This is a genomic window from Stenotrophomonas maltophilia group sp. RNC7 (assembly GCF_030910085.1).
Classification (GTDB): Bacteria; Pseudomonadota; Gammaproteobacteria; order Xanthomonadales; family Xanthomonadaceae; genus Stenotrophomonas; species Stenotrophomonas sepilia.
The window spans coordinates 1-57,671 of record NZ_JAVFVN010000596.1; the positions used below are offsets into that span (position 1 = coordinate 1).

General features: G+C 62.0%; 43 protein-coding genes and 2 pseudogenes (1 of these 45 running past the window's edge). 29 read left to right on the forward strand and 16 right to left on the reverse strand.

Features of this window, described 5'->3' with window-relative positions; translation table 11 throughout:
* Nucleotides 1–473 precede the first annotated feature (473 nt).
* Complete coding sequence (locus RCF13_RS11325) at nt 474–1,394, reverse strand: LysR substrate-binding domain-containing protein (RefSeq protein WP_061480137.1); 921 nt, start codon at nt 1,392–1,394, stop codon at nt 474–476.
* 140 nt (nt 1,395–1,534) lie between these two features.
* On the opposite strand from RCF13_RS11325, the gene RCF13_RS11330 reads away from it, so the two are divergent.
* Together RCF13_RS11330 and RCF13_RS11335 are read left to right on the forward strand one after the other, a co-directional pair.
* A complete protein-coding gene (locus RCF13_RS11330; RefSeq protein WP_061480138.1) occupies nt 1,535–2,236 on the forward strand; it encodes a pirin family protein in 702 nt (233 codons plus the stop codon).
* Nucleotides 2,237–2,405: 169 nt separating this feature from the next.
* A complete protein-coding gene (locus RCF13_RS11335; protein WP_134967730.1) occupies nt 2,406–3,545 on the forward strand; it encodes an MFS transporter in 1,140 nt (379 codons plus the stop codon).
* Between the two features lie 81 nt (nt 3,546–3,626).
* On the opposite strand, the gene RCF13_RS11340 is transcribed toward RCF13_RS11335, so the two are convergent.
* Complete coding sequence (locus RCF13_RS11340; RefSeq protein WP_231352661.1) at nt 3,627–4,745, reverse strand: alpha/beta fold hydrolase; 1,119 nt, start codon at nt 4,743–4,745, stop codon at nt 3,627–3,629.
* A 185-nt stretch (nt 4,746–4,930) separates the two neighbouring features.
* On the opposite strand from RCF13_RS11340, the gene RCF13_RS11345 reads away from it, so the two are divergent.
* The 4 genes from RCF13_RS11345 to RCF13_RS11360 all read left to right on the forward strand — a co-directional run bounded on the left by RCF13_RS11345 (nt 4,931) and on the right by RCF13_RS11360 (nt 11,811).
* Nucleotides 4,931–6,277: a cytochrome c gene (locus tag RCF13_RS11345; RefSeq protein ID WP_134967745.1), complete on the forward strand. Its 1,347-nt coding sequence runs from the start codon at nt 4,931–4,933 to the stop codon at nt 6,275–6,277.
* Nucleotides 6,274–7,200, forward strand: a complete 927-nt coding sequence (locus RCF13_RS11350) for a c-type cytochrome (RefSeq protein ID WP_134967731.1) — start codon at nt 6,274–6,276, stop codon at nt 7,198–7,200. Before RCF13_RS11345 ends, RCF13_RS11350 begins: the two co-directional genes overlap by 4 nt.
* A gap of 115 nt (nt 7,201–7,315) precedes the next feature.
* Nucleotides 7,316–9,694, forward strand: a complete 2,379-nt coding sequence (locus RCF13_RS11355; RefSeq protein WP_134967732.1) for a TonB-dependent receptor — start codon at nt 7,316–7,318, stop codon at nt 9,692–9,694.
* A gap of 8 nt (nt 9,695–9,702) precedes the next feature.
* Nucleotides 9,703–11,811 carry a phospholipase C, phosphocholine-specific gene (locus RCF13_RS11360; protein ID WP_134967733.1) on the forward strand — a complete coding sequence of 703 codons (2,109 nt, stop codon included), beginning with the start codon at nt 9,703–9,705 and terminating at the stop codon, nt 11,809–11,811.
* Nucleotides 11,812–11,920: 109 nt separating this feature from the next.
* On the opposite strand, the gene RCF13_RS11365 is transcribed toward RCF13_RS11360, so the two are convergent.
* From RCF13_RS11365 to RCF13_RS11380, 4 genes are all read right to left on the reverse strand, one after another.
* Nucleotides 11,921–13,516, reverse strand: coding sequence for an alkaline phosphatase D family protein (locus RCF13_RS11365; protein ID WP_134967734.1), 1,596 nt, complete (start codon nt 13,514–13,516; stop codon nt 11,921–11,923).
* A gap of 10 nt (nt 13,517–13,526) precedes the next feature.
* Nucleotides 13,527–16,460 (reverse strand): TonB-dependent receptor, encoded by a 2,934-nt coding sequence (locus tag RCF13_RS11370; protein ID WP_134967735.1) that lies wholly within the window; start codon nt 16,458–16,460, stop codon nt 13,527–13,529.
* A gap of 140 nt (nt 16,461–16,600) precedes the next feature.
* Nucleotides 16,601–17,623, reverse strand: a complete 1,023-nt coding sequence (locus RCF13_RS11375) for a FecR domain-containing protein (RefSeq protein WP_134967736.1) — start codon at nt 17,621–17,623, stop codon at nt 16,601–16,603.
* Nucleotides 17,620–18,135 carry a sigma-70 family RNA polymerase sigma factor gene (locus RCF13_RS11380; RefSeq protein ID WP_134967737.1) on the reverse strand — a complete coding sequence of 172 codons (516 nt, stop codon included), beginning with the start codon at nt 18,133–18,135 and terminating at the stop codon, nt 17,620–17,622. Before RCF13_RS11380 ends, RCF13_RS11375 begins: the two co-directional genes overlap by 4 nt.
* A 38-nt stretch (nt 18,136–18,173) precedes the next feature.
* Here RCF13_RS11380 and RCF13_RS11385 point away from each other — a divergent pair, with 38 nt between their 5' ends.
* Nucleotides 18,174–18,572, forward strand: a complete 399-nt coding sequence (locus RCF13_RS11385) for a hypothetical protein (protein ID WP_134967738.1) — start codon at nt 18,174–18,176, stop codon at nt 18,570–18,572.
* 245 nt (nt 18,573–18,817) lie between these two features.
* A pseudogene (locus RCF13_RS11390) lies at nt 18,818–19,070 on the forward strand (hypothetical protein); the annotation flags it as partial.
* Nucleotides 19,071–19,183: 113 nt separating this feature from the next.
* Here the strand turns inward: RCF13_RS11390 and RCF13_RS11395 are convergent.
* Nucleotides 19,184–19,666, reverse strand: a complete 483-nt coding sequence (locus tag RCF13_RS11395; RefSeq protein ID WP_061480151.1) for a hypothetical protein — start codon at nt 19,664–19,666, stop codon at nt 19,184–19,186.
* A 223-nt stretch (nt 19,667–19,889) separates the two neighbouring features.
* Here RCF13_RS11395 and RCF13_RS11400 point away from each other — a divergent pair, with 223 nt between their 5' ends.
* Nucleotides 19,890–22,220, forward strand: a complete 2,331-nt coding sequence (locus tag RCF13_RS11400) for a TonB-dependent receptor (protein WP_134967739.1) — start codon at nt 19,890–19,892, stop codon at nt 22,218–22,220.
* Nucleotides 22,221–22,618: 398 nt separating this feature from the next.
* Here the strand turns inward: RCF13_RS11400 and RCF13_RS11405 are convergent, their stop codons facing one another.
* Nucleotides 22,619–23,419: a hypothetical protein gene (locus RCF13_RS11405; protein ID WP_024957134.1), complete on the reverse strand. Its 801-nt coding sequence runs from the start codon at nt 23,417–23,419 to the stop codon at nt 22,619–22,621.
* Nucleotides 23,420–24,237: 818 nt separating this feature from the next.
* On the opposite strand from RCF13_RS11405, the gene RCF13_RS11410 reads away from it, so the two are divergent.
* Nucleotides 24,238–25,272: a DUF4365 domain-containing protein gene (locus RCF13_RS11410; protein WP_143568645.1), complete on the forward strand. Its 1,035-nt coding sequence runs from the start codon at nt 24,238–24,240 to the stop codon at nt 25,270–25,272.
* A 154-nt stretch (nt 25,273–25,426) separates the two neighbouring features.
* Here the strand turns inward: RCF13_RS11410 and mobQ are convergent, their stop codons facing one another.
* Entirely contained in the window at nt 25,427–26,950 is a 1,524-nt protein-coding gene (mobQ, locus tag RCF13_RS11415; protein WP_024957137.1) for a MobQ family relaxase, read from the reverse strand.
* A gap of 259 nt (nt 26,951–27,209) precedes the next feature.
* Here mobQ and RCF13_RS11420 point away from each other — a divergent pair, with 259 nt between their 5' ends.
* From RCF13_RS11420 to RCF13_RS11440, 5 genes are all read left to right on the forward strand, one after another.
* Nucleotides 27,210–27,476 (forward strand): hypothetical protein, encoded by a 267-nt coding sequence (locus tag RCF13_RS11420; RefSeq protein ID WP_024957138.1) that lies wholly within the window; start codon nt 27,210–27,212, stop codon nt 27,474–27,476.
* A gap of 189 nt (nt 27,477–27,665) precedes the next feature.
* Nucleotides 27,666–30,638: a TerB N-terminal domain-containing protein gene (locus RCF13_RS11425; RefSeq protein WP_024957139.1), complete on the forward strand. Its 2,973-nt coding sequence runs from the start codon at nt 27,666–27,668 to the stop codon at nt 30,636–30,638.
* Nucleotides 30,635–31,933, forward strand: coding sequence for an ATP-binding protein (locus tag RCF13_RS11430; RefSeq protein ID WP_024957140.1), 1,299 nt, complete (start codon nt 30,635–30,637; stop codon nt 31,931–31,933). Before RCF13_RS11425 ends, RCF13_RS11430 begins: the two co-directional genes overlap by 4 nt.
* A gap of 2 nt (nt 31,934–31,935) precedes the next feature.
* Nucleotides 31,936–34,116, forward strand: a complete 2,181-nt coding sequence (locus tag RCF13_RS11435; RefSeq protein ID WP_024957141.1) for a DEAD/DEAH box helicase — start codon at nt 31,936–31,938, stop codon at nt 34,114–34,116.
* A 182-nt stretch (nt 34,117–34,298) separates the two neighbouring features.
* Nucleotides 34,299–34,859 carry a hypothetical protein gene (locus RCF13_RS11440; RefSeq protein WP_024957142.1) on the forward strand — a complete coding sequence of 187 codons (561 nt, stop codon included), beginning with the start codon at nt 34,299–34,301 and terminating at the stop codon, nt 34,857–34,859.
* Nucleotides 34,860–35,800: 941 nt separating this feature from the next.
* Here RCF13_RS11440 and RCF13_RS11445 read toward each other — a convergent pair.
* Nucleotides 35,801–36,289 carry a DUF6624 domain-containing protein gene (locus tag RCF13_RS11445; RefSeq protein WP_024957143.1) on the reverse strand — a complete coding sequence of 163 codons (489 nt, stop codon included), beginning with the start codon at nt 36,287–36,289 and terminating at the stop codon, nt 35,801–35,803.
* Between the two features lie 330 nt (nt 36,290–36,619).
* On the opposite strand from RCF13_RS11445, the gene RCF13_RS11450 reads away from it, so the two are divergent.
* Together RCF13_RS11450 and RCF13_RS11455 are read left to right on the forward strand one after the other, a co-directional pair.
* On the forward strand, nt 36,620–38,017 hold the full coding sequence (locus RCF13_RS11450; RefSeq protein ID WP_038645844.1) for a site-specific integrase: 1,398 nt from the start codon (nt 36,620–36,622) through the stop codon (nt 38,015–38,017).
* Between the two features lie 120 nt (nt 38,018–38,137).
* A complete protein-coding gene (locus tag RCF13_RS11455) occupies nt 38,138–38,482 on the forward strand; it encodes an H-NS histone family protein (RefSeq protein ID WP_024956681.1) in 345 nt (114 codons plus the stop codon).
* 108 nt (nt 38,483–38,590) lie between these two features.
* On the opposite strand, the gene RCF13_RS11460 is transcribed toward RCF13_RS11455, so the two are convergent.
* Nucleotides 38,591–40,351 (reverse strand): P-loop NTPase fold protein, encoded by a 1,761-nt coding sequence (locus tag RCF13_RS11460; RefSeq protein WP_024956680.1) that lies wholly within the window; start codon nt 40,349–40,351, stop codon nt 38,591–38,593.
* A 120-nt stretch (nt 40,352–40,471) separates the two neighbouring features.
* Entirely contained in the window at nt 40,472–41,092 is a 621-nt protein-coding gene (locus RCF13_RS11465) for a hypothetical protein (RefSeq protein ID WP_231910911.1), read from the reverse strand.
* A 334-nt stretch (nt 41,093–41,426) separates the two neighbouring features.
* On the opposite strand from RCF13_RS11465, the gene RCF13_RS11470 reads away from it, so the two are divergent.
* A complete protein-coding gene (locus tag RCF13_RS11470; RefSeq protein ID WP_024956679.1) occupies nt 41,427–41,741 on the forward strand; it encodes a DUF1153 domain-containing protein in 315 nt (104 codons plus the stop codon).
* The gene (locus RCF13_RS11475; RefSeq protein WP_032963337.1) at nt 41,741–42,565 is read left to right on the forward strand and encodes an IS3 family transposase; all 825 of its coding nucleotides are present in this window, start codon (nt 41,741–41,743) and stop codon (nt 42,563–42,565) included. Before RCF13_RS11470 ends, RCF13_RS11475 begins: the two co-directional genes overlap by 1 nt.
* A gap of 59 nt (nt 42,566–42,624) precedes the next feature.
* Here the strand turns inward: RCF13_RS11475 and RCF13_RS11480 are convergent, their stop codons facing one another.
* The 3 genes from RCF13_RS11480 to RCF13_RS11490 all read right to left on the reverse strand — a co-directional run bounded on the left by RCF13_RS11480 (nt 42,625) and on the right by RCF13_RS11490 (nt 45,376).
* Nucleotides 42,625–43,332: an HNH endonuclease signature motif containing protein gene (locus tag RCF13_RS11480; protein WP_024956677.1), complete on the reverse strand. Its 708-nt coding sequence runs from the start codon at nt 43,330–43,332 to the stop codon at nt 42,625–42,627.
* Nucleotides 43,333–43,840: 508 nt separating this feature from the next.
* Nucleotides 43,841–44,854: a hypothetical protein gene (locus RCF13_RS11485; protein ID WP_134967741.1), complete on the reverse strand. Its 1,014-nt coding sequence runs from the start codon at nt 44,852–44,854 to the stop codon at nt 43,841–43,843.
* 285 nt (nt 44,855–45,139) lie between these two features.
* The gene (locus tag RCF13_RS11490) at nt 45,140–45,376 is read right to left on the reverse strand and encodes a hypothetical protein (protein ID WP_143568571.1); all 237 of its coding nucleotides are present in this window, start codon (nt 45,374–45,376) and stop codon (nt 45,140–45,142) included.
* A 168-nt stretch (nt 45,377–45,544) separates the two neighbouring features.
* Here RCF13_RS11490 and RCF13_RS11495 point away from each other — a divergent pair, with 168 nt between their 5' ends.
* The 8 genes and pseudogenes from RCF13_RS11495 (at nt 45,545) to RCF13_RS11530 (ending at nt 56,291) form a co-directional block, all read left to right on the forward strand.
* The gene (locus RCF13_RS11495) at nt 45,545–46,657 is read left to right on the forward strand and encodes a hypothetical protein (protein ID WP_134967742.1); all 1,113 of its coding nucleotides are present in this window, start codon (nt 45,545–45,547) and stop codon (nt 46,655–46,657) included.
* A 154-nt stretch (nt 46,658–46,811) separates the two neighbouring features.
* Nucleotides 46,812–47,177, forward strand: a complete 366-nt coding sequence (locus RCF13_RS11500) for an HNH endonuclease (protein WP_032963333.1) — start codon at nt 46,812–46,814, stop codon at nt 47,175–47,177.
* A 56-nt stretch (nt 47,178–47,233) separates the two neighbouring features.
* Nucleotides 47,234–49,984, forward strand: a pseudogene (locus RCF13_RS11505) (UvrD-helicase domain-containing protein); the annotation flags it as partial.
* Nucleotides 49,985–50,693: 709 nt separating this feature from the next.
* Nucleotides 50,694–50,993 carry a hypothetical protein gene (locus tag RCF13_RS11510; RefSeq protein ID WP_024956670.1) on the forward strand — a complete coding sequence of 100 codons (300 nt, stop codon included), beginning with the start codon at nt 50,694–50,696 and terminating at the stop codon, nt 50,991–50,993.
* Nucleotides 50,994–51,185: 192 nt separating this feature from the next.
* Entirely contained in the window at nt 51,186–51,491 is a 306-nt protein-coding gene (locus tag RCF13_RS11515) for a hypothetical protein (protein ID WP_134967743.1), read from the forward strand.
* 735 nt (nt 51,492–52,226) lie between these two features.
* A complete protein-coding gene (locus RCF13_RS11520) occupies nt 52,227–53,183 on the forward strand; it encodes a hypothetical protein (RefSeq protein ID WP_024956669.1) in 957 nt (318 codons plus the stop codon).
* Between the two features lie 61 nt (nt 53,184–53,244).
* Nucleotides 53,245–55,029 carry an AAA family ATPase gene (locus RCF13_RS11525; RefSeq protein ID WP_024956668.1) on the forward strand — a complete coding sequence of 595 codons (1,785 nt, stop codon included), beginning with the start codon at nt 53,245–53,247 and terminating at the stop codon, nt 55,027–55,029.
* Nucleotides 55,026–56,291: an ATP-dependent helicase gene (locus RCF13_RS11530; protein ID WP_024956667.1), complete on the forward strand. Its 1,266-nt coding sequence runs from the start codon at nt 55,026–55,028 to the stop codon at nt 56,289–56,291. The genes RCF13_RS11525 and RCF13_RS11530 overlap by 4 nt, the downstream gene beginning before the upstream one ends.
* A 27-nt stretch (nt 56,292–56,318) precedes the next feature.
* Here the strand turns inward: RCF13_RS11530 and RCF13_RS11535 are convergent, their stop codons facing one another.
* Nucleotides 56,319–56,651, reverse strand: coding sequence for a helix-turn-helix transcriptional regulator (locus RCF13_RS11535; RefSeq protein ID WP_024956666.1), 333 nt, complete (start codon nt 56,649–56,651; stop codon nt 56,319–56,321).
* Nucleotides 56,652–56,763: 112 nt separating this feature from the next.
* Between RCF13_RS11535 and RCF13_RS11540 the strand changes: the two genes are divergently transcribed.
* Both RCF13_RS11540 and RCF13_RS11545 read left to right on the forward strand, forming a co-directional pair.
* Entirely contained in the window at nt 56,764–57,513 is a 750-nt protein-coding gene (locus RCF13_RS11540) for a hypothetical protein (protein ID WP_024956665.1), read from the forward strand.
* Between the two features lie 29 nt (nt 57,514–57,542).
* On the forward strand, nt 57,543–57,671 hold the 5' portion of the coding sequence (locus RCF13_RS11545; protein ID WP_024956664.1) for a hypothetical protein. Its footprint extends 192 nt past the window's final position; 129 of the gene's 321 nt are visible here — the first part of the coding sequence; it begins with the start codon at nt 57,543–57,545; its stop codon lies off the right edge, out of view.

Genomic DNA, 57,671 nt, shown 5'->3' on the forward strand with positions numbered 1-57,671 from the left:
CCGCCGCCCGTCCGGCCCGGGCGGCCGGGCCGCCGCCTCCCTGCGGCGGCCACCCCGCCCGCCGACCCCGCCCCCCCTTCGACAGGTTCACGCGGCTGTTGGTAGGTGTCGACCTTGGTCGACACATCTGTCAGATATCGAGTGAATTCATCCACGCATGGCATGGATCTATCGTGTCGACCAAGGTCGACACTTACCAGAGCAGTACGCCGTTCCGACAGATCGCGGAAAACTGTCGAAGGCGGGGTGGGGGGGGGGGGGGGGGGGGGGGGGGGGGGGGGGGGGGGGCGGCGCGGGCGGGGGCGGTGGGTGTGGGGGCCCCCCGCCACCCCCCCCCCCCCCCCCCCCCCCCAACCCCGCCATCCCTCAGGAAACCAGCTTTTGCTTTTGCTTTTGCTTTTGCTTCGGCTTCGGCTTCGGCTTTGGCTATGGCTGTTGCTTCGGCGGGTGCAGGGCGCAGCCCTGCCGTACCCCTACCCCCGTGCCATTGCCTGCCACCACTGCGACAGCAGCTCCGGCCTGCGCAGGCGCTCGCGCCACCAGCGCAATGCCGCGCCATCCTCACCGGTGCGCCAGGCCAGCCAGAACGTTTCCTCCGGCTTGTGTTCCTCCACCTCACGGATCACCAGCTGGCCACGCGCCACAGCAGCGCGCGCGCATGGCTCGGGCAGGAAGCCGAAGCCCACCCCTTCGCACTGCAGCTTCAATTTGCTGGCCATGTCTGGCACGGTCAGCATCTCCTGCCCCATCAACAGGCCCACCGTGCGCGGCAGCAGCCTGCGCGCCGAATCGGAAACGGCGATCGCGCAATGCTCGACCAGCTGCTCACGGCCCAGCACGCCCTGCACGTTGGCCAACGGATGATCGGGTGCCACCGCGAACACGAACGCCACCGTTCCCAGCGGCTCGACCACATAGCCGCCACCACTGGGCCCTTCGCCCGGCGCGCCGACCAACAGGTCGGCACGGCGGTCGAGCAGGGCCTCCCAGGTGCCGGACAGGGCCTCGCCGATCAACCGCAACCGGGTTGGTGCCTCGGCCTCACGGAATGCGGCGATGTCCGGCCCAAGCAGCCAGGTCGGGAACACCGAGTCCACCGCCAGGGTCAGTTCGGTCTCCCAACCCGACGCCACCCGGCGCACCCGCAGCTCCAGCTCGCGGGCAGCGCGCAGCAGGTGTCGGCCTTCGTCCAGCAGCGCGCGCCCAGCCTCGGTCAGCTCTGCACGTGGGCCGACCCGGTCGAACAGCTGCACGCCCAGATCCTCCTCCAGCTTGGCCACGGTATAGGAAATCGTCGAGGGCACCTTGTGCAGGGCCTTGCCGGCGGCGGCAAAGGAGCCACGGCGGTCGATGGCATCCAGGATCTGCAGGGCATCGAGGCTGAGCTTGAGCATTCGAATTTTTCGATGATGGTCGTCAAAACTATCCGTTTTTCAAACCTCGGACGCAAGCGGATACTTCTCTCCAACGGGGAAACACAGCGGTCACTGGCCCACCCCGCCCCATCGAAACCATCGAACAAGGAGATTCCCTCATGCTGCAGATCCGCAAGAGCGCTACCCGTGGCCTGGCCGAGCATGGCTGGCTGTCCTCGCGCCATACCTTCTCCTTCGCCAACTACTACGACCCCCGTTACGTCAGCTTCGGCCCGTTGCGGGTGATCAACGAAGACAAGGTGATCGGCGGCCAGGGCTTCGGCACCCACGGCCACAGCAACATGGAAATCATCTCCTACGTGCTGGGCGGTGCACTGGAACACAAGGACTCGATGGGCACCGGTTCGGTGCTGCGCTACGGCGACGTGCAGCGCATGAGCGCCGGGAGCGGCGTCACCCACAGCGAGTTCAACCACTCGGCCGACGAGACCGTGCACTTCCTGCAGATCTGGATCTTCCCGGACACCGAGAACATCGTGCCGTCGTACGAAGAGACCCACTTCTCGCCGGACAGCAAGCGCGGCCAGCTGCGCCTGATCGCTTCGCCGGACGGCGCCGACGGTTCGCTGCGCATCCACCAGGATGCCCGCATCTTCGCCACCATTCTTGATGGCGGCCAGAAGCTGCATCACGCCCTCGGCAACGGTCGTGGCGCCTATGTGCAGGTGGCGCGTGGCCAGCTGCAGGTCAACGGCATCACCCTGGAAGCCGGTGATGCGCTGCAGGTCAGTGACGAAGCCCAGCTGACCCTGGAAAACGGCAACGACGCCGAAGTGCTGGTGTTCGACCTGCCGCTGTAAACACGCCCTGTCCTGAAGACGTGGCCCGGCGATGCGGAAAGGCATCGCCGGGCCCGCTGCGCCTGATGGACGGCCCGCAATCGTATTCGGCCTTCGGTGACCCGAATGCCCCTTGCCCGATGCGACTGGAAACGCTTTCATGGCAGTGTTTATCCGGACCCGCTCTCGCATGACGCCTTCATCTCCGCGTGCCCAGCAGCACGCCACCCGTGCCGCCTTCTTCATTCCTGGATTCGCCACCGCCGCGTGGGCGCCGATGGTGCCTTACGCAAAGGCCAAGGCCGGGCTGTCGGACGCCAGCCTCGGCGCCGTGCTGCTGTGCCTCGGGCTCGGCTCGCTGCTGGCGATGCCGCTGGCAGGTGCACTGACGGGGCGGTTGGGTTGCCGCCGGGTGATGGTGATCACCTGCGCGATGATGCTGTGCGCCCTGCCCTTGCTGGTGCTGGCACCCTCGCCGGTGTCGCTGGGCGCGGCGCTGTTCGTGTTCGGTGCCGGCGTCGGTGCACTGGATTGTGCGATGAACATGCAGGCGGTGGCGGTCGAGCGCGATGCCGGGCGCGCGATGATGTCCGGCTTCCACGCCTTCTACAGCATCGGTGGATTCGTCGGCGCTGGCTGCATGACCGGGCTGCTGATCCTCGGCACGCCGCTGTGGCTGGCCGCGCTGGTTTCGGTGGTGGCACTGCTGCTGGTTGCGATGCTGTCGGCGCCGCATTGGCGTCCGCAACGGATCCTGCACGAAGGCCCCTTGCTGGCACTGCCGCATGGCGTGGTGCTGTTCATCGGCGTACTGGCCTTCGTGGTGTTCCTCGCCGAAGGCTCGATGCTGGACTGGAGCGCCGTGTTCCTGGCCGAAGTGCGGCAGGTGCCGCGTGACCAGGCCGGGGCCGGCTTCGCGTTGTTCACCCTGGCGATGACGGCAATGCGCCTGTTCGGTGACGGCATCGTCGAGCACCTCGGCCGCACCCGCACCCTGGTCTTTGGCGGTATCACGGCCGCGGCAGGCTTCACCCTGGCCACACTGGTGCCCTCGTTTCCGGTGGCGCTGGCCGGATACGTACTGGTCGGGCTGGGCTGCGCCAACATCGTGCCGGCGCTGTTCTCGATGGCAGGCCAGCAGCGGGTGATGCCGGAAAGCATCGCAATCACTGCCGTGACCACACTGGGTTACGCCGGCATCCTCGCTGGCCCGGCTGCGATCGGCGCCGTGGCGCACGCCACCAGCCTCGGCTTTGCCTTCCTGTGCGTCGCCGTACTGCTGCTGGGCGTAGCCGCCTCCGCCCGCTCACTGGCCCGACGCGTGGCCTGACAGAAAATGGGGACGGAGGGGATTAAGTCGCATCTGCCCCGAGTGTGCTGCAAACGACTTAATCCCCTCCGTCCCCATTTTTCAGCCGTGTGCCAGCCATTCGGCCTGGGCCGGCAGCTGTGGGGCTGGGCACGTGCTCTGCGGGTGGTGCTCGTCACGCGCCATCCAGTCGTCGACCACGCCGGCCAGCAGGTCCAGCCGCAGCGGCAGGGTGATGTGGTCCTCGCCGCGCATCTCGATGTAGTGCGCGCGCGGATTGGCCTGGGCCAGTTCGCGGCCCTGGCTGACCGGAATGTGCTGGTCGCCCTGCCCGTGCAGCAACAGCACGCAGGCGCGGGTATCGGCCAGCGCACGCGCGACGTCGACGCGGTCCAGATCGACATCGATACGGCGGCTGGCGGCGGCGATCACCTGGTTGATGTCCTGGCCGCCGTAGCGCCAGCGCGCGTAGGAGGCGACCGCCTGCGCCTTCAGGCCTTCCGGCTGCAGCCCCATCAGGTGCGGAATCATCGTGCGGATCGCTACACCGGCATTGGCGAACGATTCCATCGCCACCACGCCTTCCACCTGGTCGCCGAGCTTGTCGGCGGTGAATACCGCTGTGGCGGCGCCATAGGACACGCCGAACAGGTACAGCGGGCCGGTTACTTCGCCGCGCGCGCGCAGCTCGCCGATGACATCGACCACGTCATCCGATTCATAGGTGCCATAGCCGGACGGTCCTGCACCGGACTGGCCATGGTTGCGCAGGTCGAGCGTGACCACGCGGTAGCCGGACTCGGCCAGCTGCAGCGACCATGGCAGCATCGAATCACCGTTCATCATCCAGCCGTGCAGCAGCACTACGGTGCCGCGCGGCGTCTGCGCACGGAACGGCTGCGGCACCGCCAGGCTCAGGCCGGTATCCAGCGGCAGGCCGTTCTCGTGGCGCTGCGGCAGGTAGTGGTAACGCGCGCCGTAATCGCCGGGATCGAACACACGCCAGAAGATCGGCACGCCATCGCGGCCCGGCGCGAAGCCATGGCGGTTGGGCAGTTCGGCGATGGCCGCGGCGATGCGCGGGCGATCGAGCAGGGTCGATACACCACCTGGCGCGATCAGCCGATCGGCGAGCGAGGTGGACGAGGCATTGATGGAGGAGGAGCATGCAGCCAGCCACAGGCCGGCGCACGCCAGCAACAGCAGCAGCAGGCGCTTCATATCACGTCATAGGGATGAATCAGACAGGCTGGGACGTTAACGCCCCGATAGACCGGTCATCTATCGCGCGCGGATGACGACTTGATGACAGCGCAGGAACGATTCAGCTTGGTGTACAAGCTGTATCCGTTCAGTCATTGATCCGGATCAATGAATACGCCGGCATGCTTGCCCACAGTGCCCCCATGCGCACCTCGTTCAAGCTCGCCATTGCCCTGGCCGCCACGCTGGCCGCCGCCTATGGCATCGCCCGCAGCACGCCCTACTGGTTCGCACCTCGGCAGGCCGCGCAGGTCGACATCCACGACCCGGCGCTGATCGCACAGGGGCAGTACCTGTCGCGCGCCGCCGACTGTGCGGCCTGCCACACCGCGCCGGGCGGCAAGCCGTTCGCCGGTGGCCTCGGCATGCAGACGCCGATGGGGACGATCTACTCGACCAACATCACGCCCGATCCGCAGACCGGCATTGGTGCCTACGATTACGCCGACTTCGAACGCGCGGTGCGCCGTGGCATCCGCCACGATGGCCAGCCGTTGTATCCGGCAATGCCGTACGCCTCGTACGTGGTTGCCCGCGACGCCGAGATCAAAGCGCTGTACGCCTATTTCATGGGCTCGGTGCAGCCGGTGAAGCAGGACAACGCCGACAGCACGATTCCATGGCCCGCCAACATGCGCTGGCCTCTGGCATGGTGGCAACTGCTGTTCGCACGCCCACGCAGCTTCAGCCCGGATCCGTCGCTGGACGCCGGCAAGCAGCGTGGTGCCGAACTGGTGGAAGGCCTGGCGCATTGCGGTGCCTGCCACACGCCACGCGGGCTGGCGTTCCAGGAAAAGGCGATGGCCGATGATGGCAGCCGCCAGTTCCTGTCCGGTTCGGTGCTGGAAGGCTGGTACGCGAAGAACCTGCGCAACGAATCGACCGGCCTGGCCAGCTGGAGCGAAGGCGAGATCGTCGACTTCCTGCGCACCGGCCGCACCGATCGTTCGGCGGCTTTCGGCGGCATGGCCGATGTGGTCGAGCACAGCACGCAGTACCTGTCCGACGCGGACCTGCTGGCGATGGCGCGCTACCTGAAGCAGCTGCCCGCCCGCGAAGGACGCAGCGCACAGTGGTCGCCCGGCACCGACACCACCACCGCCGCACTGCGCAGCGGCGACTACCGCGTGGCCGGTTCGCTGGCCTATGCCGAGCACTGCCAGGCCTGCCACCGCGCCGACGGCCGCGGCATGCCTCGCGTCTATCCGGCCCTGGCCGGCAACTCGATCGTGTTCGCTGACGATCCCAGCTCGCTGGTGCAGGTGACCCTGATCGGCGGCCGCACGCCACAGACCCCGCACGACCGCATGGCCTTCACCATGCCAGGCTTCGAGCAGCTGCCGAATGCGCAGCTGGCACAGATCCTGACCTTCATCCGCAGCAGCTGGGGCAATCAGGCCAGCGCAGTGAGCGAGGTCGACGTGGCGCGTATGCGCCGGGTGGTGCGCGACAAGCCGGTGCACTACGTTCCGCAGGAGACCGCACAATGAAGCGTTCGCGCACGCGTTCCCGCCTGCTGATCGGCAGTGCGATCACCATCGTGCTGCTGGCCGGCGCCGGTACCCTCGCTTACCGTCATCTGTACCCGGATCTGGATGCCGCCGTGACCGGCACGATCGATATCCTCGATGCACAGGGCAAGGTGGTCGGCCACTACCACGCGCCCAGCGCCGAAGAAATCGCCGGGCTCGGCAATGCCGAGTCGGTGATGCTCGGCCGCCGCCTCCTCAACGAGACCGCACGGCTGCTGCCGGACAATGTCGGCAACGATCTGAACTGCAACTCGTGCCATATGGCCGAGGGCAAGCGTCCATTCGGAAACCACTACTTCAACACCGGTGGCGGCGCTTATCCGCGTTACATGCCGCGGCCTGGCAAGGTGATCGGGTTGACCGAACGCATCAATGGCTGCCTGCAGCGTTCGATGAACGGCAAGCCGCTGCCGAAGGACGCGCCACAGATGCGCGCGATGCTCGACTACATGGCGTGGCTAAACAGTGCAGTGCCGGACGGTGCAAAAGTCGCCGCGCCAAGCGAAGGGCCCATCGACAGCACGCTGGCCCCGGATCCGATCCGCGGCCAGGCGCTGTACGCCACGCAGTGCGCTGCCTGCCACGGCGACAACGGCGAAGGCCGGCGCGACGCCAGTGGTGACATCGCCTTCCCACCGCTGTGGGGCGACCACAGCTTCAACATCGGCGCCGGCATGGCGCGCCTGTACAAGGCGGCCGGTTTCGTCAAGCACAACATGCCACCGGCAGTGACCCGCGAACCTCCGCTGGGGCAGCAGGTGATGCCCGACCAGGATGCGGTGGACATCGCCAGCTACTTCATCAACCAGCCGCGGCCGGACTTCGCCAACAAGGGCAAGGACTGGCCGCGCGACCCGAAACCCAAGGACGCGCGGTACTGATGCCGGCAGCAGGTGCCGGCCGTCGCACAACACGATTCCTGCATCGCCACGTCATGCCGATGTCATTGGCACTGCCGACACTCCGGGGCTTCCCTCTTCTGAAGGTCCGGTCTCGATGCGAACGTCTGCGCGCTTTCCCCGTGTCTCGCTGCTTGCCCTGCTGATCGCCCCCGCACTGGACGCCCTGGCCGAAGCACCGCAGGGCGAGACTGCCGAAGCGCGCAGCAGCGATGCGCGAACCCTTGACCAGGTACAGGTGATCGGCCAGGCCACCAGCTACGCCAAGACGGCGGTGCGCGCGGAAACGCTGAACCGGCAGACCGTGATGAGCAGCGTCAACGACGCGCTCAATGAAGTGCCCGGCGTGGTGGTCAGCGAAGCCGATGCCACCGGCTCATCGGTGTGGGGCACGCAGATCAGCATGCGTGGCTTCGTCACCAACCGCGACACACAGCAGATCGGCACTACCATCGACGGCCTGCCCAACGGCGGTTCGGGTTACGGCGGCGGCTCGCTGGCCAACCGCTACATCGACACCCTCGATCTGGAGACAGTGGAAGTCAGCCAGGGCACCGCTGATATCTCCTCGCGCTCGAACGAAGCGCTGGGCGGCACGCTCAACTTCCTCACCAGCGACCCGCTGCAGGACAGCCGCCTGCGTTTCGTGGTCGGCGCCGGTGACAACGAGGCGCGCAAGTACTACGTGCGCTACGACACCGGCCTGCTCGGCGGCCACACCCGCGCCTGGGTCAGCGCCTCCTCGTCGAAGGTGCATGACTGGATCGACGGCACCGGGCACGCCAGCAACGACCACATCGCCGGCAAGTTCATCACCGAACTGGACCGCTGGACGCTGACCGGCTACCTGTCCTACAACGATGCGGACGAGCCGGAATACACCAGCGTCTCACCGAAGGGCTTCGCCACCAATCCTGATCGTGACAACCTGGTCGGCACCCTCACCGGCATTCCCTACCTGGACCAGAACTACCGTTCCGGCTCGCGTGCGCTGCGCGAGAACACCTTCGGCTACCTGCGCGCGGCCTTCGACGGTGGCAACGGCTTCAAGGCCTCGGTGGCGGCTTACGGACACCGCATGGAAGGTCGTGGCGACTGGCTGCCACCTTACCTGGCACAGGTCAGCGACGATGGTGCCGGCCGCCCCGAATCGGAGTACATCGGTGGAAAGACCGTGTACGGCGGCAGCAACCGTGGCCAGATCTTCTTCGTCAATCCCGACGGCAGCGCCGCGCAGCGCCTGGCCAACTGCACACCGCGGCTGGGTTTCACTGCCGAATATGATCCGAACTGCTACGCCGGCAACGTGCTGGGCGCGCAGTCGTATCGCCACACGCACTACGACAACGACCGCATGGGCGTGACCGCCGACGTCGAGTGGCGGCAGACCTTCGGCACGGTCGACAACACGATCCGTGGCGGCCTGTGGGTGGAGAAGCTGGACCGATCGGCACGCCGCGACTGGCATCGCCTGCTCAACGTCGGCCAGGATATCGCCTTCGACCATCAACCGTACTGGGTACAGTTCGAGGACAAGTACAAGGTTGACGAGCAGATGTACTACGTCGAGGACGTGGCGAGGTTCGGGCCGTTCAGCGCACGCCTGGGCGTGAAGCAGTTCTTCGTCGACCAGTCGCGCCGCCGCGTGATCGGTGCCAGCGAGCACGTCAGATCCGATTCCAGGTCCGACCCGCTGCTGTCCACCGGCTTGACCTGGGCGCCGGGCGTGGAAGGCATGGAGCTGTTCGCCGGCTTCTCGCAGAACTTCGCCGCGATTCCTTCCGGCGTGCTCGGCGAGACCGACCCGCAGCGCTTCCGCAACGTCGAGCCGGAGACCGCTGACAACATTGAAGTGGGCATGCGCATCAGCCGCTGGCCGCTGACCGCCTCGGTCACGCTGTACAACATCAAGTTCGACAACCGCATCGTCTACCTGCCGGCCGGCTTCGTCAGCGGCATTGACTACCTGGGCGAGACCGACGGTGTCTACGAGAACTTCGGCGGCGTGGAAAGCAACGGCCTGGAAGCGGCGTTCGGCTATGGCTGGGACAACGGCTGGCGCCTCAACGCCGCCTATACCTACAACCGCTCCAAGTACCTGGGCAGTGGCGATGCCGCGCGTGATACCCAGCTGGGCATCGTCGACGGCGCCAAGGTGATCGGCCAGCCCGAACAGACCCTCGTCCTGTCGGCAGACTGGCAGGGTGAGAACTGGAACTTCGGCCTGTCCGGCCGTTACCTGGGCACGCGCTATCTCGACGCCGCCAACGTCAACAAGCTGCCGTCGGCCACCGTGTTCAACGCCAACATCGGCTTCGACCTGCAGGGCCTGTCGCCGCGCCTGAAGGGCATGGGCGCCAACCTGGTGGTGAGCAACCTCACCGATAAGCGGTATCTTGCAGGGGTGGACGGCCGCGACAACGCCTTCATCGGCGCTCCGCGCACCGTCGGGATCTCTTTCCGCGTGGACCTGTGAGTGAGCCCGTGACCGATATCGGCCGACGCCGGTTGTTGCAGGCCGGCGTTGCCGCCGGCCTTTCTCCGCTGCTGCCCAGCATCGCCCGGGCCGCAGCGATCGCCCCCGCCACGCAGACGCGCAGCCTGGAAGACCTGCAGCACATCGTGGTGTTCATGCAGGAGAACCGTTCGTTCGACCACTACTTCGGCACGCTGCCGGGCGTACGTGGCTTCGGTGATCGGTTCGTCGCCCCGGCCGCCGCGCTGCAAGCAGGTGGCCGCGTCCGCAGCCTGTGGCTGCAGCCCGATGCCAGCGGCAAGCGCGCGATCGCGCCGTTCCCGCTGGATACCGCCGCGCACTTCGGCTACATGCGCGTGGAAGGCACGCCGCATACCTGGCCCGATGCGCAGCGCGCCTGGGACCAAGGTCGCATGGGGCAATGGCCGAAGGCCAAGCAGAACCACTCGATGGGCTACTTCCAGCGCAGCGACCTACCGTTCCAGTTCGCGCTGGCCGATGCCTTCACGATCTGCGATGCCTACCACTGCGCAATGCAGGCCGGCACCAACCCGAACCGGGTGTTCCTGTGGACCGGCCACAACGATCCGCAGGCCCACGCTGGTGGCCCGGTGATCGCCAACTCGCACGACAATTTCCCTGAACAGGGTGGGCACCCGGCGTCGTACCGCTGGACCAGCTATGTCGAGCGCCTGCAGAGGGGCGGCGTGTCCTGGCAGATCTACCAGGACATGGCCGACAACTTCACCGACAACCCGCTGGCGGGTTTCGAGGCCTTCCGTCAGGCCCACCGCGCGGCGCCAGGGCATGACCCGCAGCTGCGCGCGCGCGGGGTCAGCACGCGGGGCCTGACGCAGCTGCGCCAGGACGTCATTGACGGGCGCCTGCCGCAGGTCAGCTTCATCATCGCCGACGCGGCCGGCAGCGAACATCCCGGCCCGTCCAGCCCGGCACAGGGCGCGGCCTATACCGCACGCGTGCTGGATGCGCTGACCGCCGATCCGGACGTGTGGAGCCGCACCGCCCTGCTGCTGATGTTCGACGAGAACGATGGCTTCTTCGACCACATGCCGCCCCCTGCCCCGCCTTCGCCGGTGGACGGTGGCTGGGCGGGTGTGTCCTCGGTCAGCACCGAAGGCGAGTACCACCGACACCCGGCACCGGGTGACGAAAAGTACGATCTCGCCGAACTGCGCGGGCGCCCGTACGGTCTGGGACCGCGCGTGCCCCTGTACGTGATCTCGCCGTGGAGTCGCGGCGGCTGGGTCGATTCGCAGGTGTACGACCACACCTCGGTCATACGGCTGATCGAGCGCCGCTTTGGCGTGGCCGCACCGGACATCTCGCCGTGGCGCCGCGCGGTCTGCGGCGACCTCAGCACTGCGTTCGACTTTGCCCAGCGCGATACCCGCCCGTTCGTCTGCGGCCTGCCCGACGTGAGTGCGGTTGCCGCACGCGCCGCTGCCTTGCCGGGACGCACCGTGCCCACGCTGCCAGAGGGGCTGAAACCAGCGAAACAGGAAAGCGGTGTACGCCCGGCGCGCGCCCTACCCTATCGTCCGCAGGCATCGATTGCCGCAGTCGATGCCTCGGGTGTGGATCTGACGCTGTCCTGCGAAGGCGCGGCGGCCGTGCTGCATGTCTACGATCGGCTGCGGCTGGATGCGGTACCACGCCGCTACACGCTGCTGCCAGGTACGCCACTGCGCGAGCGCTGGCCGCTGGACGCCCAGGGCCGCTATGACCTTTGGCTGCTTGGTCCGAACGGCTTCCACCGCCACTTCCAGGGTGCGGTCAAGGCGCCTGCCGTGCAGGCTTCGATCGAGCGCGCGGACGGCCAGCTACGGCTGCACCTGCGCAATCTGCACAACAGCGCGCAGAATGTGCGGGTGCAGGCCGGCGCCTATGCCGGGCACATGCCGGAGCAGGCGCTGGTGCTGCCGGCGCATGCTGAGGCCACGGTGGCGTGGGACGCGGCGCCCACCGCAGGGTGGTACGACCTGCGCATCGGTGCGGGCGACAGTGCACTGCGACTGGCCGGCCGCGCCGAGGATGGGCGCCCCGGCACCAGTGACCCGGCAATGGGCAGCGAGCCATTGCGGTTCGAGCACGATTGAGGAGCCCTCTGTAGAGCCGAGCCCACGCTCGGCTACTTCTCGCCCTGGTCGCATTGCACCGAAAAAGCAGCCGAGCGTGGGCTCGGCTCTACAGCGCAGACCGGTAGATTCAGGCCTCCTGCAGCCCCGGCCGGCCGTGCTCCACCGCGTAGCGCTTCCAGCTCTGCAGCGCGCCATTCGGCTGCATTACGGTATCCAGCGTCTTCATGTCGCCGATCCACGCATCGCGGGTGACATCGCACAGCACGTAGCCACGCTTGTCGGTGGTCGCTTTCAGATAGGGGCTGTGCGCAATCTGGTTGCTGGCATACGCGTCCACACCCTGGCCATCGGCGCCGGAAGTGATCGACGTGGCGAGGAACTCGCTGGAGATCACGCCCGAGTCACGGTGGTCCTGCACCAGATCACTCGCATAGTGGCGATGCGCGTCGCCGCAGGCAGTCACTACGTTGCCGAAGCCCACCTTCTGGATGTGGTCAAGCAGGCGCCGGCGGCTGTCCAGATAGCCTGACCACTGGTCGTCGGACGATTGCACCACGCCGTCCTTCTCGCGCATGTAGTTGCCCAGCGCCACCTGGTGGGCGATCGTGTGCCAGCGTGGTGCAGCATCGGCCAGGCCGTCGAACAGCCAGCGCTCCTGCTTCGCCCCCACAATGCTGCGCTCTGGCGATTCCACCTCCTCACGCAACGCCATGTTCACCTGCTTGCTGCGGTACTGACGGGTATCGAGCAGGTGCAGGTCCATCAGCGTGCCGTAGCGTGCGCGCCGGTACATCTGCATGTGGCCATCGCGCGGGAATGCCGAGCGGCGCAGTGGCATGTTCTCGTAGTAGGCCTGGAACGCCTGTGCGCGACGCAGCAGGAACACTTCGCTGGGCGTGTCATCCTGGTCTTCGGCACCGGCCCAGTTGTTGTCCACTTCATGGTCGTCAAAAGTGACGAACCACGGTGCCGCCGCATGCGCGGCCTGCAGGTCGGGATCGCTCTTGTACTGGGCGTAGCGGCGGCGGTAATCATCCAGCGTGTAGATCTGCGGGCCGACGTGGTTGCGCAGGTTGGTGAACGGCTGGCCGTTCATCTTCCGCAGGCCCGGCTGGCTTTCGCCTTCGTAGATGTAGTCACCGTAGTGGAAGACGAAATCCAGCGGTTCGTCGGCGATGCGCCGCCACGCGGTGTAGTGGCCTTCTTCGTAGTGCTGGCAACCGGCCACCGCAAAGCGCACACGATCCACTGCGGCCGTGGCTGCGGGCAGCGTGCGGGTACAACCGACCGCACTGGCGTGGCCGCCTACGGTGAAGCGGTACCAGTAGGGCCGTCCGGGCGCCAACCCGTCCAGCTCCACGTGCACGGCGTGGCCGAGTTCGGGATGCGCCATTGCCGAACCCTGGCGCACCACCTTGCGCATGCCATCGTCTGCTGCCAGTTGCCATTCGACCGCCATCGGCCGGGTCGGCATGCCACCGCCGAACACCAGCGGTTCGGTCGCCAGGCGCGTCCACAGCACCACGCCATCGGCCGAGGGATCACCCGAGGCCACGCCCAGGGTGAAGGGTGTGCTGGCAAAGCGCGGCTTGGCCAGCAGGTTGCGCGGGTTCAGCGCGGTGGCATCGGCCTGCGCGGCCAGTGCGTGCGCCGTGCCCATCCAGGCCCCGGCGGCCGACAAGCCGGCCAAGGCCAGGAATCGCCTGCGATTGATCGTCTCCACGGGTGAACCCTCAGTTGTAGATGATGTGGAAATAGAAGAAGCGGCCGTAGTCGTCGATCTCAGTTCGGAAACGCCCGTTCGGACCGGTGCTGTAGGTTGGCTGGGTGTTGAACAGGTTCTTGGCCTCGTACTTCAGCGTTACGTGCTTGCCGACCTTGTGGCTGAAAGCCATGTTGAACGTCATGTATGGGTCGTAGTACGAATCCAGCCATTCGGTGTCACCGAAGTCGACCAGCATCCGGCTGCGGTAGGTTCCGGACAGGCGCAGTTGCGAGCTCTTCCACGGCATGCGCCAGATCACCGACCCATTGAGCGACCAGTCCGGCTGGTACAGCAGGCGGTCCAGGCGCCGCTCGGTGCCATCGGTGATGCGGTAGTTGGTCTGGCCTTCCAGACGCGTCGCGTTGAAGTACATGTCGAAGCGCTGGCGGCCCCACTGCAGATTGCGATTGGCCACCGCGAACTCAACGCCACGCAGCTTCGACTCGTCGGTGTTCATCGGCTGGGTGACCCGGTAGCGGGTGTCCCCCACGTTCTCGAACGTGGTCAGGGTGTAGATATCGTCCTTGATCACCTTGTCGAACAGCGCTACCGAGACCAGGCCATTGTTGCCGTTGAAATACAGGTCCCACGCCAGGTCGACGTTGGTGGAACGGCGCGGCTGCAGGTTGGCATTGCCCTGCTTGATGGTGCAGAAGCCCCTGCCCTCCTCGTCATCGCCACAGCTGGTGCTGGTGGCCTGGGCGATGTTGCTCGGCGTCGGCCGGCCCAGCGTACGGCTGGCGGAGAAGCGCAGGCGCTGGTCCTCGCTCAGCTTGAACGTCGCATTCAACGAAGGCAGCAGGTTGTTGTAGCCACCGCTCGTGTTGCGGAAGGCGGAGGTATACGTACTGCCGCCATCATCGCTGAACGGGCTGTAGGCATCGAAGCGGGTGTGGTCGTAACGCAGGCCGCCGATCAGCAGCAGCCGGTCCCAGGCGTAGTGAGCGGACACATAGGCATTGGTGATGTCCTCCACGTACTTGTAGTCGCTGGTGAAGTTGGCATTCGGATACGCCGCATTGTTGTTGCCCAGCTTCGGCAGCAGTTCCTCGTTCCACTTGCGGTTGTCGATCAGAGGGAAGCCCGGCACGCTGCCCAGCAGCGTCGACCCCGGGTACAGGTAGTCGTTGAGCGTGGCACTGCTCCTGAAGTAGTCGAAGTCGATGTCCTGCCAGATCTTCAGGTGGCGGTACTCGGCACCGGTGGCCAGGCCGAAGCCACGCGCATCGGCGTCGATGTTGTAGCTGAAGTCCGCGCGCAGGTTGTCGATGCTCTCCTTGGCATCGCGCGGGGAGACATAGGCCTGCGCCGGATTGAGCTTGAACGCGGAGCTGGTCAACAGGCTGGAATCAGAAACCGCTACCGCGTTTGGGAACCCGTGACTGTCATTCTCGTAGTCGACGAACAGATTGCTTGGATAGGCACGCACACCCCAGTAGACCTGGTTGTTGTGGAAGGTCTCTTCGGTGTGGCCACCACGCAGGGTCAGGCGCGAACGGTCGCCGACGTCCCAGTTGAAGCTGGCGATGGCGCCACGGTTGCTGCGGTCCCAGCGGTCGTGACGGTTCTTGATGTAGATGCTGTTGATCTGGGTGGTGCCGCTGTCCTCGGTCTGGTTGCGGATCGGAAACTTGGCGTTGCCATACAGATCCGTCTTGTTCATCGTTGAGTTCTCGTAGAACCGGTACGAGTACAGCAGCAGCGATGCGTAGAACGGATCATCCGAGGGCTTCCACTCAAGCTTGGCGGAGCCACCGAAGTTGGTGATGAAGTTGGTATAGGTGCCGGTACTGAAGTTGCCAGGCGCACGCAGGCCGTTCCAGCCCTTGGCCTCGTCCGGACCCGTGGTGCCGTCGGTGAGGTATTCTCCAGCGTCGTTGTAGTAGTAGTTCGACTCCACCCAGCGCTTGACGCTGTTGCGTGAACGCTGCTCATAGCGTGCCACCGCAACGATGCCGAATTCCTGGTCGGCGCCGAACTGGTTGGAGAACACCATCTTGGCGCTCTTGCCGAAATGGCCCAGGGTCTCGTGGTTGCCGCCGGCGCTGCGCTCGACGTTGGTCTCGGCAGTGGAATAGATGCCTGCCACATCGGCAAACACGTACCTGCCGGACCGGTCGAAGGCACTACGGCTGATGATGTCGATCACACCGCCGATCGCATCCGGTGCCTGCTCCGCACTGAAGCTCTTGTAGATGTCGGTTCGGGTACCGATGTCGCTGGGAATCAGCTGCAGGTTGTTCATGCGCTCCCCGGAGCCACTGCCCCCCACGCTGGCGATCGCGATGCCATCGATGGTGGTGTAGTTGAGGTTGGCCTGCACGCCGCGCACGGTCACGTAGCGTGGTTCGCCGGCATCCTCCACCGCACTCAGGCCTGGAGCGGCCATCAGGCTCTCGGCCAGGGTCTCGTCGCCGTAGCTGTCCATCTCGTCGTAGACCACCGAATCCTTGATCACCGGCGACGACTTCTTCTGGTCGATGACCTCATGCGCGGCAATCACCTTCACCGTGCCCAGGGTCGGCGCCAGCACCGCCCCGGCCTCGCGCGGCATCGGCGCGGCTGGCTTCGGCGCATTGCGTGCGGGTGCCGGATCGATGGCGATGACATTGCCATCCACCACGGTGTAGCCAAGACCGGTACCCGCCAGCAGTGCGTCCAACGCCTGCTTGACGGTGGCGCCCCGCGGCACAGCCCCGGCCATGTGCGCTTCGCCGCTGCCCGAGTACAGGAACTGCACGCCGGAACTGCGCGACAACTGCTCAAGCGCACGTGCCAGCGGTTGCGCCGCGATCGCCGCCGACACGCGGGTTTCAAGGCCATCGGCAGTGGCCGCGGCCGCCATTGGCACGCTGCAGGGAGACAGGGCGAGGATGATCGACAGGTAGAGCGTGTTGCGCATCACGGGTCCTTGGAAGAGAAAAGGCTGCGAGGTCGCCGCGTGACTTGGCAGCGGCTTCTCCCAAGTAAGAGCCCGCATCCACCGAAGTGGAGAACACGGATTCGATGAATTTTTTCTGACAGCTCACGACCGCGCGGGCCTCAGCGACTGCCGACCCGCACTGTGTCGGCTTCGCGCCTCACCACGAAGCGTGGGTCGCGTTCGAGGAAGGCCTGCAGCGCACCGATGCGATGCGCATCGAGGCTGCCCGACAACCGTGCCGATGCTGCGCCTTCGTCCAGCACGCGCACCTGCACCTGGTTGTGCCGGTTGAAGGCAGCTGCCACCTCATCGAGCCGCTCATCGAGGAAGGAGACTTTGCGCTGCTGCCAGTCCAGCAGCATCGACAGCGGCATGTCCACTGACTCGACGGCATGGCTTCGCGCGTCGACCTGCACCACCCGGCCCTGCTCCAGCTGGGCCAGGCGGCGGGCACCCGCGCCCTGGCTCCAGACCTCGACCTCGCCGGAGACCACGCCGATGCGGGTGCTCTGCAGCCGTCGCGATACATCGAATACAGTGCCGATATCCCGGATCTCCAGGCCGTTCACTTCCACCTCGAACGGACGGCGGTCGCGGGCGATGTCGAACGTGGCCTCCCCCTGCAGCAGCTCCACCCTTCGACTGAACCAGCTCATGCGTACCCGCAGTCGGCTGTCCGCGTTGAGCCGCACCTGGGTCTGGTCGGGCAGCACCAGGTCGCGGAGTTCACCATGCCCGGCACTGTAGAGCTGCTGGGTGGGCATCATCTGCGAAACCAGGCCCACGCCGAGCAGGGCAACACAGGCCGCGGCAGAGACCGTCCACCAGCGCACGCGACCGCGACGCAGCACGGCGCGGGGCGGCGCGTGCGCACGACCGAACAGCGGCACCACCTTGGCGGCGACCTGCTGCGGTGGCACCAGCGCCGCATCAGCCAACGGCGATTGCAGCGCCTCGCCCACCTGCCGGTGCAACGCGAGCGCGCGCATGTAGGCGCGAACATGCTCGGGCGAGCGCTTCATCCAGTCCAGGAACGCGACACGCCCGGCCTTGTCCAGCACCCCCTCGCGATTGCACAGGAACCAGTGCGCCGCCTCACGTTCGATCGTGTCGTCAGGCCTGCGTGATGGATACCGATTCATGTGAGCTCCCTGGCGCCCAGCGCCTTCCTGCAGGCCTCCAGCCCCTTGCCGATATGCTTGCGCACCATGTGCACCGACACCTGCAGCTGCTGGCTGATTCCCGGGCAGTCCAGCCCGTCGCGGTAGTGCAGCTCCATCACCCGGCGCGTGGTCGCCGGCAACCGCGCGATGGTGCTGCGGATATCGTTCCAGCGCTGCGCACGCTCGAATTCGCCCTCGATGTCTTCTTCGCTTTTCAGCACTTCGGCCAGCAGATCGACGTCTTCCAGCGGCGGTAGCGACGACCGCACGCGGGCGTGCTCGCGTGCCAGGTTGGCCGCCACGGTGAACAGGTAGGCTTCCGGGTTCTCGACCGCGTCGGCATCCTCGCCGGTGCTGCGCAGCAGCCGCAGGTAGACCTCCTGCGCCAGGTCTTCGGCATCCTCGCTGGCCGAACCGCGACGCAGGAAGAAGCCACGCAGCAGCCGGCGCCGCAGTTCGTAGCTCTTCTCCCAGATCCTCACGCTGTTCACGGCCGGCCAACCACCCCGAGGCTGGAAAGCCCAGCAGGGTGACCGCCATCGATGACAGTGGCGTTTCAACGACCGGAAGGCAGCCGCTAGAATGCGGCCCCTGCAATGTCCGGGCAGCCCGCACAAGGAGTGCTCCCATCAACGCACGCACCGCCATCAACACCTTCAGCAGCCTGCTGTTCCTGCTGCTGGTCGCCCACACCACCGCCTACCAGCAGCAGATGTGGCCACCCAGCCGGGTCATCCATGTGCATCCGGTAATCGTCGTCCTCGCCTATGCGCTGGGTGTGCTCACGCTGCTGTTGTGGATCGGCGGTCGTCGTGCGCCGGAACCCGCCCAACGCCTGGCGCGCTGGTTGCCCATCGTCGCCTGGTGCCTGCTGGGCATCGGCGTGGCGATCATCCCGGTGTTCCTGCCGGGGCTGTCCCCGGCCTGATCAGAGGCAGCGCCCAGCGCATCGGCCCCTGATACGGCGCGCGGCACCAACCCTTGCTTGCCAGAGACCCAAGCCCCGCCCGCCTACCGAAGCGCGGGGGGCAGGCCTACGCTTGTCTTCTCGGTGGCCGCCACGGTCGCCCTTCGCGTCACGGCGCCCGCCGTTGCGACCCCGCTCCAGTGCTGTGCACCCTGCCGGTGTTGTCGCCCAGGCAGACGTCCGACCGGCGCCCTCTGGAGACAGCCATGAACCAAGCCCTCATTCCCTTCGATACCGACCCGCTGGAAACACGGGAGTGGCGTGAATCGCTGCAGGCGGTGATGCAGGCCGGTGGCCGGCCACGCGCGCACTACCTGATCGATCAGCTGAGCGGGCTGGACACCCAGCAGCACGACGACCTGCATACCCGCGCATGGACGGCCGGGCGACCTGGCCGTCGAGCGCCGCCTGAACGCGATGATCCGCTGGAACGTGATGGTCATGGTGCTGCGTGCTGGATGCAGGACGCCATGGGCAGGTATGGCATCGACACCGGCAAGCGCGACCGGGCCCCGGTGTAAGGCGGCGGTGTTCACCACGCCCGTTGTGCGGGCGTGGTGAACGCAGGATCGCTACGGCATGCGTTTGAACAGGTTGGTCTGCAGGATCGGCGTCCCGTCGTGAGCGTAGAACGCCTTGGTCTCGGTCATCGTCGCCTGGTCATCGGCCACGGTGTAGATACGGGTGGAGGCCGGCGTACCGTGGTCCACCAGCTGCATCACCAGGGTGTTCGGCGCCGGCAGCTTCAGGTTGGCCTTGTCCGCGCCATAGGTGCCGGACAAAGGGCCCGGCGTACCGTCCAGCGCCAGCGTGCCGTCGGACTTCATGGTATTGCCATCATGCAGGACGATATCCACGTGCGAGCTCCAGCGGCCACCACCGGCGTCCTTGAACTCCAGCACCACACGCTTCGGACGCTGCGCCTCGGGCAGTGCCGAGGTCGCGGTGTCCAGCGACCAGCGCCCCAGCAGCGGCGACGGGGACGCTTCCACCGCCAGTGCCAACCCGGCCGGCAGCGAACACGCACACAACAACACAGCGGACAACAGCTTCATACGTTGCTCCGTTCCAGTGAAGAAGGTGCTGCGTGACGCGTTGTGGGGCGCAGCGCTTCGGATCGTGCACAGCATCGGGGCCCCGCACAAGGCAGGGCGCTGAACGCGCGGCAACCTCGTTCGCGCCTCCCGCGATTCAGGTCTGGCGGCAAGGCCTCATCACGTCCTTGTCGATACAAATCGTTACGTTATAACATTTCACTCCTATTTCACGAGTCCTGCCATGCGTCGCCACCTGCTTGCTGCCGCCATCCTGCTCGCTGTCCACACCGCCCACGCTGCGGACGCGCCTACCCTTCCCACCCTCCAGGTCCAGGCCTCCCCGCCCTCGCGCGTCGACAGCCGGGTCACCGTCGACAATCCACAGGCACAGAACCGTACCCTCGGAAGCCTGCTCGAACATGTCTCCGGCGTGCAGAGCAGCGCCTTCGGGCCGAACGCGGGCGCCCCGGTCATCCGCAGCCTCAGCGGCAACCGCGTGCAGATCCTGCAGGATGGCCAGTCCATTCTCGGCATGAACGCGATCAGCGGCGACATCAACATTCCGTTCGATCCACTGTTCGTGCGCAGCGTCATCGTCAACAAGTCCTCCGATACCGTGCGCTATGGCGGCAATGCGATCGGCGGCAGCGTGGAGATCGATTCCGGCCTCATCCCGCGCAGCATGGAAGACACGGAGCAGTCGATGGAGCTGGTCCTGCGCCAGGGCTTCAATGCCGCCGACGCGCAGGGCTTCCGCATGAACTTCAACAACCAGCGCAACCTCTCGACCAACCTGCAGGTCTCGCGTCAGCGCATCTCGCACTACGACATCCCGGGCAACAGCAAGGCCGCCGTCTGCAACACCCGCCTGTTCCCGCCGAGCGGCGGCGTCAACTCGGCGCTGGCCGACAGCTGCCAGAAAGAGGCGCGCGTCCAGCAGATCTACAACAAGGCCTCGCAGCCCTACATCGACCAGTTCATGAGCGAAAATCCGGACTGGGCCGATGGTGACTTCTCGTTCTACACCAACCATCCGACCTCGGTCTGGCAGCGCCGCACCTACATCAATCCGGCCAACCCGGCCTACGTGCCCGGCACGCCGTCGTACGTGCAGAAGCAGATCAACAACGATGTCACGCCCGACTACCATCACCGGCTGGGCAACAGCTACGCACGCAACTCGCAGGTGGCCTTCGGCTCGACGCTGTTTTTCGACCGTGGCTACGTGGGTGTCAGCATCGATACCAAGGACAGCGAATACGGCGTGCCGGGATTCTCGATGCAGAACCTGTCGTTCGGTTCGAACGATGCCGATGGCCTGCCGGTGGGCGTGGTGATCAAGCAGGAACGCTACGCGCTGGACGCCCTGCTGCGCGATCCGCTGCCGTGGTTCGAGCGCGCGGAGCTGCGAGTTTCCAGGCTGGACAACACGTCGGGCGAGCGCCTCGGTGCATCCAAGGCCAATGACTACGACTTCGAAAGCTCCCAGGCCGAGCTGCTTCTGAGCCATCAGCGCGTCGGTCCGCTCAGCGGCCTGCTCGGCTTCAGCCACCAGTCGCGCCAGGTCACCGGCAGCGGTTCACTGCGCTACCTGCCCGACGTCGACACCCGCAGCAACGCGGTGTTCCTGAAGGAGACGCTGGACTTCGGCTGGGCCAGTTTCGATGCAGGCGTGCGCCACGAGCGCGTTGACCATGACCTGCAACCAAGCCGCTTCAAGACAGCGCGCAATGCCGCCAACACGAAATTGCAGGACCGCGACTACCGGCTCAACAGCTACACCCTCGGATCGTATGTCGAGCTCGGCCCCTTGTTCGCCGCCAAGGTGCGCTACGCATCCTCGCAGCGCGCACCGGAGATCAACGAGCTGTATGCCAGCAACGCACACTATTCGGTGATGACCCAGGAAGAAGGCAACCAGAACCTCAAGCCTGAGCGCGCGAAGAACCTGGAGCTGACCGGCCTGTTCCACATCGGCGGTTTCGAGCTGTCGGCCACCGCTTACCGGATGAAGTACGAGAACTATCTCTACCTCGGCCATTCCGGCCTGCAGACCGCCAACCGTCTGCCGCTCAAGTACTGGAAGCAGACCGACACCACGGTGAAGGGTTTCGAGATCGACGCATCTCAGGTGCTGGACCTGGGCCGGTATGGCACGTTGAACATCTCTGCCTTCGCCGATCTGGTGAAGAACAAGGCCGACCACCCCGATCCGCTGCGCGCCCACAACGATGGCGAGTACCTCCCGAACATGCCGACCAACCGCTACGGTGCCAACCTGCAATGGCAGCGCGAAGGCTGGAAGGCGCAGCTGTCGAGCACCTGCTACGACACGCAGAAGTACCTCGGCCGCAACGTCAGCGAGGAAATCCCGCTGGACGCGTTCAACCTGGTTGATCTGCAGGTCAGCCGCGAACTGCCGGTGCGCAGCAGCTACATCGCCGGCATGGAAGTGTTCGTCAACGGCAGCAACCTGCTCAATGAGGAAGCGCGTCCACACAACTCGCCGCTGAAGTACATCGCGCCGCTGCCGGGGCGGGGCTTCCAGGTGGGTGTGACGGTAAAGCTCTGAGGAGAGCCTGATTCGGTCGCCATCAGCGATCAATGATCGCTGGATGGCACGCCTGGACCCTGCACCCGCGCAAAGAAAAACGCCTGCAGATCGAGGATCTGCAGGCGCTTCTTTGTATCTGGCGGAGTGAGAGGGACACTATGCAGTCCAATCCAACCGCCTGAAGTTGTTAGGTTTTTTAGACCCGGACACTCGCAGAATGTGTCCAAGGGAGTGTCCAACTCTACCCTAGCCTGCATACTGCAGCCAGTTCACGAAGGCCTTCTGACGAGAGCACTCCCTCCAGCGGGCCCTATCGGCCGCAACCGATTCGCCAGAGGCGTTCTTGATCTGGTCGTCCATGGGCTGCTCAGGCCGGTACCCTGAGCAGTCACGGTCTGACATAGCTTCCTCGGAGGTTAGTTCAACTCGGCCAATCGCGCTTGGTAAGCCTGCTCAATACAGGCTGCGTCAGCACAGATGTCCCGCACCGTCCTGCGCCACCGTCCTTGACTCGCCGTAACTTGGCCCGGGTCCATCGAACGGGCCCGGACGACACCAAACGCCTCTGCGGTTTGCTTGTCCAACCGGGCCAGATCCGGATCGGCGCAGATCATTTGCTCTACGGCCGACGACGCATTCCCACAGTCAAAGCTGGGCCCAGTCGACGCGGCATCGACCAGCGGCTCGTCCGAGTTGGGCTCTTGGTAATCGTCCGCCTTCGTCGACATCGCTGAATCATAAGCAGGATCAACCTGCACTACCTGTGACTCTTCGATTGGAGCCGCAGCTGCGGGAGCCGCGACGCGTGCTTGGCTCCGGACATTGGAGCTGATAGCCGCCCCGATGCCAATGAGGTCTCCAGGAAGTACCTGGACTTCGGCCAAGTGTTGTCCATTGACCGCCTGAGAGGTGTATTCAAGCCGCAGCTTGTAAACGTCCTGCCCAGGGTTGTTGAAGGGCACGGTCAGATCGGCTTGGCAACTGTAGCGGCTGATCTTCTCGTCAAAGCTCGTCGGGTGGGCCAAGGAGATGGGAAGGACGCTGCGAAGCTGCTCTTCGCTCAAGTTGGCGGCAGCACTGCCCGCGCCTAATTCTCGCTGGATGATGCTGCGAACCAGGTCCAGGGTCATCTCGTCGCCGCACTCCGGCGCTCCGGCCTTACCGCATCCTGCGAGCACTGGAAGCAAGAACGCACTGCTTAGAACCAATTTCTTCATTGACATCCTGTCCTCGTCGCGAATGGTGGGCAAGGCCCTCTTATGCCCCTATCGACTCCGCTGCGGAAATCTTTAGGTATCTAAGTCAGGGCCATCGTCATTGGGCGTCGGTCGAGCCTGTAGGCGTTGAAGGACCGGCGGTGCGGCTGCAGACGGCTTTCCAAAGGCCGGTCACAAACCAGCAAGTCCTTTCCGACTAACCAGCAATTTTGTGCGCAATTCCCTGCTGAGTGCCCTTGCTAATTTTCACTTAGCTGGTTGGCTACGGGCACACACCAACGATGGAGGCCCCATGACTGACCCACAAACCCGAATCGCCGCGCTCGTTTTAAGCGGCACCATCGAACGAGCGGCTCAGCGTTCTCAGCGAGAGCGCTCAGAAGATGTTCGAGTGGCCTTGGAGGTCGCCGCCGAGGTTCTGCGCCAGCGCGCAGGCGGAAACCCAGGCGACCTCATTCACGACGGGCCTCGCCCTCAGCCACGGCCCGCCCCTACAACCAAGGAACGCGTGGAGGTAAAAGAGGATCTGGCTCCCTTGGACCAACTGCTCGCTGATCGACGGGGACTCAGCCCCCCGCCCAAGCCGACGACGACCAGGCAACGAACGCTTCATTGACCACGTAGAGCCCCGGCGGGGCTCTACTATTGAATGGGTAGCAAGTCGCGACCAAACAAGGCGCAGCTACCCAAGACCCCTGAGCGTCCTCATTTGGGCAAACTTTCAGCCAAGTCCCTACGGTCTTCACTGTTCACCACGTTCGAGGCTGGACCGTCTCTGCCCAGGGGATGAGTTTTCTGCACGTCAGAGTACGCGTGCATTGAGCTGGCCGATCTACATGCTAGATGCCGCGATCAAGCCTGATGCCTGTGGCATCATTGGCAAGTACAAGGCTGCCAATTCCTGCACCACTGGCCTTCGGCATGTATCCAAGTCAGATTTTTCCAACCCTCACTCAAGCTACCGCGCCTATCGCTGCGCGGTAGATTCGGGCACGTCTTTCCACATGAGAACTCAGTCACACATCATTGACACCAAAGCGGTCAAGGCCGTCATGGCGCAGCTACCAGATCACTGGGTCGTTCGGGAACTATCCGAACGCGACTATGGCATCGATCTTTTGGTGGAGATTTTTGCGCCTGGCTTGAAAGATGCGATGGGCAAAGATGCCTTCGTCGCCACCGGTGCCGTTTTCCACATCCAGATTAAGGGCACTGAAGAGCCACTCAAGCCTGTCGGCGCGGGCACGATCAACTACTCACTCCAAAAGAAATCGCTCGCTTACATGGAAAAATTCAGCACACCATTTTTCCTGTTTCGCGTAAGCACTAAAGAGCCCCAGACAATATTTTTCACATGGATTCAAGGTTACATTAAAGAAGTCATGGATCGCGAAACCCCCATGTGGCGCGATCAAGACGGCGACACCATTGTGATCCGCATCCCTCCAGCAAACCTACTCTCAGCCGACCTGAATAAGATCGAGAATATTGCATTTGAACCAAAATTCTTGGAGGAGTCGATCGAATTTTCCGAAATTTATTCAGACATCTCAAACAGAATCAATGCCATCCTCCACAGAGCACACGACTTCGACCAAGATGTGGCGAAAGATCTCAGGATTCGCGCCTATCGCATGCGGCGACTCGACGTACTCCTCACACGCAACGATTGCTGCATTAACCGGGAAAGTGTGGATGATCTAATCGCCTACATTGGCGAGCTCGACACGCGTCAAGGCCGTCTCGATCCGCCCCCCCACAGCGATAACTTTGAGCTTCTTATGGACACCCTGCTCGCAAGATCCGACGCGAGGCGTCATGTTCTGGAGAACGATGGACTTACAATCTATTGATCACTGCAAGGAAAACCAATTACTTTATTTGACGGTAGACGAAGCATCCACACAGGCTGCCACGCCTCTGAGCTTTCGGGTGGCGGCAGCCAGTTCAGCATCTTGACCTAGCACTACCCTGCTCATGGCCTGCATTCGGCTCTTGGCTTCTGGATCAATGAAGCCTAGGCCGAGGCGTGGCCTGCTGCATGGACGCAGTCAGCACCTCGGGGTCTCTCGTTTCGTGGAGCGGATCCTCAAACCGATCCAGGGCTACTTTGCTGCCGGCTTCCAACTCTGCCACGGCGGCTGTCAGTTGATTCTCACAAGCCTCCTCCTGACCACCCGCGATCTTCATGCGGGCAGCCCTCAAGGTATCCAAGCGCTGCTCAACCGCGGCCAAGCGCCGTCCCCGACGCCGAGTCCAAGCCACTACTGCAGCTCCTGCCGGACGGGGCTGGTGTTCGACAAAGTCCTCCAACGATCGCTCCGCACGAGTCAGCAGGGATGCTGCCCGCCGCTCAGCCTCCACACGACGCTTCCACTCTGAAGCTCGCCGCCTTACCGCAGCCAAACCCCTTAGCGTTCGCTGGATGTCCTTGCGTAGCCTTGCACCCACATTCCCATTGCGAATGGCCGAATCCAGGCGGCGCAGAAGCATGCGGGTGGTTCGAAGCACCCCCTCAAAGCCAGCCGCTACCACGTCGCGCCACAACTCCAGTGCTTTCTCCATCAGGGTTTGGAGCGGTGGTTCGGATGCATCCGGCAGAGCGCGAATGGCCATGATTCCTCGCCGAGTGAATCCCTTAGCGTCCTCGATGTAGCTTTCGCCTGATTCTGGCCCGAGTCGGATACGGTTTGGCGGCAACGATGGACGCCCACGAGCGGGGTCCCCGTCCGTGACCGCTTTCTCAAACCGTATGCTTGTTTGATGCATTGTTCTTTGATTGTCCGCAACGATGTTGGCCAGGACCTTCCCCACATCGGTTTCCATGCCCCGCCGTTCCAACGCCGAGGCCTGCTGGCCCAAGTGGATCGTTGGGCGCCGGCCCAGTATCGCTGCCGCGACCACATCACCGCGCTCAAGCGCTTCTTCTGCTTGCGCTTCCAAGCTTCGATGGTCGACCGACACTGCGATCTCGGCAGCTTCAAGGTGCCGGTTGGTCAATTGAGCCACCATCGCTCGGAGCCACTCCACTTCGCTGCGCCCTGAAGGCCCACCGTCGAGTTCGCGTGTCTTGTCCGCAAGCCCTTCGGCATCCAAGCGTCGCGTCGTGGCGAGGATATGTACGTGCCAATTGAGTCCGTCTTTGCTCCCCGGCGAGTGGATGCTCGCTTGAACTGCGAAGCCATAGCGATCAACCAGTGCGCGAGCAATGTCCGCCGTCAGGGCCGAGCGCTGAGGCGCATCGAGCTCATGCGGAAGCGCAATCTCGAACTCGCGGGCCACGGTCGCGTCCTTTCGCCTCTCGGCTGCCTCGGCGGCCTGCCAGAGTTTGGCAGCGTCGAGCGACCAGTCGGGCGCTTTCAAGGGCACCACCCAGCGGCTCTCGACCACGCCGCCCCTGCGAGAATAGTCGTGCCGCGCTCCGGTGCGCTCATCGACGAGCGACAAGCCCGCGCGGTAGGCAGCTGCCGCAACGGCCGAATGGCCTTTGGCACGGGAGAAGGTTTTGACACGGGTGTGGTAGATCGCCATGCAGAGAGCTCCAGTTCTTTGAGCTCTTTATGCCTTTGAATTTGCCGTTGGCAAGTCGCAAAGCGGCTTGGGGTTCAAGGGGCGAAGCCCTTTGCGCACGCATCACTTGTGATGCCTAAGTGCGCTTTTCGCTCTTTGCTTTTGCATCTTCCTTTTCTGATTTTCTGAATTGCTTCAAGTGCGAAAGCGATGTCGCCATCAATAGTTGACGGATGAGAAATCATTGCTTCACTGAGGGAGACTTCACTAGGAGAAGATCATGTCATCCACCAATCACTACCGCGATCAGATCCAAAGGGCGACCCATCGGCTGGCCCAGCTTCAAGCCAGGGAGCTTCTGGCGCATCAGCGGCAGGATGCCAGGGAGAAGGCCATCAAGCGCCGCGACGACGCCAAGCGCAGACGACAAGTGGCCGAACTCGTTTTCCTCGCCGGGGCCCAGAACCTGCCAGACAACGAGATCGTCGCGGCCTTGCAGCGGCATCTGCTTGCGATGAACGAAACACGCCTCTCACCGCCCCACTGATCACCCCAGCTCACTCGTACGGCCACCAACGTCAAGGTCTGGACCAGGCACTCCAGCGCCCCGGACGCCAACGCTGAATGGGCGAAACCTTGGCCATTCCGGTGCCCCGCCCCGCTCTCACGATGCGCGTCTCACGTAAGGCGGGCGAGCTACAATGGCCCAAAGGAAGCGCCAAAGGCAGGGGGCCACATGGCGAGAAGGAAGCAAACTGCAGGCGGCTGGATTGTCGCAATCCTGGTCGTCATAGCATTGGTGCCAAAGGAAGTCTGGATCGGATTGGGGATCGTCCTTGCGGTGGCCACCGCCGTTTGGCTCTGGGCCAAGTGGCAGGCGATGCGCCCGAAAAGGACACCCTCTCCCGCCAAGCCTGTCCCCACTCCAGAGCCGACCTTGGCCGAGTTGATCAAGGCATCCGCTCTTCCATCTGGGCAGGCGCCACAGAGGCAGTCCCGCCCAGAAGCTGCCCAACCGGCGAGACCCGCGAGTATTGAGTCGGGCACCTCCTCGGGATCGGTCGACGGTGCCCTGTTAGAAGATGCGCGCCCGGTCGACTCTGAAGGTCCCTCGGCGCTGCCCCCGGCGCAGGCCTCGAGCAGAGCGTTCCCAGAGACTCTTTCGCCGTCCCGGCCTGGCAATTTGGAAGAGGCCAAAGCTGCGGTGAGCATGCGCCTGGCCATCGAGTCCGCCGCACGGGTGCTGACGGCCGTGGGCTCCGGAAACCCTTCTACCCCCTCCCCCTACCAACCTGACGTGGAACGCATTGAGCGCGCGCGCCCGGGCAACCTCGCTGCGGCGAAACTTGCCGTGACCCAGCGCTTGGCCGCGACTTCGCAAGGTGAGCTGGTCGAGCCTCTGATCCAGTCCGCCACAAACGCGGACACAACCTCGGGCGAGCCCTTGACGGGCGCCAGAGATGGGCGAGCGCACGCGCATTCGGACTCAAGAGCGGCAGAGCACTCTCCCCCTCCCCACACGATCAACGGAACCAGCGACGCAAGTGCAATGACACCGCCGCCCCCGCTTCCATCGCGGGCTTCGCCTCCCTTCCTGCCCGATGAGCTCCGGCAGGTGGCCATGGACTCCGAAAAGCCGGCAAAGCAATACACAGTGCCCCGACCGCCCGAGGGCTGGGACAAGACCCGCTGGCTCGGCGCTCAGGACGAGATCGAGATCGCGGGCATCGTTATCCGGGGCGGCCTGTTCTACACAGGCCCGCGGCTGACCACCCCTGGCACGCGTGAGAACGAGCCCAGCTTGGTCAATGGCGTTCTTGCCGTTGGGCGGTACGGGGATTACCGGTCCACGACGCGCTACTGGGGAGGCTACGCAGATTTTGAACCCGCTGAACGCCACGCCTACCTGAAGTGGCTCGCTTCGGACCGCACCGATCCCAGCTGCGCAATCCAGTATGTTCGATTGTTCCTGTTTGGATTGGAGCGTCGCATCTTGCTGGATTCGGTGAACGATCCGGAATCCAAGCAAGACTGGCCCGCTATCGAGGCGATGCTCCGCCGTTTGTCGTCTGCTTATGCCGCCGTGCTTCCGAACGTCCACGGTCATGTCAACAGCCTGCTCGACTGGATGGCTTCGACCGAAGCAGGCGACCAGCTTTACAACGCGCCGCTTCCCGCATTCGAACGAAGTTACGAACTGCCCTTCTACATCCGCTTGGCCCTGGGGCAATGCTCCTTGGATCGAGTCCCCGTGCCCGCCGCGCTGGCCACGGCTTGGGTGCGCCTCAATCCAGAGATTCCGCTGCGAACCGCCGCAACGCGTTGCGCGGAAGAGTTCGATCGCCTTTTCGCTCTGCGGTATCAAGAGACGTTCGGCCCTGGAATGGTGCTGCCAAAAAACCGCACCAAGCTGAAGTTCACACGCCGCCCCTTTAACCCGGCCCTGGACCGAACCGACGCTGGCACCAAGACTTTCGGTGACATTCCCGATGTCACCGCGTTGCGAGTGCCCCTAAAGGCACTGCAGGAACTTGTTTCTCAGTGCACCGAGGACCTCGGAGCCTTCAGCCGGCTCGTGGGCAAGAACCCCGAGGCCCGCCAATCCATTGAGGGTACCTTGCTGCTTCCGCCAGAGATCTGGCCGCTGGCCACGCGAACAGCCTTGGCCGAAGTCGCTTCGGATGTTCAAACCGCCAATTTGTCGATCAAGCTGACTGACCTATTGGGAAGGCTTGGGGCAGTCGGAACCACCTTGGGCAAGGACAAAATTCGGGAACTCGCACGAGCACTGGAACAGTCCAAGGTCGGCATGGAACCCAATGTCCTCGAAGGCGCGCGGGTGCCGGGTGAGAACGACCCAATCGTTCTCTTCGCCCTGCTTCCCGATCAAACCCATCGGACCGACGCTCAGGCATATCAAACGGCCCAGTTGACCCTTCAGCTCGGCTCGACGGTCGCCCAGTCTGATGGCGCGTTCAGCGCCCACGAACTTGAGCACCTTTCACGCGAAATCGAAAGCTGGACGCATCTGAGCGAGGGGGATCGGCGTCGACTGCACGCGCACCTCGAGCTCCTTGCGTTGGCGCCGCTTTCCCTGCCTGCGCTGCGCAAGAAGCTGGATCCGCTCAGTGAAGGCATCAAGGACGCCATCGCAGGGTCCATGGCCACCCTTGCCCAGGTCGATGGGATGGTCTCCCCGGAGGAAGTCCGGTTTTTGGAGCGTGTCTACAAAGCGCTGGGCGTGGATCCCGCTCGTGTGTTCAGCGACGTCCATGCCCCAACACCACCGAAAGCCCGTTCGACATTGGCCCGATCCACGACGGGTGCTTTCCAGCTCGACCCCGATAAAATCGCTGCTCTGCAGCGCGACACGGCTCAAGTTTCTGCGCTTCTCGCCAACATCTTCACTGATGAGGTGGTGGAAGCCATTCCCGATGTTCCGCAGGAAGGCAGTCAGGAAGAGACGAGTGGGCCTGCCACTTTGCTGGGTTTGGACGAGGCGCACAGCGCGCTGCTGCGCCTCATGCTGTCGCGCCCGGTTTGGACCCGTGCCGAACTGGAAGATGGCGCCGCTGACCTGGAACTGATGCTGGATGGCGCTCTGGAGCAGATCAACGACGCCTCATTTGACGCCTACGACATTCCTTTTGCCGACGGTGACGATCCGTTGGAAATCAACCCTGAATTCATTGAGAAGATCGAACAATGAGCAGCCCAATCCGCTCCAAGGACCGCGACGCGGTGATCCAGTCGCTGCGCACCGGTGTCGTGCCACGCGCAGGCCAGCATTTGATCCAGGTCGGGCGCGCCCGTGAAGTGCAAACTTTGGTCAGTGACATCGATCGGCTCGCCGATGGCGGCTCGTCCTTCCGCTTGGTGGTGGGTGAGTACGGCGCAGGCAAGACCTTTTTCTTAAACCTCGTTCGCGCCATTGCAATGGAGCGAAAGCTCGTCGTGGCCAGCGCGGACCTGAATCCTGACAGGCGGTTGCATGCTTCAGGGGGCCAGGCCCGGTCGCTCTACGCGGAGCTCATGCGGAACTTGGCCACTCGGACCAAGCCCGACGGAGGCGCCCTGCCCGGGGTGGTCGAGAAGTTCATTTCGACCGCAGTTGCCGAGTCCAAGTCGCAAGGCGTATCCACCGAGCAGGTCATTCGCGCGAAGCTCGAGCAGCTGAGCGAACTGGTGAACGGCTATGACTTCGCCGACGTGATCGCCGCTTATTGGAGAGGGTTCGAGCAAGGCAACGATCAGCTCAAGTCCGATGCCATTCGCTGGTTGCGTGGCGAATTTGCCACCCGGATGGACGCGCGTGCAGCGCTGGGCGTCCGAACCATCGTGGACGACGCATCGGTCTACGACCAGCTCAAGCTCATGGGCCGCTTTGTTCGGCTGGCGGGCTATAGCGGCCTGCTGGTGTGCCTGGACGAACTGGTCAACCTCTACAAGTTGGCCAACGCCCAGGCCCGGAATGCAAACTACGAGCAGCTCCTGCGCATGCTCAACGACTCCCTGCAGGGCACTGCGGTTGGCCTTGGTTTTGTTCTGGGCGGCACCCCGGATTTCCTGATGGATACCCGCCGCGGCGTCTACAGCTATGAAGCTCTTCAGAGCCGCTTGGCTCAGAATACCTTTGCCACCAACGGACTGGTGGATTTCAGCGGCCCTGTGGTTCGACTGTCGAGCCTGACAGCCGAAGATTTCTACGTCCTACTCACCAAGATTCGCCATGTCTACGCTGCCGGCGACGCGGGCAAGTATCTCTTGCCCGACGATGCCATTCACCAATTCATGACCCACTGCGCCAATCGAATCGGCGATAGCTTCTTCCGCACCCCGCGCACGACGATCACCGCCTTCATCAACCTCTTGGCCGTCTTGGAGCAGAACCCGGGCGTGGACTGGCAGGACCTGATTGGATCGGTCGAGGTGGCAGCTGACCACGGGGGCGACGGCGAACTGGTCGTGCAAGAGGACGACGAGCTGGCGTCGTTCAGGCTCTAACGATGACTGCCTCCAGCGCCTTCCAATCGCTGCATCCTCGAATCCAGCGCTACCTATGGATCGAACAATGGGAGGCGCTGCGTGAGGTCCAGGAATTGGCGATCCCCCTCGTCCTGAGCGCCGACCGGGACGTGATCATCGCCGCCAGCACCGCCTCGGGAAAAACCGAGGCCGCCTTTCTTCCTGCGCTCACGCGCCTTCTGAACACCGACGAGGAGGGCCTGATTGTCTACATCAGCCCCCTAAAGGCGCTCATCAACGACCAGTTTGAACGGCTGCAGCGGCTTTGCGAGGACCTTGAAGTCCCCGTGTGGCCTTGGCACGGAGACATATCGGGCTCCACCAAGCAGCGATTCTTTAAGCACCCCCGTGGCGTGCTCCTGATCACGCCGGAGTCCTTGGAGGCGATGCTCTGCAACCGCGGAACCTCCGTAGCCGCCGCGTTCTCCAAGCTCCTCTACGTTGTCGTGGACGAACTCCATGCGTTCATTGGAAGCGAGCGCGGAAAGCAGCTTCAATCGTTGATGCACCGGATCGACGTGCTATTACGGCGGCGAACTCCCCGCCTGGGCCTGTCAGCGACCTTGGGCGACTTTTCGAGCGCCGGGACCTTCCTACGCCCGGGTGTTGGGGCTGCCCCCGCGCTGGTCAACGCCTCATCAGCCGGAAATGATCTCCAACTGATCATCAAGGGCTACGAACAACCCACACCTGACGGCGGATCCGACGAGAATCCGGTGGCTCCCACGGCGGTGGCCGAGCACCTCTACCGAGTGCTTTCAGGGACGAACAATCTGATCTTCCCCAACAGCCGAAGGGAAGTTGAACGCTACACCCACCTCCTCAATCTGCTGAGCGAACAGGACGGCCGGCCGAGAGAGTTCTGGCCACACCATGGGAGCCTGTCCAAGGAAATACGCACGGACACAGAAGCGGCTCTGAAGCAAAAGGGTCGTTCAGCAAGCGCAATTTGCACGAACACCCTGGAACTGGGCATCGATATCGGAGCGGTGAAAAGCATCGCGCAAATTGGCCCACCACCTTCCGTGGCCAGCCTTCGCCAACGCCTTGGTCGCTCCGGGCGCCGTCCTGGAGAGCCAGCAGTGTTGCGCGGCTACGTTATCGAGGATGCAATCGACGCTGAGTCGACGTTGAAGACAAGGCTTCGACTGGACACAGTTCAGTCCACTGCGAGCGTCATGCTGCTGCTGGAGAGGTGGTTTGAACCGCCTTCGGTCAACGGGCTACACCTCTCGACGCTGATTCAGCAGTTGCTCTCCTCCATTGCCCAGTACGGCGGACTCAAGGCAGCCCAAGCCTATCAGCTGCTCTGCGCAAACCAGGGACCGTTCCACGGGCTGTCCCAAGACGCGTTCGCAGAGCTGCTTCGCCACCTTGGCCAAGAACAGGTTCTGATTCAAGACGGCTCCGGCTTGCTGCTCCACGGCCCGGTCGGCGACAAGTTGGTCAACCATTACACCTTCTACGCCGCTTTCAACGTCGACGAAGAGTTCCGGATCGTGGCCGCCGGCAAGGCACTAGGCACGCTCCCCGTGTCCCAACTGGTGACCGTCGGCCAGCGTATCTTGTTTGGCGGTCGCACTTGGCTCGTCGAGCAGATCGATGACGCCCAAAAAACGATCTACGTGGCCGCGGCGAAAGGCGGCACCCCGCCTCTTTTCAATGGAACGGGCGGGCAGGTCCACACCCAGGTCCGTCAAAAGATGCGTGGACTGTATCAGCAGGAGATAAAGCCAGACTTCCTGGACCCCACTGCTTCTCGCTTCCTGCAGGAGGCGCAAAGCGCCTACCGTCAATTGCGCCTGGACGGCAAGGTTCTCCTCGACCAAGGCAGCGATGCCTTGCTGCTGACATGGCTGGGAGACTCCGCAAATGAAGCCATCGCCTGCCTCCTGAACGCCCAGGGATTCACTTCTCAGGCCGGTAGGCTGGGCGTGGAAATTTCCAAGGGAGCAAGGAGTCTCGATGATGTGATAAAGGTACTCGGGCGGGTGGCGAAGATGCCATTGCCCTCCCCGGAGACCCTTCTCCAATCTGCGAACAACTTGATCACACAAAAATGGGATAGCTTCCTTCCCTCGCGCCTTCTCAGACGCTCCTACGCGTCAATGAAGCTAGACTTGGAAGGGGCTACCGATTGGCTCGTGGGCGCGTTCGGGTAGTCCACCATGTTGTGACCAGTCCAGGGCTGATGCCATCTCCGAGTGAGGCTGTAGCCTCGTTGTCTCATTCGAATTAACCGGATTACTGAAGATGGCCGGCATCGGCTATCGCCCCTTGCTTTGTATATTATTTATTGAACCCCACACACCAATACAGAGTCTCCTTTAAAAGGACGAGCAAAATGGCGAAAGAAGGCCAAAATAGATCTTCGAGCAACAAGACCTCCGCGAAGAAGCAGACTAAGAAGCCAGCCGAAGCAACCGGCAGCGAGTCCCCAGCCAATGCAGCTCAGACACGGAAAGCCTGGGCAAAGAAAGTTCTGGAGAAAGCTATAATCGACGTCGTCGGAGGCCTTCTGGCGACGGGCGCAGTCGCTGGAGGGGGATGGCTCATTGACCACATCAGCAAAGTCATCAATGGCGGTGGCCTCTTCTGGGGCGAGGCGACCACGCCGAAGTCCGCCATTAAGGCAGCAGCAACGCAAGACCGATTGATCTATCTGCAACAGCTATACCTTGATATAGCAGTGTTGCTCGCTACTCATCAAAAACAGCTCAGCAAGCATGCGTCACGGCTGCCTGAGCTGGAACAGCAACTTAGCGCCAACCTAGACATCAGCGTCAAGGTTCGCTCCCCCGGCGAATCCGAGAGGCTTAACCATAAAGTTCTTGCTGCGCTCATTTTCGACAGGTGGGTTGAAGGACTCAAGCCTATGGCACCATCTCGTCTGCGCAGGATGTAAGTAGTCGTTTACGCAGGCTGCTCAACCCCGTCGGCAAGACCTCTTTTCCGCCAATGGGGTTGAGCGTTCGCTGAGCGCGCAGTATGCCGCCCTTCACCTTCCAACAGACTCCCCACACACCAGGGCACGCCGCCCTGGTGTCTGGAACTCCAGGATCGTCTTGGCTATCCAATACGCCGAGCATTCCAACCAGAAACCAGCAGTCTTTTGTCAGGATTTCGGCGATTTCATCCTCACCATAACAGTCGGCTGTGCACTCTCAGGGCAGGTGAAGACATCGCCCCTCCGCTTGCCGCCACACGACAAGAGTGCCAATTGCTTCCGCGCATATCCAAACCGATTACTTCAGCAACAGGCAATAGCGACGAAGGCCGGCGCCATAGTGGTGTCGGCCAGTGTCGCACTTCAGCTCTTTTGATCCCTGCCGCCGACAACCAATCCGCTTTAAGTCACTTGCCGGGCTTATGCTTGTGAGGCTTCAAGCCAGGGGTATTCCCGGGGGTATCCTTGTTATCCCGCCGACGCTTATCCGGCTCGCCGGTGGATGGAGCTATAGGCTTCGGTCCAGGCTTAATCGACATAACTTGACTCCTTCATTGAGAGGGAACGGCCATACAAAGCTGCAACATCGCGCCACGACTGTCAATACAGCCTAACGAGATAAAATAATTCGCTCGCGATTGCCGTTGCCTGCCCTCTCCCATTCTGCCCAGGGAGGCCCGACAGCCTCAGTTCTGTTTCGCAAGTGAGATGAGGTGGCGCAGCGCACGCGCCCGATCCTGGCACGTGTCTACGTTCCACGATGGATGGTAGACCCAAGTCATCAGGGCGGATCCTCCCGCGAAGTCCAGGGACCAGACTTCTCGGGGTTCGATGAATAGGCGCTTGCCCTCTCCTCGATTCACCTGTTGGGAGATGAAGAGCTTTAGCCCTCTACCACCTCACCATGCCCGAAGAGCCGCCAAGCAGTACTCCCAATGCCCCATATCCGCACAACGCCCCTGCGTTCCATAGCGTTGGGGGTCGTTGGTGTGGTCCCAAAGGTAGGCGTAACTGGACGCTTTGACCTGCCCGGTCGCTACCAAGGGCTCCATGGCTTCCGCAAGAGAGCGCTGGAGCGCCGGGGCCTTGTCGGAATGCTGGGCCAGCAGACAGGCCGCGTCCGCCCCGTCTTGGCCCACTTGCGCCCCGGTCGGCCAGCCACGGGCCGCAACGGTGGACTTCAGCCGAGCGGTGTGCACCGCATCGACGGCACTGTGCACCCTCTCCTCGCCCTCGGCAGTCAGTGAGAGGTCCCGCACCGCCTGACCGGCATCCTTCATCCGCAGGAGCTCACCGCGCAGCTCGGGCTCAGTGGGCGTCGCACCGCTGGCTCCCAGCGGCGCGAAGAGGATCGCAATTACTAACAATGGACAGACCCGTTGCGCCACAGCTCCGCCTCCAAAGTGAGTTCTCAGCCCTCAATTCTCCGCAACGTTTATCAGCCGTACAGAACTAACATAACAACCCAAAGGGCGCTGTTAGCTTATAGAAATTAAACAGTACCGTAATGACTGCGATTCGACATAATCTTTATCCAGCCAAGCCATTGATTTTCAAGGATTGAATCCCTCCAATTCCTGCGTAATTTTCTTTTCCTGAAGAAGCATTAATGGGCACTCACAATAGATGCCTACGGTCGGCACGCGACCGACCTATTTCCATTGACGATTGCTGAGGCTGCTTTATCTGTACTTCCATCGAAACGATGGAAGCCCTCAATGCGCCTGGCTCAACCCTCAAGCCCCCTCCAATCCTATCTGGACGATCCCAGCGGCTCGCTGGAGATGTCCGATATCCGGATCGGCAGGCTCAGCATCGGAAAATTGGTGATCACCAGCCGAGAGGCCGCGATCCAGGCCCAAGAGATTCTCAATGCCGCCTATGAACGCACCCGCCGCGCACGTTCGACGAAGAACGGCACACGGTATCCCGAGCCGCTGCCGGCGGGCACACCCGGGCGCTCGCTCTCCGTAGAGATTGACGACTACATCCGCAATCGCGGCGACTACAGCTGCCTGGCCAGAGAGACCGTCGAGGCGACCTCTCGCACCCTACGGCTGCTTCTAATGACGTGCGGGGACATACCGGTCACCCGCATCGACCACGCTCACATCTACAAGCTATGGGACCTCATTCGCTGGGCCCCAGACCGTCTGCTGTCCGACCCAGAGTACCGCAGGTTTACCTACGACCAAGCGGTCGCGCGTGGAAGGCAACTCAACGTGGCCCCACCGGCCCCCGCCACGCTTGAGAAACACCGGCGCTTCCTATCGACCTTCTTCAAGAAGCTTGAGAAATCCAAGGCCATCGGTGCCTCACCGATGGTCGCCTTCGACGAGATCAAGAAGGACTTGGTCGTGGATCCGAACAAGCCCGAGCGCCTGTTTGACGATGCAGAACTCAAGCGCATCTTCGACCATGGGACATATGTCCCATGGGCTAGCAAGTACCCCCACCGCTGGTGGCTTCCCATCCTCGGCCTCTGCACGGGAGCGCGCATCAACGAGATCGCCCAGCTCAAACTGGCGGACGTGGTGCAAGAAGCCGGCGTCTGGTGCATCCGGATCCAGAAGACCGTCGATCCCGACCTGGCGCACAAGACCCGCAACCGAAGCCGTCAGCGCCTGAAAGGGAAGGCAGCCATTCGCACCCTCCCCATCCCCACCCCAGTGCTCAATGCGGGCTTCCTCGATTTCGTGGCCGATATCCGGGCATGCGGTCATCCCCGGTTGTTCCCACACCTGACCGCCGGCGTGAACCGCAAGACGGGTGAGTCGAACCAGCGTTACAGCCAAGCCGCCCTCAACCAGTTCAGCACATACCTGAAGAGCCTAGGTTTCGGGAAGGGTATTGGGCTACACGCGTTTCGGCACACCATCGCCACGGAGCTCCATCACAAAGGAATTCCCGACGAGGACATTGCCTTGCTGACGGGCCACAGCATCAGCAAGAAGGTGCCGGTGCTGCATGAGGCCTACTTCCACAAGAAACCAGAACTCGCCAGAAGGAAGCAGATCGATCTCCTGAGTCGCTACGCGCCACCGGTCGAATTGCCGATCTACCAGAGAGGTCAGTTCGCGAAACAACTAAGCGATCCAGACAAGTTCTACCCGTAGATCGGCGGCTGTTGCCTGGGCCCTACCGAATATTGAAGGAGAGCTTGGGCGCCCCTGCGAGCATTCGCATCGGATTCCATTTGGAATTACCCTAAAGCCCTCACCGCTCGGATCAAACAGATGACCATCGATGTCAGCGGCCTGTCGGCCAAAGAACTCAAAGCCCTGATCACTCAGGCAGAAAAGCAGCAAACCAAAGTGCTGACTCGGCCCAAAGCTGCGGCTATGCGAGCCAAGATCAACAAATACGTCAAAGATCATGGTTACACGATAGAGGAGCTTTACGGCGCGGTTTCAACGACCTCTTCAGAGGCATCCAAGAAGCGCACCGACGGCAAGGTCGCCCCGAAGTACCGCAATCCGGCCAACCCTAGCAAAACGTGGTCCGGCCGTGGCCGCCAACCGAGGTGGCTGGCTTCGCTGATCCAGAAGGGGAAGGAGCCCAGCGAATTTCTCATCAAATGAGCCTTCGCTCGATAGACTAAAGCTACGTGACTGCGCGGACACGAATGAGCATCAGGGCCCTAGAAGGCAACGAGGAAGTTTCGCGGGGTTTTCCGAAGCCTAGCGAGTCTATGCGGATGGGCACTCATACCTATCGACGTATTGGACGAAGGAGCGGAGGTAGGTAGTTGCTTGCTTGATTTCCGCATCAAGCAATGACATTGGGCGTTGAGAAGGAACACTCCGCTCGATGCAGGTTATGAGCTGCTGGGCGTAGGCTCTATCCCCACCCACGTAATCAGGCGAGTTGGTGACACTGAGCCGCATCCGAAATACTTTGTTCAGGCGGATGACAGCCGCGATACCGCTTTCTCGAAGCTTTGCCAGGAAGTCCTCCGGCGGCGGTGCGGAACTGAACACAGGCGTGCCGCTTGTATTGGGCGCCACGCCTTCCCCGCTGAAAATCCAGGAAAGTGCAATCGTGCTCGCCACGACTTTGGCATGCTTTCGGGCGATCTCTACGATCTCGTCACACTTACTAATGACCTCCCTCTCTTCAGCGCTGTAGTCGTCCGGCCAGACTTCATAACCATCGCAGTCGATGAGGTCAGGTGCGCTCAGATAGTAATCCAGCCTCCGAAGCACCGTCTGGGTCCACTCTTCCTGCGTCTGGACGAATACACCTTTGAAGCCGAGGAAGTACAAGCTTCGATAGATGCTTAAGATGCGAGACAATTTAATTGCTTTTCCATCCTCTCCACCCGCCTCCAGTTCGGCCTGTGCGTGACCTATAGCCGCCTGAATCTGCTCATCGGTGGCGGACGCATAGTCTCCGATCATCATGAGCGGATCATAAGAACGAAGCTCCGGGATGAGCCCAAACTGGGCGGCAAGCACTTGGTAGTCGACGCCCACCGACCCACGCATGTGATCGATGAACTCTTGTGACGCAGGCCAGCTGTGGACAGCTGCGGACAGTCCAAGCCGCTCCAACGTGGATGCTAGGGAGGCTGTCTCGTCTTCGGTGGCCTGTCCCTTCTCCTTCATTACGTCGTGAAGGGCAAGCATGATGCCCACCTGATCGGTCGAAAAGACCTTCCTGACAAGCTCGCGGCCATTGGCATCGCGCGCGAGGGCAACTGTCCAGAAGAACACCGCGCTGGGCAGGGGACTGTTGAAAATCTGATCCAGCGCATCTTTTGGAAGCGCTTCCGCCAGCCGCTTCAATTCGACTATCACCGTTCTGACGGTTCGCAAGTTGGTGACGCGAGCGCTCTCGATGAGACTGATGATTTCCGAGAGACCTCCACCAACGATCCGACGCACACCATCCTCCGCAATGCCATTGATCGTCAGTTGGCAGAACGCCAGCAGATCAGGCTCCACGTGGATGGTGGCACCGACGATACGCTCTTTATACCTTCCAAAATTTTTGAAGTTCTCGCCCGCACGAACTTCGTCGGCAATCAGCAGACAATGAACGCCACTGCTGTCGATGAGGTTGACGACGAACCCGAATAGGACACTGAAAGGACCTGCAAAGCGCTCGACATCATCGATGCAGACCACGGTCTTGTCACGTGTGAGCTCTGCTCGCCAAGTGATATCTTTTGGCTCAATCTTTGCCACGCGAAGCAGCGCCTTTCCAAGCACTGACCCCACTTCAGCAACCACGCCAGGAACTGCCATGGTGATGGATGCTTGGAGCAAGGCCCGCTCCAGATCCTCCAACGACTCCAGACCCGCAGCAGAGATAGTGATGGGCGAGCGATCCGTTAGCTCCGCAGCGTAGCGACTCCATTTATAGGACTTCCCAACCCCCCAGTCCCCTGAGATCAATATGGCATAGCCGGGTTGGGGTGATCGCAGGTAGTTGTCCAGCTGTTGCATCAGAGGGTCCTTTTTTGACGATAAGTGCTAAAGCCCAGGATTGACGCTCGATTCTGACGCTCAAAACGCGCCCGCGCTGGCGGTCAAGCGAGCTGGCCCCGCGGCTAAACAGGCGGACCATTACTGCTCAGATGGCGCCCAGGTCTTTGACCACCGCTTGGCCTTGCTGCAGGAATCCCAACAGCAACCGCCCCCTGCCACCTTCCGCCCACTTCTCTCGTTGAGCCACTGCGCCGGCCGCCGGCCGGACTCAAACAGGGCCGGCGTTGCCATTGAGGGCGGCCAGTCCTGCAAGGGCTCACCAGGTGACGAGAGCTGTCCCGTGATCGGCTGGACCACCGCGGGCACCGTCGCGTCGTGTTTGGCGTAGGCGGTAGCCGTCATGCGTCCGTTCTTGGGAGACCATCCACCCAGCACCAGCTCCGTGGTGCAGTATTCTGCCGGCAATCCCGCTTCAGCCAGGGCTTTGGCGTAGTTCGGCCAAAGCTGGTCAATGACTCGCCCCAATTCCGCCGTCAGCTGTTCCAAGGTGAAGTCTGCTCGAAAACTTGCTTCCAACGAGAGTTGGTAGATTCGCAGAAAGAACTGAGCTGAACCCCGGGTTGCAAACAAGATCTGGTGCTGAGGAATGAGCAGCACCTTCGCCCCTGCCGAAGCTTGGCCACTTAGGGCGTCCTCCGCCCAGGTGTCTACCGTCACGACCAACTGGTCAGCGCTCAGCAAAACGTTAAGGATGCTCATGGGTAAAGTCTGGCTGCCTGTCTCCTACTATCCAACCTTGCCCCCGCACCTGTCGAGCCTTCTATGGAGCTTTCCCTAGAGCTGTTGGCCGCGCGCCTTGAGGCATGCGACGTAGACTTAGAAGCCCACCGCGGCAACATCAAGGCCCTGGAATATGGACTACGGGCGGTCATCGCCAGCCATCCTAAAGGAAGGCTTTCTCCATGGAACTACGTTAGCCAGAACTCGTTTCGCCAGATGACACGCCGATCCGAAAGGCACTGGCATCCAATGCACCAGTGTAATGACCCACTGAAAACCTGCTCAGGTGTTACTTTCCCCGAAGGAGACACCGATGAGCGAAAAGATGGAAGAAGAGATCAAGCGCTGGACCGCCCGGCGCAAGTCGGCACTGGTCCTTGAGATCATCCAGGGCAAGACGACGGTGGCGGCGGCCAGCCGCCAGTTCGACCTGACCCCGGCCGAGATCGAGAGCTGGGTCGAGGACGGCAAGCGCGGCATGGAGAATGCCCTGCGTGCCAAGCCGGAGGACGTGCGCGAGCAGTATGCGCGGCAGCTCAAGGATCTGCAGGAGGCCTATGGCGAGGCGATGCTGGAGATCCGCGCCCGAAAAAAGCTGGCGTCCCTGGTGGGAAAGGACGAGAGCTGATGCGCTCGGTCCAGCAGGGCCTGAAGGACGAAGGTTTCGCGGTGCCGATGACCAAGCTGTGCCAGTGGTTCGATGTGGCCCGTCGCACGACGTACTACAAGCCGACCCGGTCACCGCCCAAGGTGAAGCCAGAGCTGGCCGAGCCAATCAAAGAGATGATCGAGGCGGAGCCGAGTTTTGGCTATCGCATGGTCGCTGCGTTGCTGGGCATGAACAAGAACACCGTGCAGCGGATCTTCCAGCTCAAGGGCTGGCAGGTACGCAAGCGTGCCCTTGGTCAGCGCCCGCGGATCGAAGCCAAGGTGTCGCGGGCCGAAAGGCCGGACCAGCGCTGGGCCACCGACCTTTGCCGGGTCTGGGGCGGAAAGGACGGCTGGCTCAGTCTGGCGCTGGTGATCGACTGCAGCACGCGCCAGCTGCTCGGCTGGCACCTGTCACGGACCGGCAAGGCCAGCACCGCTTCGGCCGTCCTGGAGCAGGCGCTGATCACCCGCTACGGCACGTTGGGGCGTGTGAAGGAGCCATTCCTGCTGCGCTCGGACAACGGCCTGGTGTTCACCAGTCGGGATTACACCCGGCTGGTGCGCAGCTACGGCCTGAGCCAGGAGTTCATCACCCCGCACTGCCCTCAGCAGAACGGGATGGTCGAACGGGTGATCCGGACGCTGAAGGAGCAATGCGTGCACCGGCATCGCTTTGAGAGCCAAACCCACGCCCTGCGGGTGATTGCTGACTGGATCGCCTTCTACAACCAACAGCGCCCTCATCAGGCGCTGAAGATGATGACCCCGGATGCGGCCTATGCCGCTACATTAACCGCATGACCTGAGCAGGAAGCGGTGGGTCATTACACCAGCGCCGGCAAGAGAACCACAACCAAGGGTCAATCGTCTCCAGCATCCACCAGTGTTTCAACCACCAAGCGAAAGGCGTGCGCTGCTCGGTTCTGGTGGATGCGCAACAATTGACGGCGTGTCGCCAGCGTTGCTTTCTCGAGCGCCTCCCGAACGAAATCGTCCCCATGCAGATTCGATTTGCGCGAGTTGCAACTCACGCATGCCAACACGATGTTGGAGATGAAGTTGCTCCCCCCATGATGCAAAGATACGTAGTGATCCTCGTGGCAACTGGCAGGCTCACCAAGGCCATTTACAGCACCACCCGGTCCCTCGAGGGATCTGTAGCAGTAGTAGCAGCGACGCTCCTGGAGCACCAGCAATGTCCTAATCTGCTCAGTGCTGTGCGAGCCTGGCGCCGCCTTCGACTTCAGGGCCCGGCGAAACGACGTTCGTCGGCGCGTCTCGCGGGCGCGGACTTTCCAATGCGCATGAAAGGTATTCCAGGGCAAGAGCACTTCCAGATCGGAGGACTGGAAGAAACGGCGATCACCTGCTCTGCACGCCTCGTGAACGCTCCAATCCTCCAACGTCCCATTGCAGCGCGCGCATCGCCCGTGTTTGGTAAAAAACTGCATCAGCTCGTCGCTGATTCCAAAACGTGCGTTGAGGTCCACGCGCTGAAACCGGCAACCGATCATGCCGTCGGAAAAGACCTGATCTCCCAGGCGTTCATAGGGATAACGCCGGACCATACCCCACCCTGCCTTTGTCAAACATCCGAGAATGGTGCCCGCTTTCCCTACCGGCTGCCAGCAGAGGTCGCCCGTGGCTGGTCCAGACCTTCTCGCAGTAACCGCCGCACCAACTCGCTGACGTGAACATCCTCCCGCGTTACCGCCTGTTCCTGTTCCAGCCGGTTCTTCAGCTCCCGTGGCACGCGAACGGCGACTTGCACGTAAGGTGGCCGGCCCGCGTGGACAGCCTCACCAAGGTGAGCCCCTACGTCAATACCAACGCGTGGCGTGCGCCGTTGAGGGCGCCACGCCACCCGCTGGCGTTGGGCATGACGTCCGATCGACGCGACCGGACGACCTTTTGCTACGGGAAAAGCATGCTAGACCCGAAAAGGGCTTAACAGAGGATCAGAGCGCCTGAGAGTTCAACTGAATCCGGCAACTACACCTGTATTCCCCGCTGATCGGCAATCTCATTCATCGATGGAGAGCCCCGTTCAAGGGGCTCTCTAAATGCTACAGCCATCTAAGGCTGGTCACCATAAATTTGCTTCCGCAACTGCATTTCCGAGGCAGCCGCCCTCTCCATCTCCATCTCATCTCCAAAGTACAGCTTTTTAGTATTCTCCACCGTATCTGGACCATACTTGGCTTGGACACCCTGCTCGAGAGTTAGTCCCTCTTTCGCACATTCCCCAATATCAAAAGCTTGACCATAAAACACTGCAGCATAGGCAGGCGAGGATCTACGACGCACCACGCTCTTTGCTCGTTCGACAGCTTCGGCTACGGCGTCACCGGTCCTGTAGCTCCTATCACTTTGCACATCCGCTAACAATTGACAAGAGACAGGTTCAGAGGCATCGAGAAGAGCGTTGATCTGCGCTACCGATGTCAACGTTCTCTCATCTTCGCTCTCCTGCTCCTGTTGCTCCCTCTGGTGCTGCGCCCTCTGCGCTTCTCTTATCTTTTCATCGACCAGGGCTACCGCAACGCGAGACACTAGCCGTTCCGGTGAGGCAGCGCAGGCCACTTCTACTTCTTGCCGATATGCCTCCAAATCCTCCTTACCAGGCTTGAAGATGAACCCAACAACCGAAGCAGCTCGTCGCTCTTCAATAACGGAAGAGAGATAATTGACTTCCGCATTGGGTGGCAGGAGTCCATCAGTCGAAGCTTTGCAGCTCGCAAGCCCGACGTCTCTTCCGTGTCGATCATAGCTAGACTTCACCGTTTGACGGAAAACATCAGCCAAGGAACGCCCTGTATCAGCCAAACATTGGGAAATAATGTCTTGATCCACGTCCTTTCTTGGCTTGGACCTTCCTTTTAGGACGTTCTGAAAGTAATACTCGACATCTGAGTCCCCCTTGTAGCTAGCAGCGGCGGCTTGAAAAACCGTCTCTATCTGGCGATTGACCGCAAAGTCATCGCCCATCGACTGGCTATCGGCGAGCTGCTCGCACTTAAGCTTAGAATCGAGTGAGATTGCTGGCGCTTTGTTGCCTGAGCAAGCAGCCAGGAAGAGGAACACCGTCATGACGGTTAACGATTTTATGCGCATACATCCCCTGTAATTTAAGCGTCTTGCCGAAACGGCGGAGCATTCTACATCGCAGCGCCACTCGGCTGTGGAACTGGGCCTGAGGTCCACCGACAAGGCGCACTTAAATACGTCAGTGCCGCAGCCATGGTATGGATGCACGTAGCAACAGGGCCACCGCTGCGAACCATGTGTACCGCAGTCTCCTTAGACCGCCAGTCCATCAACTTGTTGCGCGAGTGCTTTCAAGTGAGGGACAAGCGTTCCGAGGAGGTCCCCTCCTCATCCGAAGGTGTGCTGCGACCCCAGCACGGTCCATCCTCGGTCCATCAGGTCGCATCGATGCAGCCAGCACTCTCTCTCAGTCATCCTGACTGGATGGTCGGCTGGCACCTCGACCGGCTCCAGTGTTCCTAGAACTGGTGGCAGCGTTGGATGGTCGACCTGGAACAGAACGTGGAGGTGCTCGCCAGTGTAGTCGGCGGTCATTCGATACAGCGTTAGGGTTGGTTTGCTCATGGAAGTTCTCCTATTGGGTAGCGTCGAAGCCGAGCCGGCTTGACTCAATTACTTATCCTCAAGCGCCCAAGAACTCGAACTACCCTTGTGCCGCAAGCGTTTCCATTTGAAAACGTCTTGGAAGACCTGAGTTCCGCTATCCTTTGCTGAACAGGGGACCACAACACCATGAGCCAACGGATCATTGGCCTGGCCTGTATGGCCATGCTCGCTGGATGCAACGCACCCACTCCACCGCCCACGGCGGGGCCCGAACCTATAGCGCTTCCGGCACCTGTTGCAGAGCCCGAACCAGTCTCCGTTCCGGAGGAAGTACCCGCTGCTGTGGCCGAGGAGCCAAAGGCACACGCCGATGATCCGGCGGTGGTAGCGCGCCTGAGAAAGCTGATCAAAGAAAGGGACGCATTGGGCACGAAGGTGTTCCGGGCTGGCGTGTCCATCGATGGGGCAAGTTCGGCCGGCACGGCATACAACGAAATCCACATCCCTGAGCACACGTGTTTTGTGCTCGGCCAGCTGCTGGACAAGGCGGACTTGGTAGCCCCATTGGCTATCGAATACGAGCCGGACTACGAGACTCAAACCACCGAAAATGCGTCAGATCTCCGCATCATGGGCAATTCCTTAGGCAACTTCGCCAGCGTTGCTCAGCGCGTGTTGGACATGCCGCACGACGAACGTGTGATCACTTGGAACCTGGACTGCGCCGGCCAGCTTGGCCTGCCCAAAGCCTACATCAAGCAGGAGGGACAATCCTCGTTCTACGTGGTGACGAACGAGGGCCATGCCCTGAAGGTGTTGGGTGACATAGAGGCCGGGTTTGCGCAGAAGGTCGAAGACGCCATCGAGGCTAACCCCACGGTAGAGGTCGTGATGCTGGGAAGTGGCGGGGGCTATATCGATGAAGCCATGAAGGCCGGTGCCTACATTCGACGCAAGGGACTGGACACCACCCTTTACAACAACTGCTACTCCGCGTGCCCCTTGGTCTTCATGGCAGGGGTTGAACGGCTGAACTGGTCGCCCTACCCCAAGCTGGGGTTCCATCAGATTTACACACCCGATGGCCAAGCCGTCCCGCTTGACAGCCAACCCTACCGGCTCGTGTTTGGCTACTTGACCCGCATGGGCATTGAACCTCGTTACGTGCTGCAGAAAATGTGGTCGGCGCCGCCGTCGGGCATGACCAACGTGGACGGACAGGACGAGGACCTCTGCCAGGCCAACATCACCACCTGGATTCAGCGGGGTTGTTCCAACCGAGACTACGGCCACCTGTGAGGGGCGGCCTCTTGCTCTGGCCCCTGACACGCCGTATAAAGCACCTGCCGGTCGCTAAAGCGTCGGTGTTGTGCCCGCATAGCCAATAGGCTCCGGGTGCCCGAGGTCCACCCAATGGGGGCGCGGGAATCCTTTTCGATTCCGGAGCCCGCCGTTGAGCACAAAGACCCTCAAAACCCTGCGCACCCATTCTTTTCACGCCCAGCAAGGCCGTTGCTACTACTGCAGCAGTCCAATGTGGCTGTGCTCGCCCGACGAGTTGGGCCTGCGCCCCCGTTCGGCCGCCCTTTTTCGATGCACGGCAGAACACCTGCTGGCCCGCCAGGACGGCGGGAAGGACGTGGCAGACAACGTCGTGGCCGCGTGCCACCTGTGCAACCTGCGGCGACACAAGCGCCCTACCCCGGCCCCCTCACCCGACGCCTATCGCGTCCGTGTCCAGCAACGCATGGCCAAGGGGACTTGGCGCCCTGCCCTGTCCAAGGTGGCCGCCCACAAAGGCTTTCACGCCTTATCATGACGTGATCGGCTTCTCACTTTGGCGTTGGATGATCGCGGGGCATGGACAGCAAAAGGATGGCGAAGGAATGGACCCCGTCGTGGGCGGGCCGACACGTAACGGGATCATCGGATTGGCGTTTGCGCCTTGAGGGCTTGGAGCTCGCCTTGGCGCTGGACGGACGCACCCACCGGGTCAACGTCGAGGACGAGGCCACTTACCGCGTCAACACCGGCACCTTCTGGACCGACATCACGTTCCATCCTGGGCAGGGCCGGGAAGTAAGGGCCGACGGGCTGCCCAACGTCCAGGGCGCCGCCTTGGTTCAAGCGTTGAACGTGGCATTGACAGAGAAACGCCTGCGCGAGGACGTGGCGTTCCTCAAGGGCCAGCAGCGCTCGATAGACGTGTGGCTGGACCACAAGGCAGACCAGGAGCGGGGCTGTTTGGAGCAGCGCCGCTGGTTCACCCACGAGCAGCAGGAGGACGTCCTCGCTGCCCGCCCCAAGATGGATGCGGCCGGTCTTCGATCGCGCCTAAAAAAGCCGGGCGTGGCGGTTCGATTGGGACCGGCTGCCCAGGCGATCGAGCGCTCGCTGGCAGCGTGGGAAGCCGACCACCGCCCTGCATGGGCCGCGCTCAACGCTGCCCACGTGGACCGCGAATTGGTGGCCTGCAAAGACTTGCTGGACCGGGTGGAGAGCAGACCGCTCACCCCGGAACAGGCAAGGGCCGTGGTGTGCTTCGACAACCGTGTGCAGGTGGTGGCCTCGGCCGGCTCGGGCAAGACTTCGACCATGGTGGCCAAGGCGGCCTACGCCATCCACCGCGGGTTCGTGGATCCCAAGCGAATCGTCCTGCTGGCGTTCAACACGGACGCCGCCGAAGAGCTCAAGAAGCGCGCGGTCTTGGCGTTTGAGCGCTTGGGCATGGGGGACGTAACCGTGGAGGCGTCCACCTTCCACGCGCTTGGTTTGCGCCTCATCGGCAAGGCCACCAGGGAAAAGCCCGACGTTCCCGATTGGGCCACCGACGCGGCTGGTGGCGTGCGAAAGCTCACCGACCTCGTGGACCAGCTCAAAGACCAGTCGCCCACGTTCCGCCGCCAGTGGGACCTGTTCCGCTTCGTCTTTGGCAAGGACCTTCCAGCGTTTGGTGCACCGGAGCCGTCCGACGTATGGGACGCCCAAGGCAAGGGCGCGCTGGTCACCAACCGCGGCGAGCGGGTGAAGAGCGTGGAAGAGGTGATGATCGCCAACCTGCTCTTCTTAAACGGAGTCGACTACCGCTACGAGGCCCCCTACCCCCACCGCACCGCCGACGAAACGCACCGGCAATACAAGCCCGATTTCTACTACCCCGACTTGAACCTGTTCCACGAGCACTTCGCGCTCGACGCCAATGGCGTGCCACCAGCGCACTTCGAAGGCTACATGGATGGGGTGATCTGGAAGCGACAGCTTCACGCGGAGAAAGGCACCGAGCTGTTTGAAACCACCAGCCACGGGTTGCGCCACGGCGACGACTTCGATCGGCTGGAGCGCGAACTGACCGACCGGGGGTTGGTGCTCGATCCCAACCCTGACCGGGAGATTCCCAAGGAAGGCCAGCAGCCCATGGCATCGGTCGAGCTCGTTGGGCTGGTGCGCACGTTTATGAGCCACGCCAAGAGCAACGGCTTGAGCGCATCGGATCTGCATCAGCGGTTGGACGCGATGCCCGCCGACACCTTCAAGCTGCGCTACCAGATGTTCCTGGACATCGCCGTTCCGGTGATGGCGGCGTGGGACGAAGCCCTGGCAGCAGAGGATGGCATCGACTTTGAGGACATGCTCAACCTCGCCGCCAGCCATTTGGAAGGCGGGCGCGTGGAATCGCCTTACGACCTGGTGATGGCCGACGAGTTCCAAGACGCCTCGCGCGCCCGGGCCCGGTTGTGCCGTGCACTGGTCCAAGGCAAGGGCCGCTTCCTCTTCGCTGTGGGCGACGATTGGCAGTCAATCAACCGCTTTGCCGGCGCGGACGTGTCGGTGATGACCGGCTTTCGCCAGTGGTTTGGTCACGGCCAAGTGCTCAAGCTGGAGCAAACGTTCCGATGCCCCCAGGCGCTGTGCGACGTCTCCAGTGCATTTGTCTCCAAGAACCTGGGGCAGATCGCCAAGCGCGTGCATTCGGCCACCCCTGCCCATGGCCCAGTGCTCCAAGCGTTCCAGGTGGACACCAAGGACCAGCTGGCCGATGCAATCGACCGCTTCGTGGTGAACTTGGCCGAGGGGGTGCGCGATGGCACGATCCCGCCGGGGCGCAACGGCAAGGTGTCGGTTTATGTCTTGGGCCGCTACAACGCCGATCGGCAGTATGTGCCGATGAGGCAAAGCCGGTTCAACCGCTGGGTGGAGGTTTCCTTTCTGACCATCCACCGCTCGAAAGGCAGCGAAGCGGACTACGTCATCCTCCCGGAAATGATCAGCGCCCCGCGTCGGCGCAGCTTTCCTAACACCCGCACCGACGATCCGGTGTTGGCCCTTGCCATGCCCGAAGGAGACACCTTCCCGCTGGGCGAAGAGCGCCGGCTCTTCTACGTGGCCCTGACCCGGGCCCGGCGCACCGTGGCGATGTTCACCGCCCGTGGTCAACGCTCGATGTTCCTTCGGGAGTTGGTGGAAGACGGGATATTGGGGATCACTGACACCGATGGCGAAGCCGTCAAGGAAGAAGCGTGTCCGGCATGCAAGCAAGGCGTGCTGGTGCTGCGCACCGGCCCTTATGGGGAGTTTCGCTCCTGTTCCAATTTCCCCGTTTGCAGCTACAAGCCGAGGCGACGCGGTGTAGACCCCTCTCCGCTCGCCACCCCACCGTCGCTCCCGAAACGCGCGTCGGCGGTGCACCCGAGCCAGCCGGTCCGCTCTGCCTCCGTTCCCCAGCCTACACCTCCCAGTCGGACACTCTTCTCCTTGCTCGAATCCTTCAACAATGGGCTGGCGGAGATCAATCGCAATGTTTCCCGCGCCAGCGCTGTGCAAAGCGCGACGTCCGACTTGAAGCACCGAATCTTCGCTGAAAGAAGCACGATAGAAAGTGCATTGGAGTTGGCGCGATCCGCAATCTCGTTGGAAGAAAAACTGAAAGACCCTCGCTTCAAGGAAGCCTACGAATCGCTGTCCGAAGCACTGGATGCAAACCGCCACGAGCCCGAAGAGGCGCAGTCGTGGGTGGAAACCCCACTGCCGACGTTCTCGCGCAGCCAGCAGCATCCAGACGAAGACATTGATGCCGCGATTCAGCGGTCGTTTGATGGGCTGAGGGAGGATCGGGACGCATTCCTGTCCGCAATCCATGGTCAGCTCGCAGGGGACTCCGTTCTGCGCCACCACTTTCTGACTTCGATCGAAAAGCTGCACGGACGCCACTATCTGGTAGCCCTAGACCCCACATCCTCTTGGCACCGCATCTAAGGAACCCATGTGGAAGAGGTTGCGTGCAACTTGTGGAACTCAAAGGCTGTGGGATGATGGCCACATAAGCAAGGAGCCGGGCATGACCATCCAACTTGACTACCTCCTGTATGGCCTGGCTGCAGCGGCGGTCTCTGGCGTCATCTTCGCCTTCAAGCGCGATGCACTGATCCGCAGTCGCAACGCCTCCAAGATCGAGCACCTGAAGGCCGGCCTCCCCGCCTCCCCGTCCCATCGGGCTTCGCTCGATGAGGTCGACGACACCGTTAAAAAGATCGACAACAGCTTCTTGCTGCAGGACGAGGATCCCTACGGGAACCATCTGTCGACCAGCGGTGAGCCGCATGGCTACTGGGGCCGGAACCGTGTCGGCCCGGGCTGAGCGAACTTCGACTGCCAAGATGCAAAACGGCGGCTAGTGGCCGCCATTTTTTCCTCACGGCCGTCTTTCCTCCCCCCATCCTCCGAACGCGGCCAACAAACTGACCTAGTCCAGCAATAGGAGGTTCGGTTGAGCGCAACTTTGCACCTGACTGATGCATGAGAACATTCCAGAAGAAATCCGGAGAACGCCGTGTCGCCCATCACCACCTACGCTCTCATCGCGGCTCTCACCGTGGTCGTTGTTGCGGCTCTGGTCTACGCCTTCAGGCGAGACGCAGAATCCGAACGAACTAAAACGGCGAAGGTGCTAAGACTCACGCAGGCGCTGCCCGCTTCACGTCCATACAACGAAACAGCCGCCGAGGCGGAAGTGACACTGCCGAAAATCGAGACATCCGCGTTCAGCGATACGGAAGATGCCTATCGTAGGAACCACGTCTCGGTGATCGGTGAACGCGATGGATTCCACGGAACAAGCAACATCGGCCCTCCTTAAGATCGAATGACAGCACGACCATTGAAACCCGACTTCAGCCGGCCATACTGGAAACGCATCTAGGAACCTTAGGACTCTTGTTTTTGGCCAGTGACCGAGAGTGCGGGGGACCACCAAGTGACGCGCCACAAGGGAGTTTCACTGGGCAGCTCCTCTCGCGTTTCTGCAGGACAGCCTGACCAGAACGTGGCCGACAACCGAGGTGGCTGGCTGCGCTGGTGCAGAAGGGCAAAGAGCCCAGTGAACTCCTGATCAAATAGTCGACAGCGTCGGGTTCCGAACGTACTCCAGGCAGGCTCAAGTCGGAGGAGAGCTTCGACTTCTGGCGACTTGCAACATGGGCTACTCAGGAGCAAAGTTCACTCATCCAGGGGGGACGTCGTTCCCTGCCGCGCTTCTCGACCGGCTCCTTCTTCTAGCTGTTTGATCTCTGCGTTGAGCGATTGAGTGTAGTCAGGGCCAAGGCAGAACTGCATGCAAATGAGACAAGACTCATAACCCATTTCTCTATTAACGGGGCTGGCGTCCCCGCCAGAGCGCTCTCTCATGAGAGCATTCTTGGCCACCAGCCATACTGTCAGCAGTCGAACGTAAGTTCCACAGAATTTCAATAGTGTTGACCTCACCCAAGGATCCAGTCCATTACCCTACCGATTCATCCAAAGAAGCGGTTGGAAGCCTCGCCTTCCGAGCCCAAGACGTTCTATCCTTCAATAAACCAAAAGGGGATGGGTCATGCCGGAGCATCCGATATACCGTAACGCGCTCAACGCGATACAGGTTGGCGTGGAGGATTTCAACGAAGGGTCCCCACCCCGACTGTCTTCAGCCGTCCGAAACCTGACCGCCGGCATTCTCCTCCTGTGTAAAGAGAAGCTTCGCCGCCTGTCGCCCGAAGACGAGATCTTGATTTGGAAGCAAATCAGCCCGTCGCTGGATGACAATGGGAAAGTCATCTTTGAGGGGTCTGGAAAGACGACAGTTGACGTCTCTGAGATCATTTCCCGCTTTAAATCGCTCGGCATTGAAGCAGATGGAAAGCTCTTAGACCGTATCACACGAGTCAGGAACCGGGTCGAGCACCACCACGTTGATGACGTGGGTCAGATCCGAGGCGCTTTCGCTGACGGTCTTCTTTTCCTCTCTCAGTTCATGCCGAAGCACCTAGGGGTGGACCCTCAGGACGAGATAGACGACGACTCCTGGGCCCTCCTAGTAGCCGAGAAGGAGATCGAAGACCGCCTCAGAGCAGAGTGCAGGGCGTCTTACGCTCCAATCGACGGGCCTACCTCGCTGACGGATGCTATTGAGCGCGAGGGGTGCCCTGAGTGCAGCTCCCATTTGGTCAGGCAAACTCAAGCCCAAAACACCAACCCATTTGAGGCCCAGTGGGCGTGCCGAGCTTGCGGTCATAGCAGCTCAAATCAGGAGTGGCTTGGTCGCATCCTTCCTAACTTCTTTGCCGGCGCAAGCTTCCTGGCTGCAAAGGATGGCGGGCCTGACCCCCTGGATACCTGTCCAGAATGTAACAAGGAGGCATATGTTCACGAGGAGGAGATGTGCCTCGCCTGCGGCTTTGAGCTTGAGCCGATCGAATGCGCCGTCTGTTCACAGCCACTTGGCCTAGACGAGTATGGCGAAACAATCTGTTCATATCACCGCTATGTCGCAGAGAGGGAGCGAGACCGGTAGAAAGCCGTAGGACATTTGTGGTTCTCGAGGAGGTCCTCGTCCGCCAACGCATAGGGAAATCATGCGAGTTGCAGATCTTGCCATCCATAACTTCCGTGGCGTGAGTGAGGGCTACTTGCGCTTCAGCAAACACGTGGTGCTAGTTGGGAGCAACAACACCGGCAAAACCACTGTTATCGAGGCCCTCACCCTGATCCTTGGTAGGGATCGTCTGATACGGGACCTCACGGAGCACGACTTCTTTGGGTCGGATCCACTGCCGGATGACCGCATCAAGCTGATTGCGACTATCACGGGCTTTGAAGGCAATGACCCCAATCAGCACTCCGAATGGTTCAGAGATGGACGCGCTGTCCCGAAGTGGTTGGACGAGGCGACCGGCAAGATTCACCCGTTGCCGACAGAGACCGCTAAACAACTCTGCTGCCAGATTGCAGTTCAAGCCTATTTTGACCGGCTGTCACTCACAGTGGAGGTCGTGCGCTACTTCCACGACCACGATGGCGCAGTCGACCCTTTCGATGAGGACTCGCCGGTAGCGGTTCCCCATCGGCTCATACAGCATTTTGGGTTCTTCCTGGTTAGAGCAAGTCGGACCTGGGATCGAGTGCTGTCGTGGGGCAGCGAGCTCTTTCGCAGGACCCTCCATGCCGCAGCCGCGCAGCCAGCCGGCGCTATCATTGCCCAGCGGGACCAGCTGCGATCGCCTGAAACAGCCATTGAGGACGACAGGCAGATTGCGCCCCTAGTTAACAGCGTGAACGATGAGGTCGCGCGCTGTATTGCAGGCTCGCCTAAGCTGAGGCTTCGTGTCACTTCCACGGACAGCCGCTCGGTATTGGATGCCGTGGCGGCCCACTACGCTGTGCCGAACGGACCTAGTGTGCCCGCCGCCCGCCAAGGAAACGGTTTGATTTCATTGCAGGGGCTGTTCCTCCTCCTTGAGCTTGGAAGACTGCGTGCTAAAGGCGGCGAAGGCTTCACCATGGCCTTGGAAGAGCCAGAGCTTCATCTGCCTCCGGCAACTCAGCAGCAGATTGTGCTGAGAGTCCAAGCACTGTCCTCACAGACATTTGTCACCACCCACTCTCCAACCATTGCCGCGATGGCTGATCCCACCTCCGTCTTGCTGCTTAGAAACACTGGTGGGATTTTGACCGCCAAGCCTTTCTTGGAGAAAAATCTTGATGGTCAAACGGCTAACTGGCGACGCAAGTTCTATCAGCACAACCGGACTGAGGTCATTAACGCCCTCATGCACTCGTTTGTGCTGGTTCCCGAGGGCCGTTCAGATCACCTGTTGCTACAGACACTTCTCAAGCCACTCATGCTTAGACAAGGCTGGGCAGGCGAGCATGCTCACTCATTCGGGTTGGAGGTCGGCCTAGTTCCAACCGAAGATGCCAAGGTTGTTGAGACTTGGACCGACCTTCAGCGGTTGCATCCGTGCGTTTGCTGCCTTGTGGACGGCGACGGAGAAGGCTTCCGATACTCCGCGGAACTTGCTCAGGCGGGGGCTCGTCCCGGCTCTATCATCAGGTGGTCCGATGGTCAGATGCTGGAAGATGTCCTGTCTTGGATCTTCTCTGCTGACCCAGCTGCGATTGCGGTAGTAACGAGGGATACTCCGACGTTGGCGGATGCCGATGTGCCCATGGTCGTAGCGCATGCAAAAACGAAGAAGTGCGACTTGGTGCTCTACGAGTCTATCGCGGATGCCATCGTCAGCAACGAGGCATGTAGAGGGCGAGCGTCGGAGCTATTCCAAGGCATGGCGTTGGCCTGCGCCGATCTGGAGAGCGCCCGCTTTAGCAGGGCCGAGAACATCTGGGTCTTCCAGCCATGACCGTTACCGTCTTTTCCGGCGGGGCGGGCAGTGGAAAGACATACCAGCTGATGCAGAAGCTTGCAGAGGTCATTGCCGAGACGCCTTTGGAGATCGGAAGTAAGGTTTTAGCGCTGACCTTCATGCACGGCGCTAGGCGACGCTTAGATGATCGACTTGCCCGGGTTCCGGGAATTGAACGTCGTTACGAATGCGCCACACTAGACAGCTTCGCCGCCCGGCTTGTTCGACGCTGGCAGTCGCTGGCTACCCAGGAGCACTACGGTGAGCCGCGTGAATCCGAATACGAAGAGACGTGCCGGGTAGCCGCAGCCCTTCTCAACCACCGCCGCGTCGTGCTCTGGGTGAAGGCCTCATATCCCATCTTGATCATTGACGAGGCTCAGGATCTCTCTGCAAACCGCCTAGATGTCGTCCGTCACCTCGCATCGGAACTGACAACGCTCATTGCTGCCGATGAGTTCCAGTGCCTGGACGGTGACCTTCGACCGAATCCGGCATGGGGCTGGCTCCAAACCCAAGAAGACCACGTAAAGCTGGAGCGGACGATGCGCACAAACGTGGATTCATTGCTCAACGCCGCCGCTGCACTCAGGTCTGGCTTGGATCTCCCCATCGGCCCCCGGTTCTCTGTCAGAGCGACAGCGAACGCTGCACTGGCGTCTACCTTCTTGAGTAACCAGATCGCATGGAAGGTAAGGGAGAAGTCCTTGGCAGTTATATCCCCTGTAGTGAAGGCCTTCGCAGAAGAGACTGTGATGACGTCTGCCACCAAAGCCACCAAGCAGGGCAATGGGCCCTACCGAGTCGATTGGGAACAGGCCGAGGAAAAGGTCGTGGAAGCACTCTTGGCTCGGATAGTGGCTCCCGCTGTTGCTACCCCAGCCGAGGCTTTGGAGGCCGTGAGAGCGACAGGCAATCAAGGTCTCTATGATGAGTTTGCCAACTGGGTGGACCGCTTGATTCGGACCAAGCGTGACGTAGCTATCTCTCGAGAGATGCTCTCAGCCGCCGTTAAACAGATTTGTGCAAGCCGCGTCAGGTTCCAGCGCTCTTCGGACTTCGGTTACAAGGCGATGTCCGTGCACAGGGCAAAAAACAGAGAATTCGACCATGTTGTGGTTCTTTGGCCTGCTGCAACGCCAGGAGACAGTGAACAAAAGCGGCGATTGCTCTACAACGCGGTGACCCGGGCAAAAGTGGAGTGCCTGGTACTCGTTCAGGCGAAGAAGCACATCGATGCGCCGCCCTTCAAGCAATAGCTAAGCGACGCCATACGCCGTCTATCGTTAAGCAGATTCTGACAGTTCGCGCAGCCTCTTCAACGCTTCCTTCTGCTTGGACGCAGGCAGTCGTGAGACCAGCAGGATGACCTCAGCGAGGGTGTCGGACGTGGCGTGGAAGTAGGCCACCGGAAGACCGAGCGCCTTCGCCAGAGCCTCTGAAGTGGCCGGGTCTGGGTCGTGCTGCCCTGTTTCGTAGCGGCTCACCCTCGTCGCTCCCGACACCGAGTCGACCATGCCAATGCGCTCAGCGAGCTGGGCTTGCGTCCAACCCTTCGCGACCCGCGCACTGCGCAGGCGCTTGCCATAGACCGTCGCGGGCGTCTTGGGTTGGGGCATCCGGAATCTTGCACCACAGCTGAACTCCTTCCAAGTCTGACGGTTGGAACCGGAATGCACATCTGCGATTATCGTAAATGCCACCGCGTCGGTGGTCTACAGGGGATTACCCATGCAGCACGCACGACAAGGAGCCGTCGCGCTCCTCGCACTGGCCATCGCCAGCTTCCCCGCCTTGGCCCAAGCACCCTCTGAAACGAAGCCCGGCTTCTTCCGGCAGCTGGGAAAGAGCCTGAAAGACGCGGGCCAGCAAGCACTGGGCGCCAAGCCAGCAACCAGCAGCACGTCCGCCGCTGGCCCGCTCTACACCCCAATCAGCGGTGCGGGCCACATCAACGGGCTGTTCAAGAACGAGAACCACCAGGCCGCCCAGCAGGGCCTGCTGGACTGGCCGCGGGTCGCGCTGACCTACAAGGAATGGGGCGCAAGCTTGCCCTGTTGGACCGTGGAAGCCCGGATCTGGACCGGCGCCACCGCCTCCACCACCGAGACCTTCCGCGCGTGCGCGGACGCCCCGTTGACCATCCGGGACGACTTGGGGGAAGAAGCGGAGCTCAACAGCAACGCCCGAGCCAAGGCCACCACCGACTTGATGGTGGGCTTGAGGGTACGCCCTGGGAAGCCGAACACCGGCGACGACCGAACCACCGGCCCTACCCCACCCAGGGAACCGTTCAACGTGCGCACGACCCGAGAGGGCGTGGCATGGCAGGCCCGGAGAATTGCCCTGAGCACCGCTTGGGTGTCCGGCTTCTTGCGAGCTGATGACCTCTATCCCGGTCCCTCCGGAATCTTGACGCCGTTCCGCGACAGCCGCATGTGGATCGCCGGCTTTGATCCGGCCGGCAACCGCGACAAGTAAGCCCCCACCTCAACCAGGAAGAGACCCTCATGAACACGATCAGGAACATCGCTTTCGCCGTGACCACTGCTTTGGCTTTGACGGCCTGCGGCAGCAAGCCCTCCGACGAGCAGGCCAAGAAGGCCATTACCGCCGAATTTGAGCGCGCGCTCGGCAGC

Bases quoted from the DNA above. Each gene is read 5' to 3' on its own strand.
- RCF13_RS11525 (WP_024956668.1), top strand. From the start codon at position 53,245: ATGCGAGTTGCAGATCTTGCCATCCATAACTTCCGTGGCGTGAGTGAG.
- RCF13_RS11530 (WP_024956667.1), top strand. From the start codon at position 55,026: ATGACCGTTACCGTCTTTTCCGGCGGGGCGGGCAGTGGAAAGACATAC.
- RCF13_RS11395 (WP_061480151.1), bottom strand. From the start codon at position 19,666: ATGAAGCTGTTGTCCGCTGTGTTGTTGTGTGCGTGTTCGCTGCCGGCC.
- RCF13_RS11435 (WP_024957141.1), top strand. From the start codon at position 31,936: ATGACTGCCTCCAGCGCCTTCCAATCGCTGCATCCTCGAATCCAGCGC.
- RCF13_RS11490 (WP_143568571.1), bottom strand. From the start codon at position 45,376: ATGAGCAAACCAACCCTAACGCTGTATCGAATGACCGCCGACTACACT.
- RCF13_RS11350 (WP_134967731.1), top strand. From the start codon at position 6,274: ATGAAGCGTTCGCGCACGCGTTCCCGCCTGCTGATCGGCAGTGCGATC.
- RCF13_RS11475 (WP_032963337.1), top strand. From the start codon at position 41,741: ATGCGCTCGGTCCAGCAGGGCCTGAAGGACGAAGGTTTCGCGGTGCCG.
- mobQ (WP_024957137.1), bottom strand. From the start codon at position 26,950: ATGGCGATCTACCACACCCGTGTCAAAACCTTCTCCCGTGCCAAAGGC.
- RCF13_RS11400 (WP_134967739.1), top strand. From the start codon at position 19,890: ATGCGTCGCCACCTGCTTGCTGCCGCCATCCTGCTCGCTGTCCACACC.
- RCF13_RS11480 (WP_024956677.1), bottom strand. From the start codon at position 43,332: ATGGTCCGGCGTTATCCCTATGAACGCCTGGGAGATCAGGTCTTTTCC.
- RCF13_RS11520 (WP_024956669.1), top strand. From the start codon at position 52,227: ATGCCGGAGCATCCGATATACCGTAACGCGCTCAACGCGATACAGGTT.
- RCF13_RS11375 (WP_134967736.1), bottom strand. From the start codon at position 17,623: ATGAATCGGTATCCATCACGCAGGCCTGACGACACGATCGAACGTGAG.
- RCF13_RS11340 (WP_231352661.1), bottom strand. From the start codon at position 4,745: ATGAAGCGCCTGCTGCTGCTGTTGCTGGCGTGCGCCGGCCTGTGGCTG.
- RCF13_RS11450 (WP_038645844.1), top strand. From the start codon at position 36,620: ATGCGCCTGGCTCAACCCTCAAGCCCCCTCCAATCCTATCTGGACGAT.
- RCF13_RS11355 (WP_134967732.1), top strand. From the start codon at position 7,316: ATGCGAACGTCTGCGCGCTTTCCCCGTGTCTCGCTGCTTGCCCTGCTG.
- RCF13_RS11535 (WP_024956666.1), bottom strand. From the start codon at position 56,651: ATGCCCCAACCCAAGACGCCCGCGACGGTCTATGGCAAGCGCCTGCGC.
- RCF13_RS11330 (WP_061480138.1), top strand. From the start codon at position 1,535: ATGCTGCAGATCCGCAAGAGCGCTACCCGTGGCCTGGCCGAGCATGGC.
- RCF13_RS11470 (WP_024956679.1), top strand. From the start codon at position 41,427: ATGAGCGAAAAGATGGAAGAAGAGATCAAGCGCTGGACCGCCCGGCGC.
- RCF13_RS11345 (WP_134967745.1), top strand. From the start codon at position 4,931: ATGCGCACCTCGTTCAAGCTCGCCATTGCCCTGGCCGCCACGCTGGCC.
- RCF13_RS11405 (WP_024957134.1), bottom strand. From the start codon at position 23,419: ATGAAGAAATTGGTTCTAAGCAGTGCGTTCTTGCTTCCAGTGCTCGCA.
- RCF13_RS11485 (WP_134967741.1), bottom strand. From the start codon at position 44,854: ATGACGGTGTTCCTCTTCCTGGCTGCTTGCTCAGGCAACAAAGCGCCA.
- RCF13_RS11335 (WP_134967730.1), top strand. From the start codon at position 2,406: ATGACGCCTTCATCTCCGCGTGCCCAGCAGCACGCCACCCGTGCCGCC.
- RCF13_RS11430 (WP_024957140.1), top strand. From the start codon at position 30,635: ATGAGCAGCCCAATCCGCTCCAAGGACCGCGACGCGGTGATCCAGTCG.
- RCF13_RS11510 (WP_024956670.1), top strand. From the start codon at position 50,694: ATGACCATCCAACTTGACTACCTCCTGTATGGCCTGGCTGCAGCGGCG.
- RCF13_RS11540 (WP_024956665.1), top strand. From the start codon at position 56,764: ATGCAGCACGCACGACAAGGAGCCGTCGCGCTCCTCGCACTGGCCATC.
- RCF13_RS11455 (WP_024956681.1), top strand. From the start codon at position 38,138: ATGACCATCGATGTCAGCGGCCTGTCGGCCAAAGAACTCAAAGCCCTG.
- RCF13_RS11420 (WP_024957138.1), top strand. From the start codon at position 27,210: ATGTCATCCACCAATCACTACCGCGATCAGATCCAAAGGGCGACCCAT.
- RCF13_RS11465 (WP_231910911.1), bottom strand. From the start codon at position 41,092: ATGAGCATCCTTAACGTTTTGCTGAGCGCTGACCAGTTGGTCGTGACG.
- RCF13_RS11440 (WP_024957142.1), top strand. From the start codon at position 34,299: ATGGCGAAAGAAGGCCAAAATAGATCTTCGAGCAACAAGACCTCCGCG.
- RCF13_RS11370 (WP_134967735.1), bottom strand. From the start codon at position 16,460: ATGCGCAACACGCTCTACCTGTCGATCATCCTCGCCCTGTCTCCCTGC.
- RCF13_RS11325 (WP_061480137.1), bottom strand. From the start codon at position 1,394: ATGCTCAAGCTCAGCCTCGATGCCCTGCAGATCCTGGATGCCATCGAC.
- RCF13_RS11495 (WP_134967742.1), top strand. From the start codon at position 45,545: ATGAGCCAACGGATCATTGGCCTGGCCTGTATGGCCATGCTCGCTGGA.
- RCF13_RS11425 (WP_024957139.1), top strand. From the start codon at position 27,666: ATGGCGAGAAGGAAGCAAACTGCAGGCGGCTGGATTGTCGCAATCCTG.
- RCF13_RS11460 (WP_024956680.1), bottom strand. From the start codon at position 40,351: ATGCAACAGCTGGACAACTACCTGCGATCACCCCAACCCGGCTATGCC.